General features: G+C 61.0%; 58 protein-coding genes (1 of these 58 only partly in view). 28 read left to right on the top strand and 30 right to left on the bottom strand.

All coding sequences use genetic code 11. The features are described from left to right. Positions 1–215: 215 nt before the first annotated feature. Genes KGB27_RS14985 through KGB27_RS14995 form a run of 3 tightly spaced genes read left to right on the top strand, consistent with a single transcriptional unit; the run spans position 216 to position 2,250 of the window. On the top strand, positions 216–1,031 hold the full coding sequence (locus KGB27_RS14985; RefSeq protein WP_223555165.1) for an HDOD domain-containing protein: 816 nt from the start codon (positions 216–218) through the stop codon (positions 1,029–1,031). Between the two features lie 29 nt (positions 1,032–1,060). Then, the gene (gene mutM / locus KGB27_RS14990) at positions 1,061–1,873 is read left to right on the top strand and encodes a bifunctional DNA-formamidopyrimidine glycosylase/DNA-(apurinic or apyrimidinic site) lyase (RefSeq protein WP_223555124.1); all 813 of its coding nucleotides are present in this window, start codon (positions 1,061–1,063) and stop codon (positions 1,871–1,873) included. A 53-nt stretch (positions 1,874–1,926) separates the two neighbouring features. Further along, on the top strand, positions 1,927–2,250 hold the full coding sequence (locus tag KGB27_RS14995; protein WP_223555126.1) for a multidrug transporter: 324 nt from the start codon (positions 1,927–1,929) through the stop codon (positions 2,248–2,250). Positions 2,251–2,352: 102 nt separating this feature from the next. On the opposite strand, the gene KGB27_RS15000 is transcribed toward KGB27_RS14995, so the two are convergent. From KGB27_RS15000 to KGB27_RS15020, 5 genes are all read right to left on the bottom strand, one after another. Continuing rightward, a complete protein-coding gene (locus KGB27_RS15000; RefSeq protein ID WP_003195146.1) occupies positions 2,353–2,604 on the bottom strand; it encodes a YfhL family 4Fe-4S dicluster ferredoxin in 252 nt (83 codons plus the stop codon). Between the two features lie 187 nt (positions 2,605–2,791). Continuing rightward, positions 2,792–3,271, bottom strand: a complete 480-nt coding sequence (gene coaD / locus KGB27_RS15005; protein WP_003177462.1) for a pantetheine-phosphate adenylyltransferase — start codon at positions 3,269–3,271, stop codon at positions 2,792–2,794. A gap of 115 nt (positions 3,272–3,386) precedes the next feature. Next, positions 3,387–4,982 carry a GMC family oxidoreductase gene (locus KGB27_RS15010; protein ID WP_223555128.1) on the bottom strand — a complete coding sequence of 532 codons (1,596 nt, stop codon included), beginning with the start codon at positions 4,980–4,982 and terminating at the stop codon, positions 3,387–3,389. Positions 4,983–5,115: 133 nt separating this feature from the next. Next, positions 5,116–5,661 carry a twin-arginine translocation pathway signal protein gene (locus KGB27_RS15015; RefSeq protein ID WP_192227538.1) on the bottom strand — a complete coding sequence of 182 codons (546 nt, stop codon included), beginning with the start codon at positions 5,659–5,661 and terminating at the stop codon, positions 5,116–5,118. Positions 5,662–5,689: 28 nt separating this feature from the next. After that, the gene (locus KGB27_RS15020; RefSeq protein WP_207284882.1) at positions 5,690–7,120 is read right to left on the bottom strand and encodes a coniferyl aldehyde dehydrogenase; all 1,431 of its coding nucleotides are present in this window, start codon (positions 7,118–7,120) and stop codon (positions 5,690–5,692) included. Positions 7,121–7,266: 146 nt separating this feature from the next. Here KGB27_RS15020 and KGB27_RS15025 point away from each other — a divergent pair, with 146 nt between their 5' ends. After that, positions 7,267–7,938, top strand: coding sequence for a TetR/AcrR family transcriptional regulator (locus KGB27_RS15025; RefSeq protein ID WP_008026133.1), 672 nt, complete (start codon positions 7,267–7,269; stop codon positions 7,936–7,938). Positions 7,939–7,971: 33 nt separating this feature from the next. Further along, on the top strand, positions 7,972–8,826 hold the full coding sequence (locus KGB27_RS15030) for a sulfurtransferase (protein ID WP_008026135.1): 855 nt from the start codon (positions 7,972–7,974) through the stop codon (positions 8,824–8,826). 93 nt (positions 8,827–8,919) lie between these two features. On the opposite strand, the gene KGB27_RS15035 is transcribed toward KGB27_RS15030, so the two are convergent. The 6 genes from KGB27_RS15035 to KGB27_RS15060 all read right to left on the bottom strand — a co-directional run bounded on the left by KGB27_RS15035 (position 8,920) and on the right by KGB27_RS15060 (position 15,770). Next, the gene (locus tag KGB27_RS15035) at positions 8,920–9,747 is read right to left on the bottom strand and encodes an AraC family transcriptional regulator (protein ID WP_223480254.1); all 828 of its coding nucleotides are present in this window, start codon (positions 9,745–9,747) and stop codon (positions 8,920–8,922) included. Positions 9,748–9,751: 4 nt separating this feature from the next. Next, positions 9,752–10,750: a hydrolase gene (locus KGB27_RS15040; protein WP_008026140.1), complete on the bottom strand. Its 999-nt coding sequence runs from the start codon at positions 10,748–10,750 to the stop codon at positions 9,752–9,754. 186 nt (positions 10,751–10,936) lie between these two features. Beyond that, complete coding sequence (locus tag KGB27_RS15045; RefSeq protein ID WP_223555130.1) at positions 10,937–12,169, bottom strand: M16 family metallopeptidase; 1,233 nt, start codon at positions 12,167–12,169, stop codon at positions 10,937–10,939. Positions 12,170–12,317: 148 nt separating this feature from the next. Next, the gene (rsmD, locus tag KGB27_RS15050) at positions 12,318–12,932 is read right to left on the bottom strand and encodes a 16S rRNA (guanine(966)-N(2))-methyltransferase RsmD (RefSeq protein WP_008040791.1); all 615 of its coding nucleotides are present in this window, start codon (positions 12,930–12,932) and stop codon (positions 12,318–12,320) included. Further along, the gene (locus tag KGB27_RS15055) at positions 12,932–14,422 is read right to left on the bottom strand and encodes a M16 family metallopeptidase (RefSeq protein ID WP_223555132.1); all 1,491 of its coding nucleotides are present in this window, start codon (positions 14,420–14,422) and stop codon (positions 12,932–12,934) included. Before KGB27_RS15055 ends, rsmD begins: the two co-directional genes overlap by 1 nt. Next, positions 14,415–15,770, bottom strand: coding sequence for a M16 family metallopeptidase (locus KGB27_RS15060; protein ID WP_008040793.1), 1,356 nt, complete (start codon positions 15,768–15,770; stop codon positions 14,415–14,417). Before KGB27_RS15060 ends, KGB27_RS15055 begins: the two co-directional genes overlap by 8 nt. A gap of 343 nt (positions 15,771–16,113) precedes the next feature. On the opposite strand from KGB27_RS15060, the gene ftsY reads away from it, so the two are divergent. The 4 genes from ftsY (at position 16,114) to rpoH (ending at position 20,264) form a co-directional block, all read left to right on the top strand. Further along, complete coding sequence (gene ftsY / locus KGB27_RS15065) at positions 16,114–17,610, top strand: signal recognition particle-docking protein FtsY (RefSeq protein ID WP_223555134.1); 1,497 nt, start codon at positions 16,114–16,116, stop codon at positions 17,608–17,610. Then, a complete protein-coding gene (ftsE, locus tag KGB27_RS15070; protein WP_008026149.1) occupies positions 17,607–18,278 on the top strand; it encodes a cell division ATP-binding protein FtsE in 672 nt (223 codons plus the stop codon). Before ftsY ends, ftsE begins: the two co-directional genes overlap by 4 nt. Beyond that, positions 18,275–19,297, top strand: coding sequence for a permease-like cell division protein FtsX (gene ftsX, locus KGB27_RS15075; protein ID WP_008026150.1), 1,023 nt, complete (start codon positions 18,275–18,277; stop codon positions 19,295–19,297). The genes ftsE and ftsX overlap by 4 nt, the downstream gene beginning before the upstream one ends. 112 nt (positions 19,298–19,409) lie before the next feature. Further along, a complete protein-coding gene (rpoH, locus tag KGB27_RS15080; RefSeq protein ID WP_007897890.1) occupies positions 19,410–20,264 on the top strand; it encodes an RNA polymerase sigma factor RpoH in 855 nt (284 codons plus the stop codon). 181 nt (positions 20,265–20,445) lie between these two features. Here rpoH and mtgA read toward each other — a convergent pair whose 3' ends face one another. Continuing rightward, complete coding sequence (mtgA, locus tag KGB27_RS15085) at positions 20,446–21,168, bottom strand: monofunctional biosynthetic peptidoglycan transglycosylase (RefSeq protein WP_008026152.1); 723 nt, start codon at positions 21,166–21,168, stop codon at positions 20,446–20,448. A gap of 74 nt (positions 21,169–21,242) precedes the next feature. Between mtgA and KGB27_RS15090 the strand changes: the two genes are divergently transcribed. From KGB27_RS15090 to trmB, 4 genes are all read left to right on the top strand, one after another. Then, positions 21,243–21,614, top strand: a complete 372-nt coding sequence (locus KGB27_RS15090; RefSeq protein WP_223434048.1) for a DUF423 domain-containing protein — start codon at positions 21,243–21,245, stop codon at positions 21,612–21,614. Positions 21,615–21,704: 90 nt separating this feature from the next. After that, positions 21,705–21,905 (top strand): sulfur carrier protein ThiS, encoded by a 201-nt coding sequence (thiS, locus tag KGB27_RS15095; RefSeq protein ID WP_008026157.1) that lies wholly within the window; start codon positions 21,705–21,707, stop codon positions 21,903–21,905. A gap of 60 nt (positions 21,906–21,965) precedes the next feature. Continuing rightward, positions 21,966–22,760: a thiazole synthase gene (locus tag KGB27_RS15100; RefSeq protein WP_008036703.1), complete on the top strand. Its 795-nt coding sequence runs from the start codon at positions 21,966–21,968 to the stop codon at positions 22,758–22,760. Positions 22,761–22,769: 9 nt separating this feature from the next. After that, positions 22,770–23,495 (top strand): tRNA (guanosine(46)-N7)-methyltransferase TrmB, encoded by a 726-nt coding sequence (gene trmB, locus KGB27_RS15105; protein ID WP_223555136.1) that lies wholly within the window; start codon positions 22,770–22,772, stop codon positions 23,493–23,495. A 120-nt stretch (positions 23,496–23,615) separates the two neighbouring features. Here trmB and KGB27_RS15110 read toward each other — a convergent pair whose 3' ends face one another. From KGB27_RS15110 to KGB27_RS15150, 9 genes are all read right to left on the bottom strand, one after another. Then, complete coding sequence (locus tag KGB27_RS15110; RefSeq protein WP_008026163.1) at positions 23,616–23,939, bottom strand: DUF3392 domain-containing protein; 324 nt, start codon at positions 23,937–23,939, stop codon at positions 23,616–23,618. Positions 23,940–23,961: 22 nt separating this feature from the next. Next, positions 23,962–25,167: a radical SAM family heme chaperone HemW gene (gene hemW, locus KGB27_RS15115; RefSeq protein WP_223555138.1), complete on the bottom strand. Its 1,206-nt coding sequence runs from the start codon at positions 25,165–25,167 to the stop codon at positions 23,962–23,964. Continuing rightward, entirely contained in the window at positions 25,164–25,760 is a 597-nt protein-coding gene (gene rdgB, locus KGB27_RS15120; protein WP_008036695.1) for an RdgB/HAM1 family non-canonical purine NTP pyrophosphatase, read from the bottom strand. Before rdgB ends, hemW begins: the two co-directional genes overlap by 4 nt. After that, positions 25,757–26,191, bottom strand: coding sequence for a DUF4426 domain-containing protein (locus KGB27_RS15125; protein ID WP_223555140.1), 435 nt, complete (start codon positions 26,189–26,191; stop codon positions 25,757–25,759). Before KGB27_RS15125 ends, rdgB begins: the two co-directional genes overlap by 4 nt. A 26-nt stretch (positions 26,192–26,217) precedes the next feature. After that, complete coding sequence (gene metW / locus KGB27_RS15130) at positions 26,218–26,838, bottom strand: methionine biosynthesis protein MetW (RefSeq protein ID WP_008026169.1); 621 nt, start codon at positions 26,836–26,838, stop codon at positions 26,218–26,220. A 7-nt stretch (positions 26,839–26,845) separates the two neighbouring features. After that, positions 26,846–27,985 carry a homoserine O-succinyltransferase MetX gene (metX, locus tag KGB27_RS15135; RefSeq protein ID WP_008036684.1) on the bottom strand — a complete coding sequence of 380 codons (1,140 nt, stop codon included), beginning with the start codon at positions 27,983–27,985 and terminating at the stop codon, positions 26,846–26,848. 217 nt (positions 27,986–28,202) lie between these two features. Next, a complete protein-coding gene (locus KGB27_RS15140; protein ID WP_192227547.1) occupies positions 28,203–28,790 on the bottom strand; it encodes a YggT family protein in 588 nt (195 codons plus the stop codon). A gap of 24 nt (positions 28,791–28,814) precedes the next feature. Beyond that, positions 28,815–29,633, bottom strand: a complete 819-nt coding sequence (gene proC / locus KGB27_RS15145; RefSeq protein WP_223555143.1) for a pyrroline-5-carboxylate reductase — start codon at positions 29,631–29,633, stop codon at positions 28,815–28,817. A gap of 36 nt (positions 29,634–29,669) precedes the next feature. Continuing rightward, positions 29,670–30,356: a YggS family pyridoxal phosphate-dependent enzyme gene (locus tag KGB27_RS15150; RefSeq protein ID WP_008026178.1), complete on the bottom strand. Its 687-nt coding sequence runs from the start codon at positions 30,354–30,356 to the stop codon at positions 29,670–29,672. A 57-nt stretch (positions 30,357–30,413) separates the two neighbouring features. Between KGB27_RS15150 and KGB27_RS15155 the strand changes: the two genes are divergently transcribed. Further along, on the top strand, positions 30,414–31,448 hold the full coding sequence (locus KGB27_RS15155; protein WP_223555145.1) for a type IV pilus twitching motility protein PilT: 1,035 nt from the start codon (positions 30,414–30,416) through the stop codon (positions 31,446–31,448). A 131-nt stretch (positions 31,449–31,579) separates the two neighbouring features. On the opposite strand, the gene KGB27_RS15160 is transcribed toward KGB27_RS15155, so the two are convergent. Next, a complete protein-coding gene (locus tag KGB27_RS15160; protein ID WP_008036675.1) occupies positions 31,580–32,200 on the bottom strand; it encodes a C40 family peptidase in 621 nt (206 codons plus the stop codon). A gap of 250 nt (positions 32,201–32,450) precedes the next feature. On the opposite strand from KGB27_RS15160, the gene KGB27_RS15165 reads away from it, so the two are divergent. Next, positions 32,451–32,882: an NINE protein gene (locus KGB27_RS15165; protein ID WP_008026184.1), complete on the top strand. Its 432-nt coding sequence runs from the start codon at positions 32,451–32,453 to the stop codon at positions 32,880–32,882. 94 nt (positions 32,883–32,976) lie between these two features. Here the strand turns inward: KGB27_RS15165 and KGB27_RS15170 are convergent, their stop codons facing one another. The 8 genes from KGB27_RS15170 to KGB27_RS15205 all read right to left on the bottom strand — a co-directional run bounded on the left by KGB27_RS15170 (position 32,977) and on the right by KGB27_RS15205 (position 39,379). Further along, positions 32,977–34,248: a dihydroorotase gene (locus KGB27_RS15170; protein ID WP_008026186.1), complete on the bottom strand. Its 1,272-nt coding sequence runs from the start codon at positions 34,246–34,248 to the stop codon at positions 32,977–32,979. Further along, a complete protein-coding gene (locus tag KGB27_RS15175) occupies positions 34,245–35,249 on the bottom strand; it encodes an aspartate carbamoyltransferase catalytic subunit (RefSeq protein ID WP_008026189.1) in 1,005 nt (334 codons plus the stop codon). Before KGB27_RS15175 ends, KGB27_RS15170 begins: the two co-directional genes overlap by 4 nt. Before the next feature lie 27 nt (positions 35,250–35,276). Beyond that, entirely contained in the window at positions 35,277–35,780 is a 504-nt protein-coding gene (pyrR, locus tag KGB27_RS15180) for a bifunctional pyr operon transcriptional regulator/uracil phosphoribosyltransferase PyrR (RefSeq protein WP_008026190.1), read from the bottom strand. 82 nt (positions 35,781–35,862) lie between these two features. Next, the gene (gene ruvX, locus KGB27_RS15185; RefSeq protein WP_007945492.1) at positions 35,863–36,300 is read right to left on the bottom strand and encodes a Holliday junction resolvase RuvX; all 438 of its coding nucleotides are present in this window, start codon (positions 36,298–36,300) and stop codon (positions 35,863–35,865) included. Then, a complete protein-coding gene (locus KGB27_RS15190; RefSeq protein WP_032832312.1) occupies positions 36,300–36,872 on the bottom strand; it encodes a YqgE/AlgH family protein in 573 nt (190 codons plus the stop codon). Before KGB27_RS15190 ends, ruvX begins: the two co-directional genes overlap by 1 nt. A 203-nt stretch (positions 36,873–37,075) precedes the next feature. Further along, positions 37,076–37,975 carry an energy transducer TonB gene (locus KGB27_RS15195; RefSeq protein WP_223480263.1) on the bottom strand — a complete coding sequence of 300 codons (900 nt, stop codon included), beginning with the start codon at positions 37,973–37,975 and terminating at the stop codon, positions 37,076–37,078. A 77-nt stretch (positions 37,976–38,052) separates the two neighbouring features. Then, positions 38,053–39,006, bottom strand: coding sequence for a glutathione synthase (gshB, locus tag KGB27_RS15200; protein ID WP_008026199.1), 954 nt, complete (start codon positions 39,004–39,006; stop codon positions 38,053–38,055). Positions 39,007–39,208: 202 nt separating this feature from the next. Continuing rightward, on the bottom strand, positions 39,209–39,379 hold the full coding sequence (locus KGB27_RS15205; RefSeq protein WP_157214348.1) for a hypothetical protein: 171 nt from the start codon (positions 39,377–39,379) through the stop codon (positions 39,209–39,211). On the opposite strand from KGB27_RS15205, the gene pilG reads away from it, so the two are divergent. From pilG to mdcH, 13 genes are all read left to right on the top strand, one after another. Further along, entirely contained in the window at positions 39,368–39,772 is a 405-nt protein-coding gene (pilG, locus tag KGB27_RS15210; RefSeq protein ID WP_008026200.1) for a twitching motility response regulator PilG, read from the top strand. The genes KGB27_RS15205 and pilG overlap by 12 nt on opposite strands. Before the next feature lie 57 nt (positions 39,773–39,829). Next, positions 39,830–40,195 carry a twitching motility response regulator PilH gene (pilH, locus tag KGB27_RS15215; protein ID WP_007897961.1) on the top strand — a complete coding sequence of 122 codons (366 nt, stop codon included), beginning with the start codon at positions 39,830–39,832 and terminating at the stop codon, positions 40,193–40,195. A gap of 10 nt (positions 40,196–40,205) precedes the next feature. Beyond that, positions 40,206–40,739: a chemotaxis protein CheW gene (locus KGB27_RS15220; protein WP_008026202.1), complete on the top strand. Its 534-nt coding sequence runs from the start codon at positions 40,206–40,208 to the stop codon at positions 40,737–40,739. Between the two features lie 145 nt (positions 40,740–40,884). Beyond that, complete coding sequence (locus KGB27_RS15225) at positions 40,885–42,942, top strand: methyl-accepting chemotaxis protein (protein ID WP_008026203.1); 2,058 nt, start codon at positions 40,885–40,887, stop codon at positions 42,940–42,942. A 37-nt stretch (positions 42,943–42,979) separates the two neighbouring features. Then, positions 42,980–48,985 carry an Hpt domain-containing protein gene (locus KGB27_RS15230; RefSeq protein ID WP_223555148.1) on the top strand — a complete coding sequence of 2,002 codons (6,006 nt, stop codon included), beginning with the start codon at positions 42,980–42,982 and terminating at the stop codon, positions 48,983–48,985. Next, positions 48,978–49,433 carry a chemotaxis protein CheW gene (locus tag KGB27_RS15235; protein ID WP_008026207.1) on the top strand — a complete coding sequence of 152 codons (456 nt, stop codon included), beginning with the start codon at positions 48,978–48,980 and terminating at the stop codon, positions 49,431–49,433. Before KGB27_RS15230 ends, KGB27_RS15235 begins: the two co-directional genes overlap by 8 nt. Positions 49,434–49,634: 201 nt before the next feature. Then, a complete protein-coding gene (gene mdcA / locus KGB27_RS15240; protein WP_008026213.1) occupies positions 49,635–51,305 on the top strand; it encodes a malonate decarboxylase subunit alpha in 1,671 nt (556 codons plus the stop codon). Next, positions 51,305–52,180: a triphosphoribosyl-dephospho-CoA synthase gene (locus tag KGB27_RS15245; protein WP_223555151.1), complete on the top strand. Its 876-nt coding sequence runs from the start codon at positions 51,305–51,307 to the stop codon at positions 52,178–52,180. The genes mdcA and KGB27_RS15245 overlap by 1 nt, the downstream gene beginning before the upstream one ends. Continuing rightward, complete coding sequence (locus KGB27_RS15250) at positions 52,180–52,479, top strand: malonate decarboxylase subunit delta (RefSeq protein ID WP_008026217.1); 300 nt, start codon at positions 52,180–52,182, stop codon at positions 52,477–52,479. Before KGB27_RS15245 ends, KGB27_RS15250 begins: the two co-directional genes overlap by 1 nt. Next, positions 52,472–53,335, top strand: a complete 864-nt coding sequence (locus tag KGB27_RS15255; protein ID WP_223555153.1) for a biotin-independent malonate decarboxylase subunit beta — start codon at positions 52,472–52,474, stop codon at positions 53,333–53,335. The genes KGB27_RS15250 and KGB27_RS15255 overlap by 8 nt, the downstream gene beginning before the upstream one ends. Continuing rightward, the gene (mdcE, locus tag KGB27_RS15260; protein ID WP_223555156.1) at positions 53,332–54,135 is read left to right on the top strand and encodes a biotin-independent malonate decarboxylase subunit gamma; all 804 of its coding nucleotides are present in this window, start codon (positions 53,332–53,334) and stop codon (positions 54,133–54,135) included. The genes KGB27_RS15255 and mdcE overlap by 4 nt, the downstream gene beginning before the upstream one ends. Further along, complete coding sequence (locus tag KGB27_RS15265; protein WP_223555159.1) at positions 54,129–54,749, top strand: malonate decarboxylase holo-ACP synthase; 621 nt, start codon at positions 54,129–54,131, stop codon at positions 54,747–54,749. The genes mdcE and KGB27_RS15265 overlap by 7 nt, the downstream gene beginning before the upstream one ends. After that, on the top strand, positions 54,746–55,008 hold the beginning of the coding sequence (mdcH, locus tag KGB27_RS15270) for a malonate decarboxylase subunit epsilon (RefSeq protein WP_223555162.1). Its footprint extends 649 nt past the window's final position; the window shows 263 of its 912 coding nt (coding positions 1–263); the start codon lies at positions 54,746–54,748; its stop codon lies off the right edge, out of view. The genes KGB27_RS15265 and mdcH overlap by 4 nt, the downstream gene beginning before the upstream one ends.

Raw genomic sequence — 55,008 nt, forward strand, 5'->3', positions numbered from 1 at the left:
CTCCTACAGGGGGACGCATTCCAAATGTAGGAGCGAGGCTTGCCCGCGAAGGCAATTTCAAATGCTCCACGGAAATGAAACTTTGGCCGATGTTGCCCGCCGGTGTGTCGGATCCAACTTTATAAAGGTTAGAATCGGCGCCTGTCCCAGAGTGTGTACTTATGTCCCAAGAGCTGACCACCGAACAGATCCAACAGTCCCTGCAAGGCATCAGCGTGCCGGCCCAGCCGCAGATCATGGTGGATCTGCAGATGGAGCAGTACATGCCCGACCCGGATCTGGAAGTGATCGCCAAGCTGATCTCCCAGGACCCGGGCCTCTCTGGTGCCCTCCTGAAAATCGTCAACTCGCCGTATTACGGCTTGAGCAACAAGATCGCCTCGATCCAGCGTGCAGTAAACCTGCTGGGCAGCCGTTCGATCATCAACCTGATCAACGCGCAGTCGATCAAGGGTGAAATGAACGATGACACCATCGTTACCCTGAATCGTTTCTGGGACACCGCTCAAGACGTGGCGATGACCTGCCTGACCCTGGCCAAGCGCATCGGCGTCCAGGCCGGCGATGAAGCGTACGCCCTGGGCCTGTTCCACGACTGCGGCGTGCCGCTGATGCTGCAGCGCTTCCCCGACTACATGACCACGCTGGAAGAAGCCTACGCCAGCGCCAGTGCCGAATGCCGCGTGGTGGACACAGAAAATCGGGTGTTCAATACCAACCATGCGGTGGTGGGTTATTACACGGCCAAATCCTGGCGCCTGCCGGAGCATGTGAGCACGGCGATCGCCAATCACCACAATGCGCTGGCGATTTTCAGCGATGAGTCCTCGCGCAATAGCCAGCTGAAAAACCTGTTGGCGATCCTGAAAATGGCCGAGCATATTTGTGCGTCCTACCGGGTACTGGGCAACCAGAGCGAGGACCGTGAATGGAACACCATCGCGCCGCTGGTGCTCGACTACGTGGGCCTCTCGGACTACGACTTCGAAACCCTCAAACAAACGATTCGCGACCTCGGCACTCACCGCTGAGTGCCGTCAGCACCTGACTCGAGAGCACCATGCCTGAACTGCCGGAAGTCGAAACCACCCGCCGCGGTATTGCGCCGTACCTGGAAGGCCAGCGCGTCAGCCGGGTGATCGTGCGTGACCGTCGCCTGCGCTGGCCGATCCCTGAAGACCTGGATGTGCGGCTCTCCGGCCAGCGTATCGTGCTGGTGGAACGGCGCGCCAAGTACCTGCTGATCAACGCCGAAGTCGGCACGCTGATCAGCCACTTGGGCATGTCGGGCAATCTGCGCCTGGTGGAAGTCGGCCTGCCGGCCGCCAAGCATGAGCATGTGGATATCGAGCTGGAATCGGGCCTGGCCCTGCGTTACACGGACCCGCGACGGTTCGGCGCGATGCTCTGGAGCCTCGATCCGCTCAACCATGAATTGCTGATTCGCCTGGGGCCGGAACCGTTGACCGACCTGTTCGACGGCGAGCGCTTGTTCCAGCAGTCTCGCGGGCGTTCGATGGCGGTCAAACCGTTCATCATGGACAACGCCGTGGTGGTCGGCGTGGGCAATATCTATGCGACCGAAGCGCTGTTTGCGGCCGGTATCGACCCGCGCCGCGAGGCCAAGAGCATTTCCCGGGCGCGCTATTTGAAATTGGCGATCGAGATCAAACGCATCCTGGCCGCTGCCATCGAGCGCGGCGGTACGACGTTGCGCGACTTTATCGGCGGCGACGGTCAGCCCGGTTATTTCCAGCAGGAATTGTTCGTGTACGGCCGTGGCAGTCAGTCGTGCAAGGTCTGCGGAACAGAACTGCGGGAAGTCAAACTCGGGCAGCGCGCCAGCGTCTTTTGCCCGCGCTGCCAGAGCTGATATTCCTGCGGTCTATAGTCAGTGTTCTCACTGCCTAGTCGAAGGACTGTGCCATGAACCTGTTCCGAACCCTTGCCGTGGTTTTGCTGCTGAGTGCCGGTGCACCAGTACTGGCAGCCAATACCGGCAGCGGTGACCCGCGCTACACCATCCAGAATCCCCCGGCGTACGCCATGCTCGGCGACTTGCTGATTGCCCGACCCTTGCTGGTCGTGGCAACGGTGATTGGCGCGGGGGCGTTTGTGGTGTCGTTGCCGTTTACCGCGCTGGGCGGCAATGTCGGCGACGCGGGACAGGCGTTGGTGGTCGACCCGGCGAAAGCGGCGTTCGTGAGGTGTCTGGGATGTATTGGGGAGGGGTTTGAGCAGCGGGAGTGAAGTCTAAAAGCTTCGCGGGCAAGCCTCGCTCCTACAAGGGTCGTGTAAATCCTGTAGGAGCGAGGCTTGCCCGCGAAGGCGTCCTCACAGACGCCTCATGGCTCACGCCTTACCGGTAATCTTCCGGTACTTCTCCATCAACTGCTCTTCAGTCTCCGGATGCGCTTCGTCCAGTGGAATGCAATCCACCGGGCACACTTGCTGGCACTGAGGTTCGTCGTAGTGGCCGACACACTGGGTGCACAGGTTCGGGTCGATCACGTAGATCTCTTCGCCCTGGGAAATGGCGGCGTTCGGGCACTCGGGTTCGCAGACGTCGCAGTTGATGCAATCGTCGGTGATGATCAGGGACATGCTAACTCCAGCCGGGGCGGCAGGCCCGGGCGCTAAAAACCAATGCGCAATTGTGCCGCATTGGAGAGCGCAGTGCACGCGGGCGCGACGTTCTGTAGGAGCCGGCTTGCTGGCGATAGCAACACCGCGGTCAGTCTGAGACACCGCAGCGGTCCTATCGCCAGCAAGCCGGCTCCTACAGTCGGTGTTATTTTTTAAATCGAAGTGTCAGGGCGTCCGCCACCGCAGGGTGGACGAACTTGGTGATATCGCCGCCCAACGCCGCGATTTCACGGACCAGCGTCGAGGAAATGAACGAATAGCGCTCGGACGGTGTAAGAAACAGGCTTTCCACATCCGGCGCCAACTGACGGTTCATGTTGGCCAGCTGAAATTCGTATTCGAAGTCCGAGACCGCGCGCAAACCACGCAGGAACACGTTGGCATTCTTCTCTTTGGCGAAATGCGCCAACAGCGTCGAAAAGCCGACGACTTCTACGTTCGGCAGATGTTTAGTGACCTCGCGGGCCAGCTCCACACGCTGTTCCAGGGGAAACAACGGGTTTTTCTTCGGGCTGGCGGCGACGGCGATGATCACATGATCGAACAGGCGCGCGGCGCGTTCGACCAGATCGCCATGGCCCTTGGTAATAGGGTCGAAGGTACCTGGGTACAACACTCGGTTCATCGCGTCGTCCTGGCGGGAGTCCGTTGGGGAGTCGGATGGTATCGCAGCCTTCCCGGTCGGCCAAGTCGCCTGTTGGGTAAGAAAGCACTATAGACGATAGGAATATTCGCTCTTTTCATGGGTTTTTCAAACGTTCGGCCAACGAAGTCGCCAGTTGCGCCGTCAGCCCGTAGACCGACAATTGCGGGTTTGCGCCAATGCTGGTGGGGAACAGCGAGCCGTCATGGATCGACAGGTTGCTGAGCTGATGGTGCCGACCGAGGCTGTCGGTCACGGCGTTTTTCGGGTCTTCGCCCATGGCGCAACCGCCCATCACATGGGCACTGCCCAAGCGTGTGCGATACAACTCAAGGCTCAGGCCGTCGATCAGCGTGCGCGCCTCGGCCAGGGTTTTCACATAGCGCGCATCGGCGTGCATCGGCATCACGGCGTTGGCGCCGCCGGCGAACTGGATCTCGGCCATGCTGTGGAAGGCGCGGCGCAGGCCGTCCCAGGCGTAGGGTGAAACCTGATAATCGAGCACGGGCGTGTTGTCGCCGCGCAATTCGACGCTGCCACCGGGGCTGTCCGGGTGAAAGCCATCGCGCAGCAACGCCAGCATGGCGTGGGTATGCGGCAGGTTTTCCATGTGTCGGGCGCTTTCCTGGCCAAAACCGCCGAGCAATGTGGCCGCCAGCGCCGGGTGCAGGGGCGGCACTTCGAGTTTGTAGGCCATCGGGCCGGTGGTGCCGTTCTGCCATTGAAAATGGTCGGAATAGATCGACTGCGGCGCGCCGTAGAACGGGTTTATCACCTCGTCGAACAGCCCGGCCGACATGTTCACTAAATGCAGGAAGGTGCGCTTGCCCAGACGTTTGTGCGGATCGGGCGCGTCGGAACGCAACAGCAACGCGGGACTGTTTATGCCGCCGCCGGCCAGCACGTAATGCCGCGCCTTGACCGTAATCGTCTTGCCCGTGGGCGCAACGCAACGATCATCCATCGCCACGCATTGCAGGCCGGTGACCTTGCCGTCCTTGATCATCAGTTTCTCGGCGCGGGCCAGGTAAAGCAGTTCGCCACCCTTTTCCAGGGTCGCCGGGATCGTCGTGACCATCATCGATTGCTTGGCGTTGGTCGGGCAGCCCATGCCGCAGTAGCCAAGGTTCCAGCAGCCGCGCACGTTGCGCGGGATCACGTGCCAACTGTAGCCGAGCTGCTCGCAGCCTTTGCGAATCACATCGTTGTTGGCGTTCGGCGGGACCATCCAGGGTGCGACGCCCAGACGTTGCTCCATTTTCTCGAACCAAGGCGCCATCTCGGCCGGGCTGTGGCCTTTGACGTTATGCTCCCGGGCCCAGTGTTCGAGCGTCGGCTCCGGCGTGCGGAAACTCGAGGTCCAGTTGATCAGCGTGGTGCCGCCCACTGCGCGGCCCTGAAGGATGGTGATCGCGCCGTCCTTGCTCATGCGGCCGATGCCTTCCTGATAGAGGCTGGTGTAGGCCTGGTCTTCAAGCATCTTGAAGTCGCTGCTGGTCTTGAGCGGACCTTCTTCGATCAACAGCACCTTGTAGCCGGCGGCGCTGAGGATTTCAGCGGTGGTGCCGCCGCCCGCGCCGCTGCCGATGATCGCCACGTCCGCTTCGAGGGCCAGGTCCTGGGTCAGTTGCGAGCCGTTGTGGGTTTTCCAGCCACGGGCCATGCCTTCGCGGAACGGATCGGGTACGGGCATATTCGGGTTCTCTTGTTTTTATATTGAGAAATGTGTCGTTCATCAGGCCGCCTTCGTGGGCAAGCCTCGCTCCTACAGGGGGCGCGCGATCCCTGTAGGAGCGAGGCTTGCCCGCGAAGGGGCCAACTCGGTCTCAAACCGTAGGCGGCCCGGGATACCCACAATGCGCCCACGACTCAGCCCGGCTGTACCACGCCATCATCACCAGTTGCAGCAACGAGCTATGCCCCATGCGCAACAGACTCAACGAGCTGTTTTCCCAGCGATCAAGAAAGTGCCGGATCTCATCGGCACTGGCGTTTTCCCAACTGCCCCAGATCCCGGTCAGCGGCCCACGAGTCACGGCCATCCCCAGCACATCGAACAACTGCTGAGTGAGCTTGAGCATTTCCGGCGACAGGTGATTCAGGCCGTTATCCAGGCAGTGCAGGGTCTGGTCGAGTGCCATCGGCATTTTCCCGGCGACCACGGCGCCATCGAGCATCACCGGAATCAGTGCCCGCAAAAACAACAGATCGCCGCTGCGCAGGATCGCGAAACCGCTGGCCGGGATGCTCGACGAACACCCGCTGAGGCTCGCGCCGAGTCCGGCGGTGGCAAGAAACGCGCTCGCGCCAAGGCTGAATTTAAGCAGGCCGCGCCGTGACAGCGCGGGTGTATCGGACAGGCTAGGGCTCATTATTGTTATTACCCGGCGGTGAAGGTCGTTAGCGGATAAACAGCTTCTGGATCAGTTTCTGAATGGTTTTTCCGTACGGCGGGTAGATCAGTTTCGCCGCGTTGAAACGCTGTTTGATCAGCACACCTTTGGCCTTGCTGAAGGTCAGGAAACCTTCGTGGCCGTGGTAATGGCCCATGCCCGAGGGGCCGATGCCACCGAAGGGCATGTCGTCCTGCGCGACGTGCAGCAACGTGTCGTTCAGGCACACGCCTCCGGAATGGGTCTCGTGCAGGACGCGGTTTTGTTCGCGCTTGTCGTAGCCGAAGTAATACAGCGCCAGCGGACGAGGTCGCTGGTTGATGTAGGCAAACGCTTCATCCAGATCCTTGTACGGAACGATCGGCAGCAGCGGACCGAAGATTTCGTCCTGCATCACCATCATCTCGTCGGTGACGTTCAGCAGCAGGCTATGGCTCATGCGCCGGCCCTGGCCCTGGTCGAACAGCGGAATCAGCAGCGCGCCCTTGCTGGTGGCGTCGCTGATGTAGCCGTTGAGCCGGGCCAGTTGTCGGTCATTGATGATCGCGGTGTAGTCCGGGTTGTCAGCCAGTGTCGGATAAAACCCGCGAACCGCCTGACGGTAGGCTTCGACGAAAGAACCCACGCGGTCTTCCGGGACCATTACGTAGTCCGGGGCGACGCAGGTTTGCCCGGCGTTGAGCGTCTTGCCGAACGCAATGCGTTCAGCGGCGTCCTTCAACGGCACATCACGAGAGACAATGGCCGGGGACTTGCCGCCCAGTTCCAGCGTTACCGGCGTCAGGTTCTCGGCCGCCGCGCGCATCACGTGTTTGCCGATGCTGGTGGCGCCGGTGAACAGCAGGTGATCGAAGCGCAGGCGGGAGAACGCCACGCCGATATCGGCCTCGCCGAGCACCACGCAAACCAGGTCTTCGGGGAAGATCCGGCCCAGCAATTCCTTGAGCAGCAGACCGGTGGCGGGGGTCGATTCGCTGAGTTTGAGCATCACCCGATTGCCCGCCGACAACGCGCCAACCAAAGGGCCGATGGCCAGAAACAGCGGGTAGTTCCACGGCACGATCACCCCGACCACGCCCAGCGGCTGGTAAACGACTTTCGCCGAGGCCGGCTGAAAGGCCACGCCGACCTTGCGTCGCGAGGGTTTCATCCAGCCTTTGAGGTGCTGACTGGCATAGTGAATGCCGTGCAGGCTGGGCATCAGTTCGGCGAGCAGGGTTTCATCGGCGCTGCGGTGGCTGAAGTCCTGGCTGATCGCATCGATCAGGGCCTGACGTTCATTGCTCAACAAATCGCGCAGGGCTTTGAGCCATTGAAGTCGCTGGGCGGCGGGCGGCATCGGGTTGGCGGCATAGGCTGCGCGCAGGTCGTCGAAGCGGTTTTGAAGTTCCTCCAGAGGCTGCTGCAGCTTCTGCAGGTAGGCGATGTCAGCAGTCATGGTCGGCTCCGGATTTATTGTAGTGAAGAACTTTTTAGAGTCTATGCTCTAGAAAGTCAAATGAGATCCTGACATCGCGTTGTTTTATCCGCTCGCGGTTAGGTCGTAAGATGCCCCTCAACGCACTCTGAATTAAAGCTCAAGCCATGGCCCCTCGGATCAAAACCAGCGAGCGCATCGTGCAGAACAGCCTGGAGCTGTTCAACCAGCAGGGTGAGCGCAGCATCAGCACCAACCACATTGCTGCCCACATGGACATTTCTCCGGGCAACCTCTACTACCACTTCCCCAACAAGCAGGCGATCATCGCCGTGCTGTTCAGTGAGTACGAAAGCCTGGTGGACAGCTTCCTGCGCCCGCCCCAGGGGCGCGCCGCGACGGTTGAAGACAAGCGCTTCTACCTTCAGGAGTTGCTGGCGGCGATGTGGCGCTACCGGTTTTTACATCGTGATCTCGAGCACTTGCTCGACAGCGATCCGGAACTCGCCGCCCGTTATCGGCGCTTTTCCCAGCGCTGCCTGATCTATGGCACGCACATCTACGCGGGATTCGTCGAGGCCGGCATCCTGTCCATGGATAAGGTGCAGATTGAATCCCTGACGCTCAATGCGTGGATCATCCTCACGTCCTGGGTGCGTTTCCTGTGCACCACGCGGGAAAATTCCAATCACCTGAGCGAGCAAGCGATCAAGCGCGGCGTGTATCAGGTGCTGGTGCTGGAGGCCGGTTTTGTCACCGATCAGTCTCGCGATGCGGTGAACGCGCTGTACGAGGAGTTTTACGTGCCGCTGGCCCAGGCGCTGGAAGAAGTGCAGTAGGATTCAAAATCGACCATCTCACAGGAGCCCGTTATGCCCATTGCGCAACTGATCAGCCCGCAAGCACTGGACCTGAAAAAGGACCAGCCGGGGTTGGTGATTCTTGATTGTCGTTTTGCCCTCGAAGACCCGGACTACGGCCAGCGCAGCTATGCCGAAGGGCACATCGCCGGGTCGAGCTTCGCCGATCTTGAGCGTGATTTGAGCGGAGCGGTGGTCAAGGGCGTGACCGGGCGCCATCCGTTGCCGCAACCTGCGGACTTGATCGAACGCCTGCAAGCCTGGGGCATCAATGCCGACAGCGATGTGGTTTTGTATGACGACGGCCCCGGTGCCTACGCGGCGCGGGCGTGGTGGTTGCTGGCCTGGCTGGGCAAGCGTGACGGCGTGTTTATCCTCGATGGCGGGCTCAAGGCCTGGCACGCGGCGGGTTTGCCCTTGAGCCTTGATGCGCCCGGTATTGAACGTGGCACCTTCGCGGGAACGCCGGACAATACGTTGCTGTTGAACGCCGAACAGCTTCAGCACCGTCTCGGCCAGCCCGATTTGACCTTGCTCGATGCCCGCGCCTTGCCGCGCTTCAAGGGTGAAGTGGAGCCGATCGACCCGATTGCCGGGCACATTCCCGGCGCGCAATGTGCGGCATTCACCGACAACCTGGGCAGCGACGGGCGTTTTCTGCCGGCCGATCAGCTCAAGCAGCGCTTTGCCGCGAAACTCGGTCAACGTTCGCCGACCGATCTGGTGGCGTATTGCGGTTCCGGCGTGACGGCGTGCCATAACCTGTTCGCCTTGTGCCTCGCGGGATATCCCTTGGGTTCATTGTATGCCGGTTCGTGGAGCGAATGGATCAACGACCCCGCGCGTGGAATCGCCACCGGCGAATAAACACAAATCCCTGTAGGAGCCGGCTTGCCGGCGATAAGGACGCCACGGTGTTTCAGACAGACCGCGTTGCCCCAATCGCCAGCAAGCTGGCTCCTACAGAAGTGCTCTGCGATACGCCCCCGGCCCCACCCCGTAAACCTGCTTGAACTGTCGACTCAGATGACTCTGGTCGGCAAACCCCAGTTGTGTCGCCACTTCCAACGGCAAACAGCCGCCCTGCAACAACGCCCGCGCCCGAGCGATGCGCTGCTGCATCAACCAGGTGTGCGGTGGCATGCCGGTGGCGCTACGGAATACCCGGGCGAAATGAAAGGGCGACAGATTGACCGCTGCCGCGAGTTCTTCCAGCGACGGCGGCGCCGCCAATTGCGCTTGCAGCAGTTCCTTGGCCTGCGTCACCGCCCGGTGTTCCTTGCCGGGTTTGCCGGCATCCGGAACGGCGGCGTGACGTTGCAGCAGCGACAACATCAACTCTCGCCAGGCAGTCTGCTGTTGCAGGGCGGTGGAGGGCGTTTCAAGCAAACGATGCAGTTGGCAGAAGCCCTTCACCAGATCCGGATCGCGATACAGCGTGGCGCCAAATGCCGGCAGGTTATGGGTCGGCAGTTCCAGCTCATCGAGCAGCGACAGAATCTGCCCGCTGTCGGGATAAAACGCCCGGTACAACCAACCGTCTTCCGTGCCTTTGTGGCCGGTGTGCAACTCGTCAGGGTTGATCAAAACAAGCGTGCCGCTGCCCGCCAGGTGTTCGGCGCCGCGATAGCGGTAACGTTGGGCGCCGGCCATGATCATGCCGATCACGTAACCGTCATGCACGTGCGGGGCAAAACGGTGTTCGATGTAGCGTGCGGACAACAACTCGACCCCGGCCAAAGGCGCCGTTTGCCAGAAACGGATCGACTCGCCCTGATCGATGTCCATCGGTTTACCCGCGACCTGCAGCGGCCAGCCATTGCGGGATGCGCCGTTCCAGGTAGTAACCCGGCTGCCGGAACGAGCCATCGACGAAGCCGACATGCCCACCCTTGGCTTGCAGTTCGAATTGAGTGCTGGCGGACAGTTCCTCGGCCTGCGGCAGGCTGTGAGGAAATACGAACGGGTCGTCGGCGGCCTGAATGATCAGCGTCGGCGTGCGGATTTCGCCCAGAAAGTAGCGGCTAGAGGCGCGGCGATAGTAATCCTGCGCATCGGTGAAGCCGTGCAGCGGCGCGGTGACCCGGCCATCGAAATCCCAGAACGTGCGCATGTTTTCCAGCGAACCCAGCGCGGCCAATTCCGCCAGGCCATCCTCGCGCCCGTCATGCTGGAACTGCCGCTGCTTGTTCTTGATGTAGGCGACCATCTCGCGCATGAAGTGCGCCTGATACACCTTCGAAAAACCCTGGCCGATACGATCGGCGCACTGATCGAGCCGAAACGGCACCGACACCGCTACAGCACCGAGCACGCCGCTGTCGCTGCCGGTCTCGCCCAAGTGTTTGAGCAAAACATTGCCGCCGAGGGAATAACCGACCGCATACAGCGGCGCGAGTGGCCGCTTGGCCCGCAGGTGCTTGATGGTTTCGGCCAAATCTTCACTGGCGCCGGAATGGTAGCTGCGCGGCAACAGATTCGGTTCACCCGAGCAGCCGCGCCAGTTCAGCGCGACGCTGGCCCAGCCTTGGTCGCCCAAGGCTTTTTGCACGCCGGCCACGTAAGGCGAATTGGAAGAGCCGGTCAGGCCATGCAGCACCAGCACCAGCGGTGCATCGGCGCTGTGTGGGCCGTGCCAGTCCAGGTCAAGAAAGTCGCCATCTTCGAGCCATAAGCGTTCGCGTTCGCGCTCGATGTGCGTGGTTTTGCGCCAAAGCGGTCCCCACAAGGTCTGCAAGTGCGGGTTGCCGAGGCCAAAGGCAGGGGTGAAGCGTTCTGACGGAAAAGACACGATTGCTCTCGATGCAGCGGTGCGCAACCTGTGCGCACCTTTTCAGGCCGGTCGGTTAACCGGCGATCTCTGCCATACGTTGCCACAACGAGTAGTGCATCTGCCCGAATTTCTATCGGTGCTGCCTCACCTCAAGCAGGCAATGGCTAATCTATCCGATGATGTCGCCAACCGATCCGGAGCTTTTTACTGTTCCATGGGGAAAATATAACCAACTGTGGCACGCTCACGGATCAGGTAGGTCTGGGCGGCTTTCTGGATATCATCCGGGGTGACACTCTCCAGTTGCGCGATCTCAAGATCTATCAATTCCCACGGCAATCCGTTTGCAACTAAAAGTCCAATAATTACCGACTGTTCAGAGAGTGTGTCGTTGATGTTTTTTTGTTCATTGCTGGCGTTTTCGATTGCTGCCACAAGTTCGGCCTGGGAGAACGGCGTGCGCTTAACGTCCTCCAACAACGCCCAGAAATGAGCTTCCGCTTCGCCTGGATCTCCCTCGAAATGAAAAGCAAGGCTTAGGCGGGTATCACCCCGATTGAATCGAGGCATGTTAGAGGCGGGTGGAGAAAGATGTGCCCCCGTGAACGCCGGGTCGAGGTGAGCGGAACTCAGTACTTGCAACGCCCTGAGGGAATGCGGTTCGGTTGTGGTCACTAAACTCGGTACGTTGAAGATGATCAACATCAGGGGGCGTTTAGTATCCAGGTGCTGTGTTATTTGGCGATATCCGGGTTCTGACGGCCCAAGGATAAAGGGACGGTCTGGTACATCGCTTTGGGCAATGTCCCCGAAATAGTGCTCGGCAAGGCGTTTGACCTCGTCTGGTTCGACGTCTCCCGCCACAACCAGAACTGCATTGTTTGGCCCATACCAGGTTTTTTGCCAATGCCGGATTTTTTCCAGGTTTAAACGTTCAAGGCTTGCGGTCATACCCTCGGGTGACTGGTAGTAGCTCGACCCTGTTTCTATTAATGCTTCCAGTTCCGGGCTGAATAAAGTGGCTGAAATGAACGAAGACTTTTCTTTGCTTTTGAGAATACTGTCATCCCAGTGACGACGGAATACTTCGTCTGATGGCTCTTTTTTCATCACCGTGGACTGGAGTACAAAAGCCGTTTCAAGTTGTCCACGCGGCATCTGTAGCTCAATGCAAGTGCTGTCTTGTGCAGCGTAGTTAAAGTAGTCGCCGCCCACTTCCTCCACAAGGCTATGGTCATAGTCATCGACAAGTGCATTCATAACGATAGAGCTAATATCTTGCTCATCAGGATGCTCATAGCTGGACCCGACTTTGTAGAGTAGCGTCGAGTAGAATTCGGCTTTGCGATGATCTTCGCGCACGATAACCCTCAAGCCATTATCAAGCGTGAAATCATGAGTCGGGCGGGATGGGGTTTCTTTGGTTGATGCATTCATCCGTCAACAATCCTTTGCGTCCATGCGAGTTATTTCGCACGTTCACAATGGGTTAACGCAGTAGAACCCTGCTACATGGAATGTGTTGCCGTTTGAAAAACAAGCGGAGTGGGTAGCAGGATGGGCAACTTGCCCATCCCGGTGATTTTTAAGAAGGTGTTTCTATGCTTCGTTGCCACAACGAATAGTAGACGCGCCCGGATTTCTGCTCACGGTGCAGGCGCCAGTTGGCCGGCAGGCCAAGCGTCGAGGGGGCGGTTTCGCTTTCGGTGTACACCCACGCGTCGTCCGCCAGCCATTGGCGCTCTTCGAGCAGGGTGCATACGGTCGGCAACAGGTTCTGGTTGAACGGCGGGTCGAGGAACACTAGGTCGTAAGCCACTGCTGGCTGGGTTTCCAGATAGCGCAAGGCGTCGGCAGTCTGAACCTGGCCGGTGGTGCAACGCAGCGTGCCCAGATGTTCCTTCAGGCTGGACACCGCGATATTGCTCGCGTCCAGCGCCTGGCCCATGGCCGCGCCACGGGACAAGGCTTCAAGAAACAGCGCGCCGCTGCCGGCGAACGGGTCGAGCACCTTGGCCCCGGCCACATACGGCGCGAGCCAGTTGAACAGGGTTTCACGCACCCGGTCCGGGGTCGGGCGCAGGCCCGGCGCGTCAGGGAAGCTCAGCTTTCGGCTGCGCCATTCACCGCCGATGATGCGCAGTTGGTTCACGCCGTTGTGCACGTTATGAACAGGTTTTTTTGGACGGGAAGTGGCCATTAATGCTCCGGAACCCCGAGCGGCTGCTCGGCAGGTTTATCAGTAGGGGCCGGTAACGGCTTTTGCGGCACGGTCGGGCCAGCGCTGACGATGACCATTTTGTCCGTGCTCAAGTGTTTGTTCAGTGCGGCTTTGACTTGTTCGACTGTCAGGCTCTGGGACTGCTGCATGAAGTCCTCCAGATAGCTCAACGGCAGATTGTAGAAACCCATCGCACCGAGCTGGCCGACGATATCGGCGTTGCTGGCGGTGGACAGCGGGAAGCTGCCGGCCAGTTCACGCTTGGCATCGTCGAGTTCTTTTTCGGTCGGGCCGGTTTTAAGGTAGTCGGCGAGCACGTCCTGCACCAGTTTCAGCGTGCCTTCGCTCATCTCGGCGCGCGTTTGCAGGTTGATCATGAACGGGCCGCGCGTCTGCATCGGGGTGAAGCCCGAATACACGCCGTACGTCAGGCCGCGCTTCTCGCGCACTTCACTCATCAAGCGGGTGCCGAAGCCACCGCCGCCGAGGATCTGGTTGCCCATGGACAGTGCGGCGTAATCCGGATCGTCACGGTCGATGCCCAGTTGCGCGAGCATCAGGTTGGTCTGCTTGGACGGAAACTCGATGTGGCCGATGCTGGCTTTCGGTTCTTCAGGTTGCGGCAGTTTCGCCAGCGCCGGGCCTTTTGGCAGCGCACTGGAGACTTGCGCAGCAATCGCCTCGGCTTCGGCGCGGGACAGGTCCCCCACCAGCGCTATCACCACGTTGCCGGCGGCGTAGGCTTTTTCATGGAACGTCTTCAACTGAGCCAGGGTGATGGCTGGTACGGTTTTCGCCGTGCCATCGCTGGAATGCGCGTACGGGTGATCGCCGTACAAGCGGTTCATCAGCTCGATACTGGCCAGTTTGCCGGGGTTCTGTTTCTGGTATTCGAAGCCGGCGAGCATCTGGTTCTTGATGCGCGCAAACGAATCGGCGGGGAAGGTCGGTTTGCCGACAACTTCGGAGAACAACTTCAACGCAGGCTCGCGTTTGTCGGTGGCACTGAGGCTGCGCAGCGACGCCAGCGCCATGTCCTTGAACGCACCGTTGCCAAAGTCAGCGCCCAGGCCTTCGAAGCCTTGAGCGATAGCGCCGACATCTTTGCCGGCCACGCCTTCGTTGAGCATCGCATTGGTCAGTACCGCCAGGCCCGGCGCATCGCCGTCCTGGCTGCTGCCGGCGGCGAAGATCAGGCGCATGTCGAACATCGGCAACTCGCGGGCTTCAACGAACAGCACCTTGGCGCCTTCGGCGGTGTTCCAGGTTTGCACGTTGAGCGAGCGGCGGCTCGGTGCCTTGCCGTCGAGTTCGGCCAGCGATTGCAGTTTCTGGCTGGACTTGGCCTTGTCGAGGGCTTCGCTGGCGTTGGAGTGGTCGGTCTTCAGGAAATAGAAGGCAGCGGAGCCAATCAATGCGACAGCGACCAGGCCGATCAGGGCCAGACGTGGTTTTTTATGCTCACTCATGAGTCGTCTCCAGTGGCAGGACATGGGCGACGCTGAGACGTTCGCGGGTGAAATACAGCTTGGCGGCTTTCTGGATGTCTTCTGGCGTGACGCTTTCCAGTTCGGCCAGTTCGGTATCCATCAGCTTCCAGGACAGGCCGACGGTTTCCAGTTGGCCGATAGCGGTGGCCTGGCTGGTGATCGAATCGCGCTCGTAAACCAGGCCGGCGATCACTTGAGCCCGCACGCGCTCCAGCTCTTCGGCAGACGGTGCGGTGGTTTTCAGCTGCTCGAGCAGCTTCCACAAGCCGGCTTCGGCCTGGGCCATGGTTTTGTTTTTCTGGGTGTTCGGCGATGCCGACAGGGTGAACAGGCTGTCGCCGCGGGTGTAGGCGTCGTAGCTCGACGAACCGCCGGACACCAGCTCTTCGCCGCGCTCCAGTTGCGTCGGGATGCGCCCGCTGTAGCCGCCGTCGAGCAGGGCCGAGATCAGGCGCAAGGCGTTGACCGAACGCTTGTCTTCGGCGGTGGCGATGCTTGGCACGTTGAAGCCCAGCATCAGGCTCGGCAGTTGGGTCTGCACGTGCAGCGTAATCTGCCGCTCACCGGGCTCGGCCAGTTCGACCGGTTTTTTCGCCGGTGGCACGTCGCGTTTGGCGATCGGGCCGAAGTAGCGCTGGGCCAGGGTTTTCACTTCGTCCGGGGTTACGTCGCCGACCACCACCAGCGTGGCGTTGTTCGGCACGTACCAGGATTGGTACCAGTGGCGCAGCTCTTCGACTTTCATGCGGTCCAGGTCAGCCATCCAGCCGATGGTCGGCGTGTGGTAACCGCTGGCCGGGTAGGCCATGGCCTTGAAGCGTTCGTAGGCCTTGGACATCGGCTTGTCGTCGGTGCGCAGGCGACGTTCTTCTTTAATGACTTCGATCTCGCGGGCGAACTCGTCGGCCGGCAGGCGCAGGCTGGCCATGCGGTCGGCTTCGAGTTCGAAGGCCACGCCCAGACGGTCGCGGGCCAGCACCTGGTAATAAGCGGTGAAGTCGTCGCTGGTGAACGCATTCTCTTCGGCGCCGAGGTCTCGCAGGATCAGCGAGGCTTCGCCGGGACCGACTTTCTCGCTGCCCTTGAACATCATGTGTTCCAGGGCGTGGGACAAACCGGTCTGCCCCGGCGTCTCGTAGCTGGAGCCGACCTTGTACCAGACCTGGGAAACCACCACTGGCGCGCGATGGTCTTCGCGCACGATGACCTTCAGGCCATTGTCGAGGGTGAATTCGTGGGTGGGTTGCGGATCGGCAGCAAAGACTGAAAGTGGCAGACAAACTGTGCTGAGCAGCAGGCCTGCAGCGCGGCGGGCTAGAGCATTCATTCGTTTTTAAACCTGTTGAGCTGCCCGCTTGGTCTTAGCGTCGGCGGGCGAGAGGGTGCTAGGATACTGATCCGTTTTACTGGCGGCCACGCCTATCAGGCCTTTGCGTTTGATCAGGTTGTATGGGTTTGCGGCAGAAGGTTGGAATTTATCAACTAAACTCTGCTTTTTCGCCGATTTTGCCGCGTTAGTCCTTCGTGAAATCGTTTCCGTGAGGTGCCACTTGCACCTCTACAAAATGTTGCGCGTGAACAAGCTGGGTCAATCGCAGTCTGTTCTGCATCGAATATTTATTTGCCGAGGCGCCCTTTGGCGCGTCGCTACCGTGAGATAGCCGTCCTCCATGTTTGGTTCCAACGACGACAAGAAAGCCCCAGCTGCGGCTGGCGAGAAGAAAAGCCTGTTCGGATGGCTGCGCAAAAAGCCGCAGGAAACCGTCGTCGAACAGCCACAGCCCATTCCTGAGCCAGTACCTGCGCCGGTAATAGATGAAGCGCCGGCGCCGGTTGTCCTGCCGATCTCCGAGCCGGTGCTGCAATCGCTGGTTGAGGCGCAACCTGATGTCGTGGCTGAGCAGCCGCTGCCGCCTGCCGCCGAGCCGTGGCTGACCTTGCCGGTAGCGGAAGAGCCGGTATCGTTGGTCGAAGACGAACTGGCGCCGCACATTACGCCGCCGATTCCTGCGCCGAGTGCGTTTTCTCCTGCGCCCGTTCAGGTGCCAGTGATTGAGCCAGTTGTTGTGGCCGAACCTGCGCCGGTTATTCCTGAACCTGTGATTCCAGCCTTTGTTGCGCCGGCTGCTCCAGTTGCTCAAGCACCAGTGCCTGCGCCGGTCGTCGCCCCCGTTGCCGCCGCGCCCGTCGTGCCGGTCGAAACACCCGTCGAGCCTGTGCGCACCGAAGAAACCAAAGCCGGTTTCTTCGCCCGCCTCAAGCAAGGCCTGTCCAAGACCAGCGCCAGCATCGGCGAAGGCATGGCGAGCCTGTTCCTTGGCAAGAAAATCATCGATGACGAGCTGCTTGAAGACATCGAAACCCGTCTGCTGACCGCCGACGTGGGCGTTGAAGCGACTTCGGTGATCATCCAGCGCCTGACCCAAAAGGTTGCCCGCAAAGAGCTGGCCGATGCCGACGCGCTGTACAAGTCCCTGCAGGCGGAACTGGCGGCGATGCTCAAGCCGGTTGAGCAACCCCTGAAAATCACCTCGCAGAACAAGCCGTTCGTGATCCTGGTTGTTGGCGTCAACGGCGCCGGCAAGACCACCACCATCGGCAAGCTGGCGAAGAAGCTGCAACTCGAAGGCAAGAAAGTCATGCTGGCGGCGGGCGACACCTTCCGCGCCGCCGCAGTCGAGCAATTGCAGGTCTGGGGCGAGCGCAACAAGATTCCAGTGATCGCCCAGCACACCGGCGCCGACTCGGCTTCGGTGATCTTCGACGCCGTGCAAGCCGCCAAGGCCCGTGGCATTGACGTGTTGATCGCCGACACCGCCGGTCGGCTGCACACCAAAGACAATTTGATGGAAGAGTTGAAGAAGGTTCGCCGGGTCATCGGCAAGCTCGACGCCGACGCGCCGCACGAAGTGCTGCTGGTGCTCGACGCCGGCACCGGGCAGAACGCGATCAACCAGGCCAAGCAATTCAACCAGACCGTCGAACTGACCGGCCTGGCGCTTACCAAGCTCGACGGCACCGCCAAGGGCGGGGTGATTTTCGCCCTGGCCAAGCAGTTCGGCCTGCCGATTCGCTACATCGGCGTCGGTGAAGGCATCGATGACTTGCGTACCTTTGAAGCAGAACCCTTTGTCCAGGCACTGTTTGCCGAGCGGGAGCGTTCATGATTCGTTTCGAACAGGTCGGTAAACGCTACCCGAACGGTCACGTCGGCTTGCATGAGCTGAGCTTTCGAGTCCGTCGGGGCGAATTCTTGTTTGTAACCGGCCATTCCGGCGCCGGTAAAAGCACCTTGTTGCGCCTGCTGCTGGCAATGGAGCGTCCGACCACCGGCAAATTGCTGCTGGCCGGTCAGGACCTCGGCACCATCAGCAACGCGCAGATTCCTTACCTGCGTCGGCAGATCGGCGTGGTGTTCCAGAATCACCAGTTGCTGTTCGATCGCACGGTGTTCAACAACGTGGCCCTGCCGTTGCAGATTCTTGGTTTGTCCAAGGCCGAAATCGCCAAGCGTGTGGATTCGGCACTGGAGCGCGTGGCGCTGTCGGACAAGACCGATCTGTACCCCGGCGACCTGTCCACCGGCCAGCAACAGCGCGTCGGTATCGCCCGCGCCATCGTTCACCGCCCGGCCTTGCTGCTGGCGGATGAACCGACCGGTAACCTCGACCCGCGCCTGGCGGCCGAGATCATGGGCGTGTTCGAAGACATCAACCGTCTGGGCACCAGCGTGCTGATCGCCAGTCACGACCTGGCCCTGATCGCCCGCATGCGTCACCGCATGCTGACTCTGCAACGCGGCCGACTGATCGGTGACGGGGAGGCTGGGGAATGAGTGCGACACGCAGCCCTAAAGTCTCCGAGCGCGTGGCGCCGAAAGCCGCCGATCCGCAACCGCAGAAGAAAAAACACGACGATGACGACGGTCCGGACTTCGCCACGCTGTTCCGCGCCTGGATTGAAAGCCATCGCGCCAGTCTGCTGGACAGTCTGCGGCGCCTGGGCAAGCACCCCATCGGCAGTTTCTTCACCTGCATGGTGATGGCGGTTGCCTTGAGTTTGCCGATGGGTCTGTCACTTTTGCTAAGTAACGTCGAGCGTCTCGGCGGTTCCTGGCAGCGCGCGGCGCAGATTTCCCTGTACCTGCAACTTGAGGTCAGCCCGGCTGAAGGCGAATCGTTGCGCGATCAGATCAAAGGCATTCGAGGTGTAGCTGATGCCGAATATGTCGGTCGTGATCAGGCGCTGGAAGAGTTTCAGCAGCAGTCCGGCCTGGGCGAAGCGTTGAAGGAACTGCCGGAAAACCCGCTGCCAGGTGTGGTGCTGGTGACCCCGAACGAAGTCGACAAGCCCGCGCTTGAAGCATTACGACAAAAACTTTCCGAGCTGCCGAAGGTACAACAGGCGCAACTTGATCTAGTCTGGGTCGAGCGTCTGGCAGCCATCCTCAAGCTGGGTGACCGTTTTGTCTTCGGTCTGACCGTGCTTCTGATTTCTGCATTACTTTTGGTGATAGGCAATACCATTCGTCTTCATATTGAAAACCGCCGCACAGAGATAGAAGTGATTAAACTCGTCGGCGGCACTGACAGCTATGTGCGCAGGCCCTTTCTATATATGGGCGCGTTGTATGGCTTCGGTGCGGGGATACTTTCCTGGGGCGTATTGGCGTTTGGCCTGAACTGGCTGAACGAGGCAGTGGTTGGACTGGCCGGTTTGTATGGCAGTAATTTTGCGCTGGCCGGAGTGCCAGTTGCCGACGGTCTGTCTCTCTTGCTTGGCGCGGTGCTGTTAGGGTATATCGGTGCATGGATTGCAGTCGCACGCCACCTGAGGGAGCTTGCGCCTAAGTAGTATCATTTTGCTCGTATTGACCTTTCAGCGTTTATGGGAACTTGTCTTTTGGTTTCCGGTCAATTTTCGCAGTGCTGAACTGCACGAGTTTGTAAGACGGAGGTTTTTTCGTATGACCAATTCTTTGCAACCTGCATATGCTCTGGTCCCGGGTGCGAACCTGGAGGCCTACGTGCACACCGTGAACAGCATTCCATTGCTGACGCCGGAGCAGGAGCGTGAACTGGCCGAGAGTCTCTACTATGAGCAGGATTTGGGGGCGGCTCGGCAGATGGTGCTCGCCCACCTGCGTTTTGTCGTACATATCGCCCGTAGCTATTCCGGCTACGGTCTGGCTCAGGCTGACCTGATCCAGGAAGGTAACGTCGGTCTGATGAAGGCCGTGAAGCGCTTCAACCCGGAAATGGGTGTGCGTCTGGTTTCGTTCGCTGTGCACTGGATCAAGGCGGAAATTCACGAGTTCATCCTGCGCAACTGGCGCATTGTGAAAGTCGCGACCACCAAGGCCCAGCGCAAGCTGTTCTTCAACCTGCGCAGCCAGAAGAAACGTCTGGCGTGGCTGAACAACGAGGAAGTCCATCGTGTGGCGGAAAGCCTCGGCGTAGAGCCGCGGGAAGTGCGCGAGATGGAAAGTCGACTGACCGGCCATGACATGGCCTTCGACCCGGCCGCAGAAGCGGACGACGACAGTGCTTTCCAGTCGCCGGCCAACTATCTGGAAGACCACCGGTACGACCCGGCCCGTCAACTGGAAGACGCCGACTGGAGCGACAACTCCAATCACAATCTGCACGAAGCGCTGGAAGTACTGGACGACCGCAGCCGTGACATCCTTTATCAGCGCTGGTTGGCTGAAGAGAAAGCCACGCTGCACGACCTGGCGCAGAAGTACAACGTGTCGGCCGAGCGTATTCGTCAGCTCGAGAAGAGCGCGATGAACAAGCTCAAGTTGTCGATCGCCGCCTAAGCTGCGCGAAGGCAATAAAAAACGCCCCGATCATTGATCGGGGCGTTTTTGTTTGTATCGAGTACGCAAAACCCCCTGTAGGAGCGAGGCTTGCCCGCGAAGGGGCCGTACCAGTCACTATCATCATCGACTGACACACCGCCTTCGCGGGCAAGCCTCGCTCCTACAGGGATAGCGTCAATCACTGGGCCCAAGGCGCCCGGCGCGAATCGTTGAGCCCCAGCAGATAGCTGTCGCCACCCAGCTGGCTCATCTGCTGCCGAATCCACCCGGCGCGACGTGCGACGTAATTCGTCGGGTGACTCGCGCTCCACACCCGTGGGTTAGGCAATACAGCCGCCAGATAACTGGCCTGCTGCCGGGACAGCGACTTGGCGCTTACACCAAAGTGATGGCGAGCCGCCGCTTCCGCGCCAAACACCCCGTCATCCCACTCGACGCTGTTCAGGTACACCTCAAGAATCCGCTGCTTGGGCCAGAACACTTCGATCAGCCCGGTAAACCAGGCTTCCAGACCTTTGCGCAGCCAGCTACGGCCGGACCATAAAAACAGGTTTTTCGACACTTGCTGGCTCAAGGTGCTGGCGCCGCGAACCGAACCCCCCAGCTCGTTGTGCGCCAGGGCTGCGCGGATCGCGCCGAGGTCAAAACCCCAGTGCTCCGGGAATTTCTGATCCTCACCGGCAATCACCGCGACTTTAAGGTCGTCGGAGATTTCATCCCAGGGTTTCCAGGTGCGTTGCAGGTCGATGGGCTCGCCGTCGAACCAGGATTCGATCTTGCGCTCGACCATCAGCGTCGTGCCCGGTGGCGGCACCACGCGGAAAATCAGCACCAGCAATACGCTGCCGCCCGCGAACCAGAGCACGGCCTTTGTAAATCGTCGTAAAAATAAACGCAGCATAGAGATGGCTTGGCCGAACCCATTGAGCGGGCCATTATACAGACCCTGTTGATCGAGTCTGACTGGAGTTCTTCATGCTGCGTGGCTTTCTGATGCTGGCCGCTTTCTTCGGCTTCACCGGCGTTGCCCTTGGCGCATTCGCCGCCCACGGCTTGAAAAGCCGCCTGACGCCTGAATACCTGACGATTTTCCACACTGGCGTCACCTACCAATTGGTGCACACCTTGGCATTGCTGGGTGTCGCACTGCTTGCCACGCAGATTCAGGGTCGTTTGATCACGTGGGCCGGCGCCTCTTTCGCCATTGGCATCCTGCTGTTTTCCGGCAGTTTGTACCTGTTGACCCTGACCGGTATCAGCAAGCTCGGAATCATCACGCCCTTCGGCGGCCTGGCATTCCTGATCGGTTGGCTCTGTCTGGGCCTTGCCGCCTGGCGGTTGAGCTGACCGGGTGGTCCATTTCATGACGAATGGCTTGGGTCGCCAAGACTGATCGGGCTAGAATGCCAGCCCCTAAAAATGATGGCGGCATCCGGCATGCGCATTCAGTTGAACGGCGAATCCCTTGAACTGCCCGACGGTGAAACCGTTGCGGCCCTGCTGACCCGTCTGGAACTGACCGGACGCCGGGTAGCGGTCGAACTCAATCTGGATATCGTCCCGCGCAGCCAGCATGCGGACACCACATTGAACGACGGCGATTCAGTCGAAGTGGTACACGCCATCGGCGGCGGCTAGTCGCCCGGCCCGCAAGGGCACAGAATTCTGCAAGAACCTCACCCCTACAGAGGATTTCCCATGAGCATCGTTCGTAGCGACAAGCCCTTCGTCCTGGCCGGTCGTACTTACCAGTCGCGTTTGCTGGTAGGCACCGGCAAGTACCGTGACATGGAAGAAACCCGACTGGCCATCGAGGCCTCGGGTGCCGAGATCGTCACCTTCGCCGTGCGCCGCACCAACCTCGGCCAGACCCCGGGCGAACCGAACCTGCTCGAAGTCCTGTCGCCGGATCGCTACACCTTCCTGCCTAACACCGCCGGTTGCTTCGACGCTACCGAGGCTGTGCGCACTTGCCGCCTGGCCCGTGAGCTGCTCGGTGGTCACAATCTGGTGAAGCTGGAAGTGCTGGCGGACCAGAAAACCCTGTTCCCCAACGTGATCGAAACCCTCAAGGCCGCCGAAGTGCTGGTCAAGGAAGGCTTCGACGTGATGGTCTACACCAGCGATGACCCGATCATCGCCCGTCAACTGGCGGAAATCGGCTGCATTGCGGTCATGCCGCTGGCCGGTCTGATCGGCACGGGCCTGGGGATCTGCAACCCGTACAACCTGCAGATCATCCTCGAAGAGGCCAAGATTCCCGTGCTGGTGGATGCCGGTGTCGGTACCGCTTCCGACGCCACCATCGCCATGGAGCTGGGTTGCGAGGCGGTGCTGATGAACTCGGCCATCGCCCATGCCCAGCAGCCGATCATGATGGCTGAAGCCATGAAACACGCCATCGTTGCAGGCCGCCTGGCCTACCTCGCCGGCCGCATGCCGAAAAAACTCTATGCCAGCGCCTCTTCGCCGCTGGATGGTCTGATCAAGTAAGAGCCATTGATGACTGAATCAAACGACACGCCAATCCAGACGGAAGAAGGCGACGAGCGCCAACACCGCCGCATCAAGAGTTTCGTGATGCGCGCCGGGCGCATGACCGAAGGCCAGCAAAAAGGTCTGGAACAGGGCACGCCGCTGTTCGTGCTGCCATTGGCCGACGCGCCGGTGGACTTCGACCAGGTATTCGGTCGTTCGGCACCGCGTTCGCTGGAAATCGGTTTCGGCATGGGCCATTCGCTGCTGGAAATGGCCGCCGCTTCGCCGGAACAGGATTTCATTGGCGTGGAAGTGCACCGTCCGGGTGTGGGTGCGCTGCTCAATGGCGTGCTGACTCAGGGCCTGACCAACCTGCGGGTCTACGATTGCGACGCGATCGAAGTGCTCAACCGTTGCGTGGCCGACAACAGCCTCGATCGCCTGATGCTGTTTTTCCCGGACCCATGGCACAAGAGCCGCCACCACAAGCGTCGTATCGTTCAGGCGTCGTTCGCTGAACTGGTGCGCAGCAAGTTGAAGGTCGGCGGTATTCTGCACATGGCCACCGACTGGGAACCGTACGCTGAATACATGCTGGAAGTGATGAACGTTGCGCCGGGTTACCGCAACCTGGCCGAAGACGGCAAGTGCGTGCCACGCCCGGCCGAGCGCCCGATCACCAAGTTCGAACGCCGTGGCGAACGTCTTGGGCATGGCGTGTGGGACCTGAAGTTCGAAAAGCTGTCCTGAGCCCTACGCAATAAACCTGTAGGAGCCGGCTTGCTGGCGATGGAGTGTCAGACACATCAATGTTGACTGACACACCATCGCCAGCACGCCGGCTCCTACAGGTTTTTTTGTGTCCGGAAATCAGCGGCGGTCGGCGACTACGCCGATGAGCACCAACACCACCAACAACACCGGCGCCAGGCTGTAGTTGTTGAACTGGCTCAAACCACGAACGATCCACGGTGTGGCGTAGATCAGTGCGGCACCGCTGCCGATCATGCACACCAGCGCGAGCAACGGGACGCGCAAAGCGCCGGCGATGCTACCCAGGCGTTGATCGATCCAGGCTTTGATGTCCGCGCCGAACAGCACCAGCAAACAGCCCACCAGCGCCAGAGAGATTTCCGACAGGTTGCTGCGGCTCCAGCGGGAGACGGTGGCGAGCAGGTCGAGTATCAAATCCATTCGTTTTCCCTTACGGCTGAAATCAGCTCAGAAATGTTTGCAGCAAGTCATTGAGGAACAATTGCCCGCGCTCGGTGGCCGCCAGGCGTGACGGTTCGACCTGCAACAGGCCGCTTTGTTCGGCTTCGCGGCGGCCTTCGGCGAGGCTTTCCAGGCTCAGCCCGGTGCGCTCCGGATACAGCCGTGATTCCACGCCATCAGTCAGGCGCAAAGCGTTCATCAGGAAATCGAACGGCAGTTCATCGTTGGTCAGCGCTTTCTCGCCAGCCTTGAAGCTTTTCGCCGGGTTCAGGTAATCCTTCGGCAGGCGCGTCTTCCAGGTGCGTACGATGCGCCCGTCCGGATGACTGAGCTTGCCGTGGGCGCCGGCGCCGATGCCGATGAAGTCGCCGAAGCTCCAGTAATTGAGGTTATGCCGCGCCGGACGACCGGGCAGGGCATACGCCGAGACTTCGTATTGTGCGTAACCGTGCTCGGCGAGCAGCGCCTGGCCGGCCTCTTGAATGTCCCACAGCGTGTCGTCTTCCGGCAGCACAGGCGGCTGGTTCCAGAACACCGTGTTCGGCTCCAGCGTCAGCTGATACCAGGACAAGTGGGTCGGCTTCAGGGCGATGGCCTGGCGCAGATCGCTCAGGGCGTCGTCCAGCGACTGATCGGGCAAACCGTGCATCAAGTCCAGGTTGAAGTTATCGAACCCGGCCTGGCGCGCCATGCCGGCGGCACGCACCGCTTCATCGCCGTTGTGAATCCGCCCCAGAGCCTTGAGTTTCTCTTCCTGAAAGCTCTGGATGCCGATCGATAGCCGATTGATGCCCAGCGCGCGGTAGGCGACGAACTTCTCTTGCTCGAACGTGCCTGGATTGGCCTCCAGGGTGATTTCAATGTCGCTGGCAAACGGAATCCGTTGCTCGACGCCTTTGAGCAAACGGCCCAAGGCTTCGGCGCTGAACAGGCTCGGCGTGCCACCACCAAAGAAGATCGAGCTCAACTCGCGGCCGTAGACCGCGTGCAAATCCTGATCAAGGTCCGCCAGCAAGGCGTCGACGTACTCTTCTTCCGGCAGCACGGGGCTTGCGGTGTGGGAGTTGAAGTCGCAATAAGGGCATTTGCGCACACACCACGGGATGTGGATGTACAGCGCCAGGGGCGGCAGCACGGGGAGCGCGGCCCGAGGCGATTGTGCGCCGCCGCCGTAGATCAGCGGTGACGCGGATGATTCACGGGTCATTTCAAGCCCAGACGCTGGCGCAGCAGATCCATTGCACGGGCGCGGTGGCTGATGAGGTTCTTGTCGCTCGGGCTCAGCTCGGCGCTGGAGCAATCGCGCTCGGGCACCCAGAACAGCGGATCGTAACCGAAACCGTGCTCGCCACTGGCTTGGGTCAGGATGCGCCCATGCCACAGCCCTTCGCAGAGGATCGGCAGCGGATCATCAGCGTGGCGCACCAGCGCCAGCACGCAAACGAACTGCGCGCCACGCTCGGCTTGCGGCACGTCTTTCAAGGCATCGAGCAGTTTGGCGTTGTTCGCCGCATCGCCTTTGCCGTCAGCGTAACGAGCCGAGTAGATACCCGGCGCGCCACCGAGGAAATCCACCGCCAGCCCGGAATCGTCGGCCAGCGCCGGCAGGCCGGAAATACGCGCGGCATTGCGGGCCTTGAGAATGGCGTTCTCGACGAACGACAGACCGGTTTCTTCAGGCTCGACGCTGCTGAACTCGCCGATCGAGCGCAGATGCACCGAGTCGCCGAGCATGGCCTGGAGTTCCTTGAGTTTGCCGGCGTTGTGGCTGGCCAGTACGAGTTGCGTGAAATTCATCATTGGCCGGGGAAAAGCTCTTGTTGGAAACTGATGGTGTTGGTTTTGTCGCCGGTCTGCACTTTGATATCGAAGGTGCGGACTTCCTGCTGCTCCACAGGGTATTGCGCAATGTAGTAGATCGCGCCTTGTTCGGTGATCTGCTTGAAGTTCAACGGCACACTTTGGCTGGTAAGGTCTTTGACCGTGCCGCTGACGTTAGAGACCAGCGGTTTGCCATCCTTGATCACCGAGACGTTGATCACGCCCTGGTTCTTGCTGCGGATCAGTTCGGCGGACTTGGCAATGTCCGGTGTCAGGAAAGTGGAGTTGAAGGTGTTGTAATGCACCGTCACGTCACCGAAGGTTTCCTTGCGTTCGCCCTTGATGACGTCGGCGGCCATGGCGGTAACGCTCAGGCAGGCAGTGAGTAGAAATAACGCTAGACGACCCATGATCGTTCTCCTTGAAATAGGGTGGTTCAGACCGCGACCTTGTGATCCTGCAGTCCTGGACTGCTGACGCGGTAAATACCGATCTCACCTAACAGATTAGGCCATAGCTTACTGGCCCACCCGTGCCGATGCTGTTGATCCACGGCAAGCCGATCAATGACCTTGGCTTCACGTTCGCGGCAAAGTGCTTCAAAGTCTTCGAAAGTGCAAAAGTGGATGTTCGGCGTGTTGTACCAGGTGTACGGCAGAAACTCGGACACCGGCATCCGGCCCTTGCTCGCCAGGTACCAGCGGCAGCGCCAGTGGCCGAAGTTGGGGAAGGTGATGATGCATTGGCGACCGACCCGCAGCATTTCGTCGAGGATCTTGTCCGGGTAGTGCACGGCTTGCAGCGCCTGGGTCATGACCACGACGTCGAAACTGTTGCTGGCAAAGTTGCCCAGGCCCTTGTCCAGGTCCTGCTCGATCACGTTGATGCCCTTGGCCACGCACTCGGCGATGTTGTCCGGGTCGTTTTCCAGGCCGTAGCCGGTGACTTGCTTGTTGTCGCGCAGCCACGTCAGCAGCTCGCCGTCACCGCAACCGAGGTCGAGCACGCGGCTGCCGGCGGGGATCCATTCCTGGATGATTTCCAGATCAGCTCTCATGGCTTTCTCACAACGTAATGCGGTTCATGTAATTGCCGAATGCCTGCAGATAGCGCGGGATCGGAATCAGGAAGGCGTCGTGGCCTTGCGGAGCGTCGATCTCGAGGTAGCAGACGTCTTTCTTGGCCGCCATCAGCGCGTCCACCAGTTCCCGCGAGCGGGCCGGGGAGAAGCGCCAGTCGGTGGTGAAGGACATCACGCAGAACTTGGCCGAAGCGCCGGCGAAGGTTTTCGCCAGGTCATCGTCGAAGTTTGCCGCCGGGTCGAAGTAGTCCAGCGCCTTGGTCATCAGCAGGTAGGTGTTGGCATCGAAACGCCCGGAGAACTCTTCGCCCTGATAACGCAGGTAGCTTTCAACCTGGAACTCGACGCTGTGGAAGTCGTAGTTGAGCTTTTCGCTCTTCAGGCCGCGGCCGAATTTTTCGCCCATCGAGTCATCGGACAGATAAGTGATGTGCCCGACCATCCGCGCCAGCATCAAGCCGCGCTTGGGGATCACGCCCGCTTCCTGGAACGAACCACCGTGGAATTCGGGGTCGGTGAGGATTGCCTGGCGTGCGACTTCGTTGAAGGCGATGTTCTGTGCCGACAGCTTCGGTGCCGAGGCAATGGCCAGGCAGTGACGAATGCGATCGGGGTAGGTGATGCTCCATTGCATCGCCTGCATGCCGCCGAGGCTGCCACCAATCACGGCGGCCCATTGGCTGATGCCGATCCGGTCGGCCAGGCGCGCCTGGCTGTGCACCCAGTCTTCCACGGTCAGCACCGGGAAATCGGCGCCGAACGGCTTTCCGGTTTCCGGGTTGACGCTGCTCGGGCCCGTGGAGCCGTTGCAACCGCCGAGGTTGTTCAGGCTGACCACGAAGAACTTGTTGGTGTCGATTGGCTTGCCGGGGCCGATGCAGCTGTCCCACCAACCGGGTTTGCGGTCGTCGGGGCTGTGGAAGCCGGCGGCGTGATGGTGACCGGACAAGGCGTGACAGATCAGCACGGCGTTGCTCGCCGTGGCGTTCAGCGTGCCGTAGGTTTCGTAAATCAGGTCATACGCTGGGAGCGAACGGCCGCAGGCCAGGGCCAGGGGTTCACTGAAGTGCGCCACTTGCGGCGTCACCAGACCAACAGAATCGGCGGGAAAGGCAGTTGGCATCGACCCTGCTCTCGTTGAAATGAGGCGTAAGTCTAAAGACCGGTGGGGTTAGCGGCAAGCAAAGGCCGGGCCTGATTTCATTCAGTTGAACCGAGGCGCTACATTCGCGGGCAAGCCTCGCTCCTACAGGTAATGTGTCGTTCGCCAATATCGCGATCGACTCTAAATCTGTAGGAGCGAGGCTTGCCCGCGAAGAACGATGATGCGGTCTTCCTGATCAGATCAGACCAAGCAGCCCCTGCGGCATGAGGGCAAAGTACGCCAGTCGCGGAATCAGCCAGCTTTGCAGCAATTGGATCACGATAAACGCGAAGATCGGCGAGATATCGAGGCCGCCCAGGTTCGGAATGATCCGGCGGAACGGGGCCAGTACCGGTTCAGTAATCTGCGCGACCAGTTCGGCGCCCGGATTGTGGCTACCCGGCGCGACCCAGGACAGAATCACGCTGATGATCATCGCCCAGAAAATAATATTCAAAAACAGCGAGAACAGCGCAATCAGCGCCCACGGCACCAGCAGCACCCAGTCGACCATGAAGCCTTTGAGCGACACGATGACCGCGATCAGCAGCATCTGCACGATCAGCGCCAGCACCAGTGACGACATGTCCAGCCCGAACATGCTCGGGATGACGCGGCGCAGAGGCTTGAGCAGCGGCTGGGTAGCCTTGACGATGAACTGGCAGAGCGGGTTGTAGAAGTTCGCCCGGACCAGTTGCAGGATGAAGCGCAACAGCACAATCAGCAGATACAGGCTGCCCAGGGTCTTGATGATGAAAATGGCAGCGTCGTTGAGTCCTAGCATCATTTATTCCTTTGTAAGGGCTGATTAGCGACCGAGCTGCTCAGCCATCTCGGCCGAGCGGTGCGCAGCGGCGCCGAGTGCTTTTTCTACCAGCGCTTCGAAGCCGCCAGCCTGGAACGATTTGATTGCAGCTTCTGTGGTGCCCGCCGGCGATGTCACACGGCGACGCAGTTCAGCCGCGTCGACATCGCTGGCAACCGCCATGTGTGCGGCGCCCAAGGCAGTTTGCAGGGTCAGTTGGGCAGCGATGTCCGCCGGCAGGCCGAGCTTCACACCGGCGGCGGTCATGGCTTCGATCAACAGGAAGAAATACGCCGGGCCCGAGCCGGAGACGGCGGTGACGGCGTCCAGTTGCTGCTCTTCATTCAGCCACAAGGCGATGCCCACGGCCGACAGCAGTTCTTGCGCTTGTTGGCGCTGTTCTGCGGTGACTTCGGCGGTGGCGAACAAACCGCTCACGCCCTGACGCAGCAGCGCCGGGGTATTGGGCATACAGCGCACGATCGGTTGCGCGCCGAGCCAGTTGGTCATGCTGGCGCAGGTGATGCCGGCGGCGATGGATACCACCAGTTGATCCGGTTTCAAGCTCGGGCGAATCGCTTCGCACACGGCTTTCATCGCTTGCGGTTTGACCGCCAGAACGACCACGTCGGCGCCTTGAATGGCCTCGGCGTTGTCAGCGAATACTTCGATGCCGTGTTCGGCGTTCACTTTGGTGCGGGTTTCTGCGCCCGGGTCGCTGGCGCGGATCTGCGCGGCGTCCAGACCTTTGGCGCGCAGGCCGCCGATCAGGCTGGCGGCCATGTTGCCGGCACCGATAAAGGCAATACGAGTTTTGCTCATGTCAGGTCCTTATAAATAGAAGAGTCGGCCATGGGTTCAAGGCTGACCGTAGTCGCGGGCGCCAAACAGGGCCGTACCGATGCGGACCCAAGTGGCGCCTTGGGCGATGGCCGACTCAAGGTCGTGGCTCATGCCCATGGAAAGTGTGTCGAGCGGCAGGTTCAGGCTGGCTTGCAGGCTTTGCACGGCAGCAAAAGCGGCATCCTGGGCGGCGCGATCTTCCGTCGGTTCGGGAATCGCCATCAGCCCGCGCAGCTTGATGCGCGGCAGTTCGCTGATGGCGTTGGCCAGGGCCGGCAGGTCGGCCGGGGTGCAACCGGATTTGCTGGCCTCACCGCTGACATTGACCTGGATGCAGATGTTCAGTGGCGGCAGATCGGCAGGGCGTTGTTCGGACAGGCGTTGTGCGATTTTCAAGCGATCCACGGAATGCACCCAAGCGAAGTGCTCGGCGATAGCGCGAGTCTTGTTCGATTGAATGGGGCCGATGAAGTGCCAGATCAAGGGCAGGTCGGCCAATTCGAGCTGTTTGCCCAGGGCTTCCTGCAGGTAGTTCTCGCCAAAGTCGCGCAGGCCGGCGGCATGTGCTTCGCGCAGGGCCTCGGCGGGCTTGGTCTTGCTCACGGCCAGTAGCTGGACGCTGTGTTCGTCACGGTGGGCGGCGAGGGCGGCAGCCCGGATGCGTGAACTAACCAGGGCTATGTTGTCTGCTATCGTGGACATTCAAGAGGCGCCAGCGGGTCTGAGGTTGGCGGCATTCTACTGGAATTGAGGAGTGCTATGGATATCACTGAGCTGCTGGCGTTCAGCGCCAAACAAGGAGCGTCCGACTTGCACCTGTCGGCAGGCCTGCCACCGATGATTCGCGTCGACGGCGATGTGCGGCGCATCAATCTGCCAGCCCTGGATCACAAGGAAGTTCAGGAGCTGGTCTACGACATCATGAACGACACCCAGCGTGTGGATTTCGAGAAACACCTGGAAACCGACTTTTCCTTTGAGGTGCCCGGCGTTGCGCGTTTCCGGGTCAATGCGTTCAACCAGAGCCGTGGCGCCGGCGCGGTGTTCCGAACGATTCCGTCGAAGGTCCTGAGCATGGAAGACCTCGGGATGGGGGAAGTGTTTCGCAAGATTACCGACTCCCCCCGTGGCCTGGTGCTGGTCACCGGCCCGACCGGTTCCGGCAAGTCCACCACCCTGGCGGCGATGATCGACTACCTGAACAACCATCGTCATCACCACATCCTGACCATTGAAGACCCGATCGAATTCGTCCACGAATCACGCAAATGCCTGATCAATCAGCGCGAAGTCCATCGCGATACCCGTAGCTTCGCCACAGCCTTGCGCTCGGCGTTGCGGGAAGACCCGGACGTGATTCTGGTGGGCGAGATGCGTGATCTGGAGACTATTCGCCTGGCGCTGACGGCTGCCGAGACTGGCCATCTGGTGTTCGGCACGTTGCACACCTCGTCGGCGGCGAAAACTATCGACCGGATCGTGGATGTGTTTCCGGGGGAAGAGAAGTCGATGGTGCGTTCGATGCTGTCCGAGTCGCTGCTGGCGGTGGTGTCGCAGACGCTGGTGAAGAAGATCGGCGGCGGGCGGATCGCGGCGCACGAAATCATGCTGGGAACGTCGGCGATCCGTAACCTGATCCGCGAGGACAAGGTGGCGCAGATGTACTCGTCGATTCAGACCGGCGGGAATCTGGGGATGCAGACGCTGGATATGTGCTTGAAGGAGTTGGTGACCAAGGGCTTGATCAGCCGCGAGCATGCGCGGGATAAGGCGCGGTCGCCGGATAATTTTTGACCAGTCCGGAAACGCCATCGCGAGCAGGCTCGCTCCCACAGGTGAATGCATTCCAATGTGGGAGCGAGCCTGCTCGCGATGGGGACGGCAGGTTCAAAGCAAAATCCCGGGTTGGGCCCGGGATTTTCAATTCAGCGTTGAACAACCTGCAGCGTGTTCTTCTCTTTAGGCAGAACCCGCTTGGCAACCACGTAGTGGCTTTCCCAGTACGGTTTCTTCAAGGTGTCGATGGTCACCGACTTGCCACGGCGTGGTGCGTGGATGAAGCGGTCGTTGCCCAGGTAGATGGCAACGTGATTGACCCGGCGGCTCTTGATGTTGAAGAAAATCAGGTCGCCCGGCTTCAGGTCGCCGCGTTCGACTTTCTCGCCATGACCGCTGGCCATGGCGTTTGAGGTGCGCGGCAGGTCAAATGTGGCGTCGTTGAACGCGTATTTCACCAAGCCGCTGCAATCGAACCCTTTACTTGGGCTACTGCCGCCCCAACGGTAAGGTGTACCGAGGACGTTGACGGCACGGCTCAGCACATTGCTGCTTTCCTTGGTCGCCATCGGCGGGACAAGCTTGCTGTTGGCTTTGCTCAGCGAGGTCGGTTGCTTGGCAGTTTGTTTGTTTTTGCTCGAAGGAGCAGAAACATGGGATTTTGGGGTGTAACCATTAACGTTAGGAAGACGTTGCTCACGATTGGTGGCGTGGGCGGCCAGTGGCATCAAAAGGCAAATGGTTAGCCATGTCTTGAAAAATGGACGCATTAGGCAAGGCTCGTGTTGGTTAGCGCGAAACTTTATAACAGCTTTTTTTGTCATTCCGAGGCCGTTGGTCGATTCAACCTGGCGGTCAACGGAGCCCAATACGCGGCAAATAGACGCAATTGTCGGACAGAAGTCAGGTGCTATAAGGGTTTGACGGGAGACACGGTAGCATTTGCCATACGTCGGCCACCTGTAAAAAAGTCACAAAGAATTCAAGAATATTTATCTATCGTGTGATTCGAGGCCATTCATGAACACCTATCGACACCCCGTTCCACATCAAGATACCCACAGCAAAGTGATCGGTTACCTGCTGTGGATTTTCGGTTTTACCGGTGCTCACCGCTTTTATTACGGCAAACCGGTGACCGGGACGATCTGGTTTTTCACCCTGGGTTTACTGGGTATCGGCTGGCTGATCGACGTGTTCCTGATCCCGGCCATGGATCGTGAAGCGGACCTGCGTTTCACCGCCGGGCCTATCGAATACAACGTTGCGTGGATTCTGCTGACGTTTCTGGGCGTGTTCGGCGTGCACCGGATGTATCAGGGGAAGTGGATCAGCGGGTTGCTGTACCTGGTGACGGGCGGGTTGTTCTTTCTGGGGGTTTTGTATGACTTCTGGACGCTGAATGACCAGGTTTCCGTGCGTAACGCGCAGAATCGCGGCACTTTCCAGTAAGTCATCGCTAGCAGGCTAGCTCCCACACAGGATCTGTGAACGACACAAATCCCCCGTGGGAGCTAGCCCTGCTAGCGATTGGGACAACGCGGTCTTAAGCCTGGTGGCTAATCCGCCCATCCACCAGCGTGTAACGCACCACGCCCGGCAAGCTATGCCCAATGAACGGGCAGTTCTCACCCTTGGACAGCCAGGTTTCACCGGCCACGGTCGAAGCCGCCGGATCGAACAGCACAATATCCGCCGCACCACCCACCGCCAGTTTCCCCGCCGGCAAGCGCAAGGCTTGCGCAGGCCCGGCACTCAGGCGTGCCAGCAGCGTCGGCAGATCGAGCAAACCGTCTTCCACCAGCGTCATCGCCAGCGGCAGCAACAGTTCAACGCTGCTGATCCCAGGCTCCGTCGCACCAAACGGCGCCAGTTTGGCGTCCCGTTCATGGGGCTGGTGATGACTGGAAATCGCCGAAACCACCCCGGATTTCACCGCCTCACGCAAGCCATCACGGTCTGCGCGGGTGCGCAGCGGCGGCTGGACGTGATAGAGGCTGCTGAAGTCGATCAGCGCTTCATCGGTCAGGATCAACTGGTACAGGGCGACATCCGCCGTCACCGGCAATCCACGCGCCTGGGCCTGAGCAATCAGGGCCACGCCGCGAGCGCTGGTCAGCTGGCTGAAGTGCGCGCGCACGCCACTTTGCTCGACCAGCAACAGATCACGGGCCAGCGCCACGGTTTCTGCGGTTTCCGGAATACCCGGCAAGCCGAGGAAGCTGGCGGTCGGACCTTCATGCGCCAAGCCACCTTCGGCCAGATCATGGTCCTGCGAGTTGAAAATCACCGTCAGGTCAAAAGTCGCCGCGTACTCCAGCGCCCGGCACAGGGTGCGGGTGTTGCGGAAGCTTTCCAGACCGTTGCCGAAGGCCACGCAACCGGCATCGCGCAACGCCACGAGCTCGGCCAGTTGCTCGCCGTCCAGGCCTTTGCTCAGGGCGCCAATCGGGAACACCTTGGTGTTGCCGGCCTCGCGGGCGCGGTCGAGGATCAGTTCGGCCACGGCCGAGGTGTCCAGCACCGGTTTGGTCTTCGGCGGGCAGCACAGGCTGGTCACGCCACCGGCAGCGGCGGCGCGGGTTTCGCTGACGATCGAGCCTTTACGGCTGTAGCCCGGCTCGCGCAGGGCGACGTTCAGGTCAACCAGCCCCGGTGCGGCCACCAGGCCTTGGGCGTCGATGGTATCGACGGCAACAAAACCGGCGGGTGCGGCGCCAAGGGCGACGATCTTGCAGGCTTCGATGTGGATATCAGTCACTTGATCCAGCCCGCTGACTGGATCGATCACGCGGGCGCCGAGAATGCTGAGCTTCACTGAACGTTCTCCTGCTCGAATTGGCGCTGGGCAGTCTGCCCGCTCATGGCCATGGACAGCACGGCCATACGAATCGCGATGCCGTAGGTTACCTGGTTGAGAATCACCGAATGCGGACCATCGGCCACCGCCGACTCAATCTCGACGCCCCGGTTGATCGGCCCTGGGTGCATGACGATGCAATCCGGTTTGGCCCCGGCCAGGCGCGCGGTGGTCAGGCCGAACAGGCGATAGAACTCGCCTTCGCTCGGCAGCAGGCCGCCAGTCATGCGTTCGCGTTGCAGGCGCAACATGATCACCACGTCGACGTCTTTCAGGCCTTCGGTCATATCGGTGTAGACCTTCACGCCGTATTGCTCGATGCCGATCGGCAGCAGGGTTTTCGGCGCGATCACGCGGATGTCCGGGCAGCCGAGGGTTTTCAGCGCCAGCATGTTCGAGCGCGCCACCCGCGAGTGCAGGATGTCGCCGACGATGGCCACGGACAGGTTTTCGAAGCTGCCTTTGTGCCGACGGATCGTCAGCATGTCGAGCATGCCTTGGGTCGGGTGCGCGTGACGGCCGTCGCCGCCGTTGATGATCGCCACTTGCGGGCACACGTGTTCGGCGATGAAGTGCGCGGCGCCGGAATCACCGTGGCGCACGACGAACATGTCGGCGGCCATGGCTTCCAGGTTGCGCAGGGTGTCGAGCAGGGTTTCGCCCTTGCTCGCCGACGATGTCGAGACGTTGAGGGTGATCACGTCCGCCGACAAGCGCTGGGCCGCCAGTTCGAAGGTGGTGCGGGTGCGGGTGGAGTTCTCGAAGAACACGTTGCACACGGTCTTGCCGCGCAGCAGCGGGACTTTCTTCACTGCCCGGGCGCCGACTTCGAGGAACGAGTCGGCGGTGTCGAGGATTTCCGTCAGCAGCTCGCGGCGCAAGCCGTCGAGCGAGAGGAAGTGGCGCAGCTGGCCCTGATCATTGAGCTGCAGCGGGCGCTTGGTTTCTAGAGGCGTCATCGCGAGGGGGACTCTCAATAGGGCGAATTAAAGGGCGAGGTCTTGCAGTTCGAGCTTGAGTTCCGGACCGGACAGCTTCACGCGCTCGTGGGCGGCCAGCGATAACGTCGCGCCGACCACGTTCGGGCGGATCGGCAGCTCGCCGGCGTCCAGGTCCAACAGGCACACCAGCGTCACGCTGGCCGGGCGGCCGTAGTCGAAGAGTTCATTCATCGCGGCGCGGATGGTGCGGCCGCTCATGAGTACGTCGTCGATCAGCACCAGGTCCTGGCCTTCGATCTCGAACGGCAGCGCCGAAGGGCGCACCTGCGGGTGCAGGCCGTTCTGGCTGAAATCGTCACGGTAGAAAGACACGTCCAGGGTGCCGAGCGGCGCGTCGCTGCCCAGTTCTTCGAGCAACGCCTGGGCAACCCAGACGCCGCCGGTACGAATACCGATGTAGCGCGGTTCGCTGATGCCACGGTGTTCCAGATGTGCCTTGAGACGGATCGCCATCTGGCTGATCAGTTCGGCGGGATTGGGCAGGCTCATGGTTGCTCCTTCTTGGGCCCGGGCCGGGTGCTGCTGGCGGTGGCTCGGGTTGTCGCTATAGAGAGTCGCTTGTTACGGCTCTTCAGGATTCGAACAGTGCGCTGTTTTCATCGAGCCAGCCTTGCAGCAGCAGGGCGGCGGCGATGGCATCGACCGGGTTGTCGCGGTAACTGCCCTTTTGCCCGCCGCGATCACGTCGTTCGCCCTTGGCTTCAAACGTGGTCAGACGTTCATCGTGGGTATAGAAGGGCAGGTTGTAGCGACCGTTGAGGCGGCGGGCGAACTTCTCGGCGCGCAGGCACATGTCGCTGGGCGTGCCGTCCATATTCAACGGCAGGCCGACCACCACGGCATCGGGCTTCCACTCTTTGATCAGCGCTTCGACCTGATTCCAGTCGGGCACCCCGTTTTGTGCCTTCAAGGTGCACAGCTCGCGGGCCTGGCCGGTAATCACCTGGCCGACCGCCACGCCGATCTGTTTGGTGCCGTAGTCGAAACCCAGAATCAGCCGCAGGGCCATCAGGCGTGTCCCGCCTGGCTGGTGAGCAGGCTGAGGTTGACGCCCAGGTGCTTGGCCGCTGCTTCGAGGCGCAATTCGCTGCTGGTGTTGAACAGGATGTCGGCATCGAACGGGCAGGTCAGCCAGGCGTTCTGCGCCAGTTCGGCCTCAAGTTGTCCGGCTTCCCAGCCTGCGTAACCGAGGGCGATCAGGCTTTTTGCCGGGCCGACGCCATCGGCGATGGCGAACAATACGTCCTGGGAGGTGGACAACGAGAGGTCGCCTTCCAGATCAACGGTCGCCTGAAACTGCTTGCCCGACGGGTGCAGGACAAAACCGCGATCGGTCTGCACCGGGCCGCCGATGAAGATCGGCACATGCTGGCAGAGCAGCGGTGGCTCGATATTGGGGCGCAATTGCTCGAGGATATCGGCCAGATTCAGGTCTTGCGGACGGTTGACCACCAGCCCCATGGCACCATTGGCCGTGTGCTCGACGATGTAGGTCAAGGTGTGGGCAAAGTTCGGGTCGGCCATGTGAGGCATGGCGATCAGGAAGTGATGCTTGAGGTAGCTTGGGCTGACGTTCTTCATGAGCGCTAGTGTGGCGTTGGAGGGGCGAACTGACAAGCTGGGGATGCACAGGAAATGCCTGCGTGGGTGTCTTTTTGATGTCTGTTTGCTTGAGGGCCTCTTCGCGGGCAAGCCTCGCTCCTACAGGTTTTGCATGTTCCGCAAACCTGTAGGAGCGAGGCTTGCCCGCGAAGGCGTCGGTCAAAACAACCGCAATCCTTCGGTCAGTTGCTGGAGAGGCGATCCCCGCGAGCAAATTTCCAGGTACGGATGATTTCCAGTCGGTCGATGTCCGACAAATCCCCGGTAAACGGCGAAAACGGCGCCGCCAGCCGCACAATTCGCTGCGCTGCCTGATCCAGCAGCGGTTGCCCGGATGACTCCAGTACCAATACTTCAAAAAGCGAGCCGTCGCGGTTGATCGAGACCATCAAGCGCAAATTGCCGTAAATCTGTTTACGCCGCGCTTCATCCGGATAATTGAGGTTACCGATGCGCTCGACCTTTTTGCGCCACTCATCCTTATACCAGGCGCCTTTGTCGCGCATGGTCGAGGCCGCGCTCAGGCGGTGGATGCGCGGGCGCTTGGCGTACAGCTGTTGTTCGTTGGCCAGTTCCGCTTCGAGGCTGGCGATGTCGCTGGACAGCTGTTCACTGTCGAACGTCGGCGCGGCGATGGCGGGTTTGGTGGGAGGTTTGGGCTCTTCGGTCTTGGCCGCAGCTTTCTTCGGCTTCGGTGCGACGGTGGTCACGGCAGCCTTGGGCGCTGCTTCCTGGACTTCAGGCTTGGCGGCTGGTGGTGGCGTGACTTTTTGCACCTTGTTGTCCTGGAACGGCGCGACCTCGGTGGTCTTGGGAATCGCCTTTTTATCCAGGGTGCCGCTGCCTTCCTGATTTTCCTGCGCGAGGAAGTCGGCCTTCGCCGGTTTCTTTTCGCTCTTGAAGGTGGCGAGGGTGATTTCCAGGGTTTTGCTGATTTGTTTGGGTTCGACCATCGTAAAGCCGACGCCCAACAGCAAGGCCAGGTGAATCAACGCCGCGAGAAACAGGGTAAATCCGAGGCGATCAGCCGGGCGCACGCCACGATGGGCGAGTTCAGCGGGCAGATCGGACGGAAGTGTCATGACAAGAAAACCAACATCGCGTTTTTCAGAGGCCGCGCATGATAGCGCAATGTTGGTTTCATCTTGGGTGTTCTATATCAACGGGCCTTGAGCTTCTGATCGATGGCATCCATCAACAGGCCGCCGATGTCGGTGCCGAACGCGTTATCAATCTCGCGAATGCAGGTCGGGCTGGTGACGTTGATTTCCGTCAGGTGCTCGCCGATCACGTCGAGACCCACGAACAGCAGGCCTTTCTCGCGCAGGGTCGGGCCGACCTGGGCGGCGATCCAGCGATCCTTGTCGCTCAGCGGACGGGCTTCGCCACGACCACCGGCGGCGAGGTTGCCGCGGGTTTCGCCGGCCGCCGGAATCCGCGCCAGGCAATAATCCACCGGCTCGCCGTCGATCATCAGGATGCGTTTGTCGCCGTCCTTGATCGCCGGCAGGTACGCCTGGCCCATGATCTGCTGGGTGCCCAGCGCGGTCAGGGTTTCCAGGATCACCGACAGGTTCGGGTCACCTGCGCGGTGACGGAAAATCGAGGTGCCGCCCATGCCGTCCAGCGGCTTGAGGATCACATCGCCATGTTTGGCCGCGAACTCACGCAGCACGTCGGCGCGGCGGCTGACCACGGTCGGCGGCGTGCACTGCGGGAACAATGTGGCGAACAGTTTTTCATTGCAGTCACGCAGGCTCTGCGGCTTGTTGACCACCAGCACGCCCGCGCGCTCGGCTTGCTCGAGCAGGTAAGTGGAGTAGACGAACTCCATGTCGAACGGCGGATCCTTGCGCATCAGGATCACGTCCAGATCGCTCAGCAGTGCGTCGGTCTCGTCTTCCAGCTCGAACCATTTTTCCGGGTTGGCAAAAACTTTCAGCGGCCGCATCCGCGCCCGGGCTTCACCTTCGCCTTGATACAAGTCGCGCTGTTCCATATAGAACAGTTCCCAGCCGCGCTTCTGTGCGGCCAGCAGCATGGCCAGCGAGCTATCCTTTTTATAGGAGATGCTGGCAATGGGATCCATGACAATCCCGACGCGAACGCTCATGGGTTTTTCCTCTGAAGTGGGGGAGGCCTATGTAAGTCCCCTGTAGGAGCGAGCCTGCTCGCGATGGACTTCAGGACACCGCGCTTATCCTGCTGGCACGCGTCATCGTTGACGACCATCGCGAGCAGGCTCGCTCCCACAAAAGATCAATCCAAAGGACCGTATAAAAGTGGCGTCAGAGTGGCGCTGAGTGTGTTCCCGGTCAAGGAAAAACCACTTCAAAGGACGCCCGATAGATTGCATTTGGAGACTGTGCTAAAAAGGCTGCCATGTCGTGCTGGCCCTTGAGTATCAAGGGTTTCAAGCCGCCGGTAACCGGAAAACGGACAATTTGATTCGCAAAGGCGACGGTAGAGCATTTATGGGCCAGCATTCCAGCGCCTTGAAGGTCATGGTGATCGACGATTCGAAGACGATTCGTCGCACCGCCGAAACGCTGTTGAAGAATGTGGGTTGTGAAGTCATTACGGCCATCGATGGTTTCGATGCGCTGGCGAAGATTGCCGATCATCATCCCGGCATCATCTTTGTCGACATCATGATGCCGCGTCTGGATGGCTATCAGACCTGCGCTTTAATCAAGAACAACAGTGCGTTCAAGTCCACGCCAGTGATCATGCTGTCGTCCAAGGACGGGTTGTTCGACAAGGCCAAGGGGCGCATCGTCGGCTCCGACCAGTTTTTGACCAAGCCTTTCAGCAAGGAAGAACTGCTTAACGCGATCCAGGCCCATGTACCGGGCTTCGCCGCCGTTTTGCCGCAGTAGGACACGCACAGTGACGCTCGGCCAGCGGGCCCGGCGTCGACAAGAATGGGGAAAACCATGGCACGTATTCTGATCGTCGATGATTCGCCGACCGAAATGTACAAATTGACCGGCATGCTGGAAAAGCACGGTCATGAAGTGTTGAAAGCCGAAAACGGCGCCGACGGCGTGGCCCTGGCCCGTCAGGAAAAACCCGACGCCGTGCTGATGGACATCGTCATGCCCGGCCTCAACGGTTTCCAGGCGACCCGTCAGTTGACCAAAGACCCGGAAACCGGGCACATCCCGGTGATCATCATCACCACCAAGGATCAGGAAACCGACAAGGTCTGGGGCACGCGCCAGGGCGCCAAGGATTACCTGACCAAACCGGTCGACGAAGACACCCTGATCAAAACCCTGAACAACGTGCTGGCCGGTTGATCACCCGACCATGACCGAGTCGTTGACCGCCTTCGAACTGCTGCTGCAGATCGACCAGCGCTGTCGTCTGCTGGCGGCGGATCTGCCGTCGCAGCCAACCCGACAGGACAGTTGGAGCGGCATCGGTTTTCGTTTGGGCGAGGCGTGGTACGTCGCGCCGATGGGTGAAGTCAGCGAAGTCCTGCATGAACCGCGCTTCACCCAGTTGCCGGGGGTCAAGCCTTGGGTCAAGGGCGTAGCCAACCTGCGTGGGCGCTTGTTGCCGATGATGGATTTGAGTGCGTTCTTCGGGCACGAATTATCGGCGGTGCGCAAGCAGCGGCGAGTGCTGGTGGTGGAGCATAACGAGGTGTTTGCCGGGTTGATGGTCGATGAGGTTTTCGGCCTTCAGCACTTTGCCCAGGACAGCCTGGAGCCGGTGGATAACTTGAGTGGCCCGATTGCACCGTTCATCAAGGGCCGGTTTCAGCGTGAGCAGAATTGGCAGGTGTTCAGCCCGTTTGCGCTGGTGCGGTCGCAAAGCTTCATGCACGTAGCGCTGTAAACGCGGCAACGCCGATCCTGTAGGAGCGAGGCTTGCCCGCGAAGAACGATAACGCGGTATTCCTGCAAGACCGCTTCGCCTGCTTCGCGGGCAAGCCTCGCTCCTACAGGGGCTTGGGTGAATTGGGTAGTACAGGCGAGGACCGATGATAAAAGCTAAAACAGGCAAGCCAGAAGGATCGCGCAGCCGCTCGCAGATCATCGCGCTGTTCATCGCGCTGATTGTCTTCATCATGCTGCTGTTCGCCAACTTCGCTTACCTCAACACCCAGGCCTCGTACGATAAACAGTACATCGGCCACGCCGGTGAGCTGCGCGTGCTGTCCCAGCGCATCGCCAAAAACGCCACGGAAGCCGCCGCCGGCAAGGCCGCGGCGTTCAAGTTGCTCAGCGATGCGCGCAACGATTTTGCCCAGCGCTGGGGTTATCTGAAGAAAGGCGACCCTTCCACCGGGCTGCCGCCGGCACCGTCCGCCGTGCGCCCGGAAATGCGCGCCGTGCAGCTGGATTGGGAGCGCGTGCTGAAAAACACCGACGCGATCCTCTCCAGCGAACAGACGGTTTTGTCGCTGCATCAAGTCGCCGCCACCCTCGCTGAAACCGTGCCGCAGTTGCAGGTCGAGTACGAAAAAGTCGTCGAAATTCTCCTGCAACGCGGCGCGCCCGCCGCTCAGGTGGCGATGGCCCAGCGTCAGTCGTTGTTGGCCGAACGTATCCTCGGCGCGGTAAACACCGTGCTGTCCGGCGACGAAAATTCGCAACAGGCCGCCGACGCGTTCGGCCGCGACGCCGCGCGTTTCGGCCTGGTGCTCACGGGTATGCTCCAGGGCAATCCGGCACTGAAAGTCAGCCAGGTCGAAGACCACGATGCCCGTGCCCGCTTGATCGAGATTTCCGAGCTGTTCGAATTTGTCTCGGGTTCGGTGGATGAAATCCTCGAAACCTCGCCGGAACTGTTCAAGGTCCGCGAATCGGCGACCAACATATTCAGCCTGTCGCAAACCCTGCTCGACGAAGCCTCGCACCTGGCCTCCGGGTTCGAAAACCTCGCCAGCGGGCGCAATACAGACACCATTGGCGGCTACGTGCTGGGTCTGGCGGCGCTGATGTCGATCATCCTTATCGGGATGGTGATGGTGCGCGAAACCAATCGTCAGTTGCGCGAAACCGCCGAGAAGAACGAGCGCAACCAGAACGCGATCATGCGCCTGCTCGACGAGATCGAAGACCTGGCCGACGGCGACCTGACCGTGACCGCTTCGGTGACCGAAGACTTCACCGGGACCATCGCCGATTCGATCAACTATTCCGTGGACCAGCTGCGCGATCTGGTGGCGACGATCAACCTCACCGCCGGCCAGGTCGCCGCCGCTGTGCAGGAAACCCAGGCCACCGCCATGCACCTGGCGCAGGCCTCGGAGCATCAGGCGCAACAAATCAGCGAAGCCTCCACCGCGATCAACGACATGGCGCAGTCCATCGATCAGGTGTCGGCCAACGCTGCCGAATCCTCGGCGGTGGCCGAGCGCTCGGTGGAAATCGCCAACAAGGGCAACGAGGTGGTGCACAACACCATCCACGGCATGGACAACATTCGCGAGCAGATTCAGGACACCGCCAAGCGCATCAAGCGCTTGGGTGAGTCTTCGCAAGAGATCGGCGACATTGTCAGCCTGATCGATGACATTGCCGACCAAACCAACATTCTTGCACTCAACGCTGCGATCCAGGCTTCCATGGCCGGTGATGCCGGGCGCGGTTTTGCGGTGGTGGCCGACGAGGTGCAACGGTTGGCCGAGCGCTCGTCCGCCGCGACGCGGCAGATCGAAACCCTGGTGCGGGCGATCCAGGCCGACACCAACGAAGCGGTGATTTCCATGGAGCAGACCACCACCGAAGTGGTGCGTGGCGCGCGTCTGGCGCAGGATGCCGGTGTGGCTCTGGAAGAAATCGAAGGCGTGTCGAAAACCCTCGCGGCGTTGATCCAGAGTATTTCCAACGCGGCACAACAGCAGACGTCTTCGGCCGGGCAGATTTCCCTGACGATGAACGTGATCCAGCAGATCACCACGCAGACCTCGTCCGGTTCCACCGCTACGGCCGAGAGCATCGGCAACCTGGCGAAAATGGCCAGCCAGCTGCGACGTTCGGTGTCCGGTTTCACCTTGCCGGCCGCCAAGGCGCAGACTGTGGATAAAGTGTGAGGCGCCCGAGGGCGTTCGAACGATGAACGGAGTGGTTATGGGTGATCGGCACGACTATGTGGCCCTCGAATGGGTCAAAGGCGAGATTGCCGAAACACTGAAAGTGGCTCACCAGGCGATTGAAACGTTGCTTGATGACCCTCAGGCGACGCACGCCCTCAGTGAATGCCTGGCGTGCATCCATCAGGTTCACGGCAGTTTGCAGATGGTCGAGTTCTACGGCGCGGCCCTGCTCGCCGAAGAAATGGAACAACTGACCGCCGCCTTGCAGCAGAACCGCGTCATTCATCGCGACGAGGCGATCCACTTGTTGCTGCAAGCGATCGGTCAGCTGCCGATCTATCTCGACCGCGTACAAGGCGCGCGCCGCGACCTGCCGCTGGTGGTGTTGCCGTTGATCAACGACCTGCGCAGTGCCCGTGGCGAAAGCCTGTTATCGGAAACCAGCCTGTTCACCCCGCAATTACCGGACTTGCCGCCACTGGATGACGAGGCGCTGGCGTTGCTGGAGCCGGCGGACCTGCCGAACGTGCTGCGCAAATTGCGCCAGATGTTGCAGATGGCCCTGGTCGGGTTGCTGCGCGAACAGGATGACGACACCCATCTCGGTTACCTGAGCACCGTATTTTCACGCCTCGAAGGGCTGTGCGGGAATGCGCCGCTGAGCCCGTTGTGGCACGTTGCCTCGGCGCTGGTCGAAGGCATGCGCGGCGGCTCGATTGCCAACAGTCCGGCCCTGCGCAGCCTGTTCAAGGACGCCGACAAAGAACTCAAGCGCCTGCTTGAGCAGGGCATGTGCGCGATCAATCAGCCGGCACCGCCGGAGTTGCTCAAGAGTTTGCTGTTTTACATCGCCAAAGCCGAACACCCCACCGGGCAGATGCTGACCATGAAAGATCGCTATGGACTGGACGATGCGCTGCCTGACAGCGCGATGGTCGACGAAGAACGGGCGCGGCTGGCCGGCCCGGACCGTGATGCCATGCGCTCGGTGCTGGCCGCGCTGTGCGAAGAACTGGTGCGGGTCAAGGAACGCCTCGACCTGTTCGTGCGCAGCGACCGCCAGCATGCCTCAGACCTCGATAGCTTGCTGGCACCCTTGCGGCAAATCGCCGACACACTGGCGGTGCTCGGTTTCGGCCAGCCGCGCAAGGTCATCATCGATCAGCTTGCGGTGGTGTTGAGCCTCGCTCAGGGGCAACGCGAACCCAACGACGCGATCCTGATGGATGTCGCCGGCGCCTTGCTTTACGTCGAGGCGACGCTCGCCGGGATGGTCGGCACGGTCGAACCGGAGAGCCAGGAAGACAGCCGCCTGCCGACCACCGACCTGACGCAGATCCACCAGATCGTGATCAAGGAAGCACGCATCTGCCTGCAACAGGCCAAGGACATGATCGTCGACTACATCGACGCCGACTGGGACCGCCAGCATTTGCAACCGTTGCCGGCCTTGCTCACCCAGGTGCGTGGCGCGCTGGCGATGATCCCGCTGAGCCGTGCGGCGAGCCTGATCGACGCCTGCAACCACTTTATCCGCGAGCATCTGCTGCTCGACCCGGACCAGCCTGGCTGGCAGGCGCTGGACAGCCTGGCCGACGTCATCACCAGCATCGAGTATTACCTTGAACGTCTGAGCGACGACGCTGAAGCGTCCGGTGAACAATTGCTCGACGTTGCGGAGAAGAGCCTGGCAGCGCTCGGCTTTTTCCCCAGCGAACACAATGTCCCTGTGCTGGATGAAGTGCTCAGCCCGAGTGAGGCGCAGGTGATGCAGGACCAGCAGGAACTGGACGATCCCGACGTCGTCCAGACCCTGGCCGATGTCCTCGCCAACCCGGTGTCGGCGGTCAATCCACCCGCCCTGAATACGCCGGGCAGCCTGTTGCCACCGCCTCCGGGTGAAGAACCGGTGGACGATGAACTGCGCGAAGTCTTCCTCGAAGAAACTGACGAGGTCCTGGAAATCCTCCGGGAATACTTGCCGCGCTGGGCGGCCAACCCCGAGAGCGAATCGACCCTGGGCGAACTGCGCCGAGCTTTCCACACCCTCAAAGGCAGTGGCCGGATGGTGCGCGCGCTGGTGCTGGGTGAACTGGCGTGGGCCGTGGAAAACCTGCTCAACCGCGTGCTGGAACGCAGCGTTGAACCGGGGCCGGCGGTGCAGCAATTGCTCGGCGATGTATTGAACCTGCTGCCGGAGCTGGTGGCTGAATTTGCCGGCAATGCTCAGCGTCAGCGCAACGACGTCGACCAATTGGCCGCCCGCGCACACGCACTCGCCAAGGGTGACAAGCCGTTGGCCGATGAGGACGTGCAGGATGTCGCCGCCCTCGATCCGTTGCTGCTGGAGATCTTCCGCAACGAAGCCGAAACCCATCTGGCCAGCCTCAACCGCTTCCTCGATCAGGCCGCCGAACATGTGCCGTTGCAGGCCAGCGACGAACTGCAACGTGCCTTGCACACGCTCAAAGGCAGCGCCTCGATGGCCGGCGTGTTGCCGATTGCCGAGCTGGCGACGCCGCTGGACAAACTGGCTCGTGAATACAAGGCGCACCTGATCGCGCTGGACCTCGACGAAGTCGAACTGCTGCTGGAAGCCGAAGGCGTGTTCCGCGTCGGGCTGCGACAGCTCAAGGTCGATCCGTTGGCCGAGATTCCCGGGGCCCGTTCGTTGATCGAAAGAACCCAGGCGCTGCTGGCCGAACGCCTGGAAGCCCTGTTGAGCACGCCGAGCATGGCGCTCAGAACCAAGCGCGATCCACAGTTGATCAACAATTTCCTGGCCCAGGGCATGGACATCCTGCTGGACGCCGAAAGCCTGTTGCAGCGCTGGCAGCAGCACCCCGGTGAACGTCAGGAACTCAGCGCGCTGTTGGATGAATTGACCACCCTCGGCGAAGGCGCGCACCTGGCCGATCTGCATCCGGTGGATGAGCTCTGTGAAGCTTTGCTCGATCTCTACGGCGCCGTGGAAGAAAGCAGCCTGGCGGTCAGCGAGGCGTTTTTCCATGAGGCGCAAAGTGCCCACGAAGCGCTGATCAACATGCTCGACGAACTCGCGGCCGGTCAGGAAGTCAGCCCGCAACCGGAGCGAATCCGGGCCTTGCGCGGCTTGCTCGATGAGAGCCTCGACCCATCGGCCATGGGCCTGATCCGCAGCGACGGCAGCCGCACCCTGAGCATTCGCGAACTAAGCAGCGCCACCGCCGAACTGGCACAAACCCCTATAGGAGCCGGCTTGCCGGCGATGGACTCACAGGCGCCGCATTCATCCAGTGAAAACGCGTCATCGTTAACGACCATCGCCGGCAAGCCGGCTCCTACAGTGGACAGCGTTGTTGATCTGGACGACGAGATCGTTTCGATCTTCCTCGAAGAAGCGGTGGACATCCTCGAAAGCGCCGGTCAGGCCTTGCAGCGCTGGCTGAAAGACCCGGACAACGCCGCGCCGTTGTTGTCGTTGCAGCGGGATCTGCACACGCTCAAGGGCGGTGCGCGGATGGCCGAAGTCGAGCCGGTCGCAGGCCTCGCCCATGAGCTGGAAAGCCTTTACGAAGGGCTTGTCGATCGCCGTTACTGCCACAACGAAACCCTGGCGCAGCTGTTGCAACAGAGCCATGACCGACTGGCGCAACTGCTTGAGCAATTGCAGCACCACAAGCCACTGGGTGATCCGGGTGAGCTGATCGAAGCCATTCGCCAGTTCCGCCAAGGTAACGCCAGTGCGCCAGACGTCGCCGAGCCTGTGCGGGCCGAGGACTCGCCGGGGCATGATCCGGAGTTGCTGGAAATCTTCCTTGAGGAAGGTTTCGACATCATCGAAAACTCCGGCGCGGCGCTGGTTCGCTGGCAGGCCGAACCTGCCAATCGTCAGGAAATGGAAACGCTGCTGCGCGATCTGCACACCCTCAAGGGCGGTGCGCGGATGGTGGAAATCGGCCCGATCGGCGACCTCGCCCATGAGCTGGAATTTCTCTACGAAGGCTTGTCCGCCGGTGTGTTGAAACCGACCGCCGCGCTGTTCGGCCTGCTGCAAAGCAGCCATGACCGACTGGCGCAGATGCTCGACGCGACCCGCGCCGGTCAACCGTTGCCACCAGCGGATCGGCTGATCGATGCGATCAGGAATTTCAGCCATCCGGAAGTGCTGGAAACACCCGTTGCCACACCGGTTGCACCCAAGGTCGAGCCGCTTGCGCCACAAGCCGATACCGGTGCCGACATGGTCAAGGTCTCGGCGGAACTGCTCGACGATCTGGTTAACCTGGCCGGGGAAACTTCGATCTTCCGTGGCCGCATCGAACAGCAGGTCAACGATGCTCGCGTGGCGCTGAACGAAATGGAAACCACCATCGAGCGCATGCGCGACCAATTGCGCCGGCTCGATACCGAAACCCAGGGCAGGATTCTCAGCCGCCAGCAAGTCGACGCTGAACGCTCGGGCTACGAAGAATTCGATCCGCTGGAAATGGACCGTCACTCGCAGTTGCAGCAGCTGTCGCGGGCGCTGTTCGAATCCGCCTCTGACCTGCTCGACCTCAAGGAAACCCTCGACCGGCGCAACCAGGACGCGGAGAACCTGCTGCAACAGCAAGGCCGCATCAACACCGAATTGCAGGAAGGCCTGATGCGCTCGCGCATGGTGCCGTTCGAGCGGATGTTGCCGCGCTTGAAGCGCATCGTCCGCCAGGTCTCCAGCGAGCTGGGCAAGGAGGTGGAATTCGTGGTCGGCAACGCCGAAGGCGAGATGGACCGCAACGTCCTCGAACGCATGGCCGCACCGCTGGAACACATGCTGCGCAACGCGGTGGACCATGGTCTCGAATCCGCAGACGTGCGCATCGCGGCCGGAAAACCGGCGCAAGGGCGGATCACCCTCGACCTGTCCCGCGAGGGCGGCGACATCATTTTCGACATCCGCGACGACGGCGCCGGCGTGCCGCTGGACGCGGTGCGGCGCAAGGCAATCAAGCGCGGGCTGCTCGCCGCTGATAGCGACATCAGCGACCGCGACGTGCTGCAGTTCATCCTGCAACCGGGGTTCTCCACGGCCGAGAAAATCACCCAGATTTCCGGGCGTGGCGTGGGCATGGACGTGGTTCATGAAGAAGTCCGGCAACTCGGCGGCACGATGAGCATCGACTCTGTGGCGGGGCAGGGCGTGCATTTTCGCATTCGCCTGCCGTTCACCGTGTCGGTCAACCGGGCGCTGATGGTGCAGTGCGGTGAGGATCAATATGCGATCCCGCTGAACACCATCGACGGCATCGTGCGCGTGCTACCCAATGAACTCGAAGGGCATTACCGGCTCGATCCGCCGACCTACAAATACGCCGGGCAGCACTATGAACTGTGCTACTTAGGTGAACTGCTGAAAACCAGTACACGCCCGAAACTGTTGGGCCAGAGCCTGCCGTTGCCGGTATTGCTGGTGCAATGCAACGAGCGCCACATCGCGGTGCAGGTCGATGCCATGGCCGGCACCCGCGAGATTGTGGTGAAAAGCCTCGGCCCGCAATTTGCGGCGGTGCAGGGCTTGTCCGGGGCGACGATTCTGGGCGATGGCCGCGTGGTGCTGATTCTCGATCTGCTGGCGCCGATCCGTGCGATGCAGGCGCAGGTGCCGCAACGACGGCTGCTTCAAGACCCTGAACCCGAGCCGCACAAGCCCTTGCTGGTCATGGTGGTCGACGACTCGGTCACCGTGCGCAAGGTCACCAGTCGTTTACTCGAACGCCACGGCATGAACGTGCTGACGGCCAAGGACGGCGTCGATGCCATGCTGCTGCTCGAAGATCACATGCCGGACCTGATGCTGCTGGACATCGAAATGCCGCGCATGGACGGTTTCGAAGTCGCCACCCAGGTGCGCGCCGACGAGCGACTGCAACACCTGCCGATCATTATGATCACCTCGCGCACCGGCCAGAAACACCGCGACCGCGCCATGGCCATCGGCGTCAACGACTACCTCGGCAAGCCGTATCAGGAATCGGTGCTGCTCGAAAGCATCGCCCTGTGGAGCAAAACCCATGCTTGAACATCGCACCAGCAACCTCACCGGGCTGCTGTTGCCCCTGGCTGACCGCAACCTGATTTTGCCCAACGTCGCGGTGGCGGAGTTGATCGACTATCAGCCGGGAGCCTTCGATCTCGATACGCCGCCGTGGTACCTGGGGCGGGTGAGCTGGCGGGAGCGGCAGATTCCGTTGCTCAGTTTTGAGTCGGCGTGCGGCGATAAAATCGTCATTGGTGAGCGGGCGCGGATTGTGATTCTCAATGCCCTCGGCGGGCGACCGGAGCTGAAATTCATCGCGTTGCTGGTGCAGGGGATTCCTCGTTCCTACAAGCTCGACAGCCAGCTCAGCTATGTCGATGTGCCGTTATGTGCGCTGGAACAGGCGGCGGTGCAGGTGGGCGATCAAGTGGCCAAGGTGCCTGACTTGCTGGCGCTGGAGGAGTTGCTTGTGAGTGCCGGGCTGGTCTGACTGGCCCCTTCGCGGGCAAGCCTCGCTCCTACAATGGATCGGGGCGCACACAAAACCCCTGTAGGAGCGAGGCTTGCCCGCGAAGGCGTCCGTCCTGCCAACCATTACCCTAACCGTAACGATCCGTCTCTCTGCTTGATTGATGCCCCCCACCCAACCCTCCTAAGGTGACTCCCACGACAGCGAACCCGTGGAGTGGTCATGACAACAACAATATCCCCCGACTCGCGATGGACGCGGCGGCGCAGCGAAAAGCAGCGGCGTCTGGCGTTGGTCAAGGGCCTGGCTGACGGTGTGGTGCTGCCCACCGACAACATCGTGGCCGCGCTGGAGGCACTTATCCTGCCCGGCGACCGCGTGGTGCTGGAGGGCAACAACCAGAAGCAGGCGGATTTCCTTTCGCGCTCCCTGGCCAAGGCCGATCCTGCCAGGCTCCACGACCTGCACATGATCATGCCCAGCGTCGGGCGCTCCGAGCATCTGGACCTGTTCGAACGCGGCATCGCCCGCAAGCTCGATTTCTCTTTCGCCGGCACCCAGAGCCTGCGCATCAGCCAATTGCTGGAAGACGGCCTTCTGGAAATCGGTGCGATCCACACCTACATCGAGCTCTACGCACGATTGGTGGTCGACCTGATTCCCAACGTCGTGCTCTCGGCCGGTTTCATGGCCGACCGCGCCGGCAACATCTACACCGGCCCCAGCACCGAAGACACGCCTGCATTGATCGAACCAGCGGCCTTCAGCGACGGCATCGTCATCGTTCAGGTGAACCAGCTTGTAGACGACGTCACTGACCTGCCTCGCGTCGACATCCCCGCGTCCTGGGTCGATTTCGTGGTGGTGGCCGACAAGCCGTTCTACATCGAGCCGCTGTTCACCCGCGACCCACGGCACATCAAGCCTGTGCACGTGCTGATGGCGATGATGGCGATCCGCGGAATCTACGAAAAACACAACGTGCAGTCGCTGAACCACGGCATCGGTTTCAACACCGCCGCCATCGAACTGATCCTGCCGACCTACGGCGAATCCCTCGGCCTCAAAGGCAAGATCTGCCGCAACTGGACGCTCAATCCACACCCGACCTTGATCCCGGCCATCGAAAGCGGCTGGGTCGAAAGCGTGCATTGCTTCGGCACCGAACTGGGCATGGAAAACTACATTGCTGCGCGGCCGGACGTGTTCTTCACCGGGCGCGACGGGTCGCTGCGTTCCAACCGGATGTTCAGCCAACTGGCGGGGCAATACGCGGTGGACCTGTTCATCGGCGCGACCCTGCAAGTCGATGGCGACGGCCATTCTTCCACCGTGACTCGCGGGCGCCTGGCCGGTTTCGGCGGGGCACCGAACATGGGGCACGACCCGCGTGGGCGGCGTCACGGCACGCCGGCCTGGCTCGACATGCGCCACGGCGATGCGCCGGAACCGTTGCTCGAACGCGGCAAAAAACTCGTGGTGCAAATGGTCGAGACGTTCCAGGAGGGCGGCAAACCGACCTTCGTCGAAACCCTCGACGCGATTGAAGTAGCGAAGAAAAGCGGCATGCCGCTGGCGCCGATCATGATTTACGGCGACGACGTCACCCACCTGCTGACCGAAGAAGGCATCGCTTATTTGTACAAGGCGCGCTCGCTGGAAGAGCGTCAGGCAATGATCGCCGCCGTCGCTGGCGTGACTGCCATCGGCCTGCGTCACAACCCGAAAGACACCGCCCGGATGCGTCGCGAAGGCTTGATCGCCTTGCCTGAAGACCTCGGCATCCGTCGCACCGACGCCACCCGCGAATTGCTCGCCGCCAAAAGCGTGGCCGATCTGGTCGAGTGGTCCGGTGGCCTCTACAACCCGCCCGCCAAGTTCAGGAGCTGGTAATGCACGCATTCAACCTGCAACCCAAACCTCTGTCGCTGGCCGAACGGCTGGCGGACCTGGCAGTGGACGCGCTGATCGACGAAGCGGACCTGTCACCGAAACCGGCGCTGGTGGATCGTCGCGGCAATGGCGCACACACCGATTTGCACCTCGGGCTGATGCACGCTTCGGCGTTGTCGCTGTGGCCAGCATTCAAGGAAATGGCGGAATCGGCCATCGCGTTTGGCGAAGTCGGTGTACCGCTGCGCGAAGCGATTGGGCGGATTGGCCGGGAAGGCGAGCAAACCATGCTCGGCACCACTAACGGTGTGAATACACATCGGGGCGCGATCTGGGCGTTGGGCCTGCTGGTCACTGCCGCCGCGCTGGACTGCTCGAATACCCACGCAAGCACGGTGACGTTGCGCGCCGCCCGACTGGCGATACTCGACGACCGTTTCGCCCCGCGTCCTTTGAGCCACGGTGCGCAAGTCGCCCAACGTTACGGCGCGCGCGGTGCCCGTGAAGAGGCGCAGCTTGGCTTTCCTTCGGTGCTGCAACGCGCACTGCCGCAACTCAAGCGCAGCCGCGCCGCCGGCCATGGCGAACAGAACGCCCGGCTCGATGCGCTGCTGGCGATCATGACTCAACTGAGTGACACCTGCGTGCTCTACCGCGCCGGCGAACAAGGCCTGCACACCATGCAACTCGGCGCCCAGGCGGTGCTCGACGCGGGTGGCAGCGCCAGCCTCGCCGGTCGCCGTCGCTTGCATGAACTGGACGAACAATTAATCGCGTTGAATGCCTCGCCCGGCGGCGCTGCGGACTTGCTCGCAGCCTGCCTGTTCATCGACCGCATTGCGTCGGCTGACGGCATCAACCAGGGAGCGTTTTGATGGAAACCTTATCCTTTGAATTCCCCGCCGGGCAGCCGCCACGCGGTCGTACGCTGGTGGGTTGTGTCGGCTCGGGCGATCTGGAAGTGCTGATCGAACCGGGTCAGGCCGGCAAGCTGACCATCAAGGTGCAGACCTCGGTCAATGGCGCCGAACAACGCTGGCAGCATCTGTTCGCACGGATGTTCGACGGCCAGACACCACCGGCAATGGCCATCGATATCCACGATTTCGGCGCGACCCCCGGTGTGGTGCGCTTGCGTCTGGAACAAGGCTTTGAGGAGATCGGCCATGACTGACAGTGCAGCGCTCCCCCAGCCATACCTACAAAGACGCAGCTTCATCGAACTCGGCGCGCGGCAACGGGCGAAAGCCTTGCTCGACGCCGGCACCTTCCGCGAATTGCTCGACCCGTTCCAACGCGTCATGTCGCCGTGGCTGTCGCGCCAGGGCGTGGTGCCGCAAGCCGATGACGGCGTGGTGATTGCCAAAGGCAGCCTCGGCGGTTTGCCGGTGGTGATCGCTGCCATCGAAGGCGCTTTCCAGGGCGGCAGCCTCGGCGAAGTCGGCGGGGCGAAGATTGCCGGTGCACTGGAACTCGCCGCTGAAGACAACCGTAACGGCATTCCAACCCGCGCCGTGTTGCTGCTGGAAACCGGCGGCGTGCGCTTGCAGGAAGCCAACCTCGGGTTGGCGGCGATTGCCGACATTCATGCGGCGATTGTCGATCTGCGTCAGTACCAACCGGTGATCGGCGTGGTGGCGGGCAGCGTCGGCTGCTTTGGCGGGATGTCGATTGCCGCCGGGTTGTGCAGCTATTTGTTGGTGACTCAGGAAGCGCGTCTTGGCCTGAACGGCCCACAGGTGATCGAACAGGAAGCCGGGCTTGAGGAATACGACTCCCGCGACCGTCCGTTCATCTGGAGCCTGACCGGTGGCGAGCAACGCTTTGCCAGCGGTCTGGTGGATCGCTTTGTCGCTGATGACGTGGCGCAGGTCCGGCAGCAGGTCAGTGAATTGCTGCAACAAGGCTTGCCGGAACAACAACGCAGTCGTCAGGCCGATCTGTTCCTGCAACGGTTGGCCCGCCTGGACGCCGAACCGCAAATCGATGCCGCGACGGTTCGCGATCTGTATCAAGGAGAGCGCTCATGAGTTCGTATTCCCTGCGAGGTTTGAACTGGTTCAACGCCTTGAGTGCAGGCGCGAAACCGGTGGAGGGTTTGCCTGCATCACTGAAAGCCGCTGATGGTGTGGTGGGTGAACAACCGGTCCGGTTTGTCGCGGTGGTGGCAGATCCCGACAACCGCTTCGTCCGCGCTCGCAACGGTGAAGTGGGTTTGCTGGAAGGTTGGGGCTTGGCCAAGGCTGTGGATGAAATCATCGTGGCTGACGCTGATAAATCGCATAAGCGCGCCGTGATCGCGATCATCGATGTGCCGAGTCAGGCTTACGGTCGGCGCGAAGAAGCGCTGGGCATTCATCAGGCCTTGGCGGGCGCGGCGGACAGTTATGCCCGCGCCCGGTTGGCTGGCCACGCCGTGATTGGTTTGCTGGTGGGCAAGGCGATGTCCGGAGCGTTTTTGGCTCATGGCTACCAGGCTAACCGGCTGATCGCCCTGCGTGATCCGGGCGTGATGGTGCATGCGATGGGCAAGGCGTCAGCGGCGCGGGTGACCTTGCGCAGTGTCGAAGAGTTGGAAGCACTGGCCGCCAGCGTGCCGCCGATGGCGTATGACATCGACAGCTACGCCAGTCTCGGTTTGCTGTGGGAAACCTTGTCGGTGGACCAGATTGAGCAGCCGACATCAGCGGATCTGGCGCGAGTGACGGGATGCCTGAATCTGGCGATTGGCGATGTTGCCGCAAGCGGTCGCGATTTGAGCAGCCGCTTGGGCGCGAGCAACCGCGCCGCGTCGAGCACGGTTCGCCAACTGCTGAGAGCGCAGTGGTGAGCACGTTTCTCGCTCACGACCTGCTGTGGGGGATGACCCCGGAGCAGTTGCCTGCGCAGGCGCCTGCGTGGGTGATCGAGTCGATCAGCGCGGGTCAGCCGGTGGTGGTTCGGCGTGCGTTGAGTACGCCGGGTTTCATCGCGGTCGGGGTGCGTGGACGGTTGCGTGAGCAGCGGTATGCGACGGTGATGGCGGTCGATGCGGTTCAGCGTCGGGTCACACCGGAAGCGCTGTGTCATGTCTCGATCGATCGGGATTTGCCCGCCGTGCAGGCCCTCAACCAATTGCGGCCGTTGCTCGATGGCTGCGGTTGGGTGTGGGGCGTCAGCGGCAGTGCCGGATTTGAATTGGCCAGTGGCGTTGTTGCCTTGCATGAGGGCAGCGATCTGGATCTGATCCTGCGTACGCCGCAGGTTCTGGAACGGTTGAAGGCGCAGGAACTGCTGAAAATTCTGGACCGCGCCAAGTGCCAGGTGGACATGCAATTGCAGACGCCATTTGGTGCCGTCGCCCTGCGTGAATGGGCCGGTCCTACGCGTCGGGTGTTGCTGAAAAACGCCAGCGGAGCCTGCCTTGTGATTGATCCGTGGAACCCGCTGGAGCAAGCAGCGTGAGCAGTTTGCTGGTGTTCCCCGGCCAGGGCGCGCAGCAGCCGGGCATGCTCCATCGTTTGCCTCGCGAGACGGTGATCGAGGCGAGCGAAGTGCTTGGCGAAGATGCTTTGCTGCTGGATTGCGCTGAAGCATTGAAGTCGACGCGGGCGGTTCAGCTGTGCCTGTTGATTGCCGGTGTCGCGGCTTCGCGTCAGTTATCGATGACGCCGGATTACGTGGCGGGCTTGTCCATTGGTGCTTATCCGGCAGCCGTGGTTTC

The sequence above is a fragment of the Pseudomonas sp. BF-R-01 genome (genome assembly GCF_019946615.1).
Classification (GTDB): Bacteria; Pseudomonadota; Gammaproteobacteria; order Pseudomonadales; family Pseudomonadaceae; genus Aquipseudomonas; species Aquipseudomonas migulae.

What these genes read in the sequence shown, in the direction of transcription:
- KGB27_RS14995 (WP_223555126.1), top strand. Translation starts at nt 1,927, where the DNA reads ATGAACCTGTTCCGAACCCTTGCCGTGGTTTTGCTGCTGAGTGCCGGT.
- KGB27_RS15045 (WP_223555130.1), bottom strand. Translation starts at nt 12,169, where the DNA reads ATGAATGCATCAACCAAAGAAACCCCATCCCGCCCGACTCATGATTTC.
- KGB27_RS15165 (WP_008026184.1), top strand. Translation starts at nt 32,451, where the DNA reads ATGAACACCTATCGACACCCCGTTCCACATCAAGATACCCACAGCAAA.
- pilH (WP_007897961.1), top strand. Translation starts at nt 39,830, where the DNA reads ATGGCACGTATTCTGATCGTCGATGATTCGCCGACCGAAATGTACAAA.
- KGB27_RS15235 (WP_008026207.1), top strand. Translation starts at nt 48,978, where the DNA reads ATGCTTGAACATCGCACCAGCAACCTCACCGGGCTGCTGTTGCCCCTG.
- KGB27_RS15150 (WP_008026178.1), bottom strand. Translation starts at nt 30,356, where the DNA reads ATGTCCACGATAGCAGACAACATAGCCCTGGTTAGTTCACGCATCCGG.
- KGB27_RS15125 (WP_223555140.1), bottom strand. Translation starts at nt 26,191, where the DNA reads ATGGGTCGTCTAGCGTTATTTCTACTCACTGCCTGCCTGAGCGTTACC.
- mutM (WP_223555124.1), top strand. Translation starts at nt 1,061, where the DNA reads ATGCCTGAACTGCCGGAAGTCGAAACCACCCGCCGCGGTATTGCGCCG.
- ftsY (WP_223555134.1), top strand. Translation starts at nt 16,114, where the DNA reads ATGTTTGGTTCCAACGACGACAAGAAAGCCCCAGCTGCGGCTGGCGAG.
- trmB (WP_223555136.1), top strand. Translation starts at nt 22,770, where the DNA reads ATGACTGAATCAAACGACACGCCAATCCAGACGGAAGAAGGCGACGAG.
- KGB27_RS15195 (WP_223480263.1), bottom strand. Translation starts at nt 37,975, where the DNA reads ATGACACTTCCGTCCGATCTGCCCGCTGAACTCGCCCATCGTGGCGTG.
- KGB27_RS15245 (WP_223555151.1), top strand. Translation starts at nt 51,305, where the DNA reads ATGCACGCATTCAACCTGCAACCCAAACCTCTGTCGCTGGCCGAACGG.
- ruvX (WP_007945492.1), bottom strand. Translation starts at nt 36,300, where the DNA reads ATGGCCCTGCGGCTGATTCTGGGTTTCGACTACGGCACCAAACAGATC.
- KGB27_RS15010 (WP_223555128.1), bottom strand. Translation starts at nt 4,982, where the DNA reads ATGCCCGTACCCGATCCGTTCCGCGAAGGCATGGCCCGTGGCTGGAAA.
- KGB27_RS15025 (WP_008026133.1), top strand. Translation starts at nt 7,267, where the DNA reads ATGGCCCCTCGGATCAAAACCAGCGAGCGCATCGTGCAGAACAGCCTG.
- pyrR (WP_008026190.1), bottom strand. Translation starts at nt 35,780, where the DNA reads ATGAGCCTGCCCAATCCCGCCGAACTGATCAGCCAGATGGCGATCCGT.
- KGB27_RS15015 (WP_192227538.1), bottom strand. Translation starts at nt 5,661, where the DNA reads ATGAGCCCTAGCCTGTCCGATACACCCGCGCTGTCACGGCGCGGCCTG.
- hemW (WP_223555138.1), bottom strand. Translation starts at nt 25,167, where the DNA reads ATGACCCGTGAATCATCCGCGTCACCGCTGATCTACGGCGGCGGCGCA.
- metX (WP_008036684.1), bottom strand. Translation starts at nt 27,985, where the DNA reads ATGCCAACTGCCTTTCCCGCCGATTCTGTTGGTCTGGTGACGCCGCAA.
- KGB27_RS15140 (WP_192227547.1), bottom strand. Translation starts at nt 28,790, where the DNA reads ATGCTAGGACTCAACGACGCTGCCATTTTCATCATCAAGACCCTGGGC.
- KGB27_RS15160 (WP_008036675.1), bottom strand. Translation starts at nt 32,200, where the DNA reads ATGCGTCCATTTTTCAAGACATGGCTAACCATTTGCCTTTTGATGCCA.
- ftsE (WP_008026149.1), top strand. Translation starts at nt 17,607, where the DNA reads ATGATTCGTTTCGAACAGGTCGGTAAACGCTACCCGAACGGTCACGTC.
- KGB27_RS15055 (WP_223555132.1), bottom strand. Translation starts at nt 14,422, where the DNA reads ATGAGTGAGCATAAAAAACCACGTCTGGCCCTGATCGGCCTGGTCGCT.
- KGB27_RS15230 (WP_223555148.1), top strand. Translation starts at nt 42,980, where the DNA reads ATGGGTGATCGGCACGACTATGTGGCCCTCGAATGGGTCAAAGGCGAG.
- KGB27_RS15035 (WP_223480254.1), bottom strand. Translation starts at nt 9,747, where the DNA reads ATGGACATCGATCAGGGCGAGTCGATCCGTTTCTGGCAAACGGCGCCT.
- KGB27_RS15020 (WP_207284882.1), bottom strand. Translation starts at nt 7,120, where the DNA reads ATGACTGCTGACATCGCCTACCTGCAGAAGCTGCAGCAGCCTCTGGAG.
- proC (WP_223555143.1), bottom strand. Translation starts at nt 29,633, where the DNA reads ATGAGCAAAACTCGTATTGCCTTTATCGGTGCCGGCAACATGGCCGCC.
- KGB27_RS15250 (WP_008026217.1), top strand. Translation starts at nt 52,180, where the DNA reads ATGGAAACCTTATCCTTTGAATTCCCCGCCGGGCAGCCGCCACGCGGT.
- rpoH (WP_007897890.1), top strand. Translation starts at nt 19,410, where the DNA reads ATGACCAATTCTTTGCAACCTGCATATGCTCTGGTCCCGGGTGCGAAC.
- mtgA (WP_008026152.1), bottom strand. Translation starts at nt 21,168, where the DNA reads ATGCTGCGTTTATTTTTACGACGATTTACAAAGGCCGTGCTCTGGTTC.
- KGB27_RS15190 (WP_032832312.1), bottom strand. Translation starts at nt 36,872, where the DNA reads ATGAAGAACGTCAGCCCAAGCTACCTCAAGCATCACTTCCTGATCGCC.
- KGB27_RS15205 (WP_157214348.1), bottom strand. Translation starts at nt 39,379, where the DNA reads ATGCTGGCCCATAAATGCTCTACCGTCGCCTTTGCGAATCAAATTGTC.
- coaD (WP_003177462.1), bottom strand. Translation starts at nt 3,271, where the DNA reads ATGAACCGAGTGTTGTACCCAGGTACCTTCGACCCTATTACCAAGGGC.
- KGB27_RS15100 (WP_008036703.1), top strand. Translation starts at nt 21,966, where the DNA reads ATGAGCATCGTTCGTAGCGACAAGCCCTTCGTCCTGGCCGGTCGTACT.
- KGB27_RS15255 (WP_223555153.1), top strand. Translation starts at nt 52,472, where the DNA reads ATGACTGACAGTGCAGCGCTCCCCCAGCCATACCTACAAAGACGCAGC.
- thiS (WP_008026157.1), top strand. Translation starts at nt 21,705, where the DNA reads ATGCGCATTCAGTTGAACGGCGAATCCCTTGAACTGCCCGACGGTGAA.
- KGB27_RS15175 (WP_008026189.1), bottom strand. Translation starts at nt 35,249, where the DNA reads ATGACGCCTCTAGAAACCAAGCGCCCGCTGCAGCTCAATGATCAGGGC.
- KGB27_RS15220 (WP_008026202.1), top strand. Translation starts at nt 40,206, where the DNA reads ATGACCGAGTCGTTGACCGCCTTCGAACTGCTGCTGCAGATCGACCAG.
- rsmD (WP_008040791.1), bottom strand. Translation starts at nt 12,932, where the DNA reads ATGGCCACTTCCCGTCCAAAAAAACCTGTTCATAACGTGCACAACGGC.
- mdcE (WP_223555156.1), top strand. Translation starts at nt 53,332, where the DNA reads ATGAGTTCGTATTCCCTGCGAGGTTTGAACTGGTTCAACGCCTTGAGT.
- KGB27_RS15110 (WP_008026163.1), bottom strand. Translation starts at nt 23,939, where the DNA reads ATGGATTTGATACTCGACCTGCTCGCCACCGTCTCCCGCTGGAGCCGC.
- gshB (WP_008026199.1), bottom strand. Translation starts at nt 39,006, where the DNA reads ATGAGCGTTCGCGTCGGGATTGTCATGGATCCCATTGCCAGCATCTCC.
- pilG (WP_008026200.1), top strand. Translation starts at nt 39,368, where the DNA reads ATGGGCCAGCATTCCAGCGCCTTGAAGGTCATGGTGATCGACGATTCG.
- KGB27_RS15090 (WP_223434048.1), top strand. Translation starts at nt 21,243, where the DNA reads ATGCTGCGTGGCTTTCTGATGCTGGCCGCTTTCTTCGGCTTCACCGGC.
- rdgB (WP_008036695.1), bottom strand. Translation starts at nt 25,760, where the DNA reads ATGATGAATTTCACGCAACTCGTACTGGCCAGCCACAACGCCGGCAAA.
- KGB27_RS15000 (WP_003195146.1), bottom strand. Translation starts at nt 2,604, where the DNA reads ATGTCCCTGATCATCACCGACGATTGCATCAACTGCGACGTCTGCGAA.
- KGB27_RS15030 (WP_008026135.1), top strand. Translation starts at nt 7,972, where the DNA reads ATGCCCATTGCGCAACTGATCAGCCCGCAAGCACTGGACCTGAAAAAG.
- ftsX (WP_008026150.1), top strand. Translation starts at nt 18,275, where the DNA reads ATGAGTGCGACACGCAGCCCTAAAGTCTCCGAGCGCGTGGCGCCGAAA.
- metW (WP_008026169.1), bottom strand. Translation starts at nt 26,838, where the DNA reads ATGAGAGCTGATCTGGAAATCATCCAGGAATGGATCCCCGCCGGCAGC.
- KGB27_RS15155 (WP_223555145.1), top strand. Translation starts at nt 30,414, where the DNA reads ATGGATATCACTGAGCTGCTGGCGTTCAGCGCCAAACAAGGAGCGTCC.
- mdcA (WP_008026213.1), top strand. Translation starts at nt 49,635, where the DNA reads ATGACAACAACAATATCCCCCGACTCGCGATGGACGCGGCGGCGCAGC.
- KGB27_RS15060 (WP_008040793.1), bottom strand. Translation starts at nt 15,770, where the DNA reads ATGAATGCTCTAGCCCGCCGCGCTGCAGGCCTGCTGCTCAGCACAGTT.
- KGB27_RS15225 (WP_008026203.1), top strand. Translation starts at nt 40,885, where the DNA reads ATGATAAAAGCTAAAACAGGCAAGCCAGAAGGATCGCGCAGCCGCTCG.